A 56,322-nucleotide genomic window follows, 5' to 3' on the forward strand; every position below is an offset into this window, starting at 1 on the left:
CCGCAACGCCCGCACAATTGAGTAGTCAATATCATAGTAGCGTATACGGCAATCACTACCCTTTAGACCACCGCCAACGCAGGAATAGTGGCCTTCCAGCGCGTGATGGTGACAGGGGAAGGCATTCCGGGCTGGCGGCTAATCCAGCGCAGCCCACGTCCCTCGTACAGGTATTCTACCAGCTTTAGCGCCAGTTCCTCGCTGTACATAGTTGGCCGTCCAAGTTTAGGGGTGGCCGGTTCTGGGTTGTATAGTTCATCAAACGAATCCATTTAAAAGCAGGTGGAGCCGTTTTGTGGCTCTCCACCTACTCTATTTATTGAATTAGGGAGGGCACAGAAATACCGCTCGAATCAGGGAGCGGCTCCGTTTGTGGGTACAAGCTTAACTATAAGCCGAACAATGTATCTAACTCTGTAGACTTATAACTTGGATTCAACTCACATGCTTTAATGTAATGCGGTTGTGCTTGTGCAGTGTCAGCAAAATAGCGAAATATCAAATGTGCTAAGTTCAATTGAGCCGATGCACTATCCGGATTGATTTCTATATTATGCTCAAAAAGTCTCCTTGCTTCTTTATATTCTTTGTAGTGCTTAATAAGAAAAATAGCTATCTTATTATTAGCCTCGAAATCATTTGGCTCGAGTTTTAAGTGCTCCTCAAAATGGTGTTTCGCCATTTCGTAATCATTTATTTTATCGCTTAGCAAACGTCCAAGGTTGTAGTGTGCATTCGAATACTTTGGATTTGCTTTTATGGCTTTCTCATAATGCCTTCTAGCACCATCGTAGTCGGAAAATTTCTCAATCAGTAAATTTGCATAATTACTGTTTGCATAAGCGTCATCTGGGTCGATTTTCAATGCTCGCTCAAAATGAAATATCGCCCCATCGTAATCCTTGAAGTGCCTTATCAAAAAAATTGCAAGATTAGTATGAGCACCTATGTGATTAGGTTCAATTTCTAAACATCGCAAAAAATGTTGTTTTCCACTTTCTGGGTCATTAAATGCTTCGCCTAATATAATTGCCAAGTCAACATGTGCGTTGGTATAATTAGGGTCAATAGATAAGCATTGCTCGAAGTGAATTCTAGCTGATTCGTTATCATTCAGTTTTTCGCATAATATAAGCGCAAGATTATAATGTGTATCTAAGAAAATAGGGTTGATTAATATAGATTTCTCGTAGTTTTCCTTTGCCCCTTGATAATCTTTATAATGTTGTGCCAAGTACAATCCGGTGAAATAATAGATTTCCCAATTGTTTGGAGATAATTCTAATGCGTGCATTAAACTATTTTTTCCTCCTTCAATATCGTTCAAATGTTCTCCCTGTAAAATTGCCAGATTGGTATAAGCCGACCACGCTTTATTGTCCAGTTCAATTGATTTCAGTAAGCTTTTATGAGCCTTCTTGTATTTTTTTCTCTCATAAAATAGCGTAGACTCAGAGAACCACACATTAGCATTTGTGGGGTATCTCTCTTTAAGAGCGTCTAAAGCTAATTCTTGCTCTTCTTCATTAACCAAATCAAGAATACGAATGCATTCCTCAAGTACAGCCGTCTTATCTATGCTATAACCAATGTGTTTGAATATTTCAGCATAGTTCTTCTCCTTAATGTCAGGCCAGGTGGCTCCCCTCATGTCGCTGAGAGAACTGCTGAAATCCGCAATTGATGCTCTGATTTTGCTGAAATGGTCCAGTTCTTCATGAATGCTTTGCAAATTAGCTAGACCGCCTAGTTGCTTTAACTCATTATTCAATTCATTTATTTTGCCGTCCCAATATTTAATATAATGCAACTTGCCTAAAGCAGAATGAATATTAGCATTGGGAGCTATGATTGGTAAAATCTTGTCTTTGAATGCGGGTTCTTTAAAAAGCTCTAAGGCTTCGTACATACAGTTTTTAGATTCCAGATACCCTTTGCTTATGATGAGCAGAACGTAGTCCCCGGTGGGCATACTACGCATAAATTCTTTGAGGGAATCTTTGAATTCCACATCCCTTATATCACGAATCAACTTAATTCCAATCGCCTGCCAGTCTTTATCAATTGTATTGGCGATATTTAAGTCGTCTGGAAACCAACTGTATGAGATGTATATTTTGGGTTCCATATCCTGTTTCTATTGAGAAGATAAGTTCTAATTTATATAAAGTTTAATTGCGATGCGGACTGCCATCTGTTTTTGATGGCGATTATTTGGAAAAGCTTGGTACTTTAGATAGCCGATTTAGCATCCATTGATAGCTGTTATTAAACTCCTCCGCCTCTTTCTTTGATACCGGTTTTGTGTGCGCATCAACTCTGCGAGCACGGTTAATAGTATCCATATTCATCTCAAAACGGCTTTTATTGCTCTCGAACAAAGGTGCAAAAGTAGACCAGTTATGAATAATTATAGATTTCAAATCGACCGTGAAGAGTTCGTTAATTACGTCTTGCGGACGACGGCCAATAAATAGATGCTCTGGGTTCGTTCTTTCCCTTTTTCCTGTTAATGCTTTGCCCATGTGCTCGGCTATCTTGCCGTTATCCCAGTTGCACAATATGCCGAGATAAATTATAATCGCTTGTCGCAATTGGATTTCGACATCACATTTCTTTTTAAATAAGTCAGCCAAAACATCCAAATCTGGTACTTCAGGCAGTAGTTCTGGAGGCATATCGCCGCGCATAAAGTTGGATATTGACTTTTTGTATTCTTCTCCATACTTATTCAGAAAGTCTCTCAAGTCTGCGATAGCAAATTGGCCGTCTAGGTCAGAAGATAATATTCCATATTGCGCAAAGCGAACTACAGATGTTGTGCTGTTTGCCAAATAGTCTCTGAAAAAATCGTCATCCCCCGATGCAAGAATTTGAAGTAATTCGTACTCTTCTGGATACCACCACACTAAGGACAAAAGTATATCTCGTATTGGTTGAGATAGACGTGCTCTGATTTCCGGTTTTCTTTTTTCAAAATCTGCAATGGTGACCCGTGTAGATTCTATGACACTAGTCCTATCAGTTGCACGCCACACTTCGCTACACGCGATGCGAGTCAAAAATGGGTGTCCTCCATATGAACTTTGAAGGTACTGATAAACATCTTCATCAAACTTTAGACCAGCGTATTTGCCTAGCGTACGCACCATCTCGCGGATAGCTTTTGTATTAAATGGAGCTAAAAATTCGGGCTGTGCAAGTTGGAAAATTGGATTAGGCGTTTCCCCAATACGTGGCTCCTGTACGCATGCTGGGTTAACGCCAGCTACAATGAATGAAAGTTTGCCATCTAACTCTTGGTGTACTGAACGAATGGACTGCCAAAACGGGACAAAATCATCATCCCAATGCTGGCCAAGCGCGCCAGCAATATTTGGAGTAATATATTCTATTTCGTCAAAAATCAGTATTACCTGTTCTGTGCTGCTATCTCCTATTAGAAGTTTTATATCTGATGAAAATCTTAGTCCGGCATTGCTTTGCGTATAGTTTAACCTCGCCCTCTGGTCCTTGCCTTCTCTTCTTTTTATCTCTTGGCTCAAACGCCCAACAATCTCTTCAAGCAAGTCCCACCATCGAGCAGAATGCACTCCGGGATTAGAACAATCCATATACTCGGCTATGATTGCTCTATCTGCTACTCGCCGTTGAATGGCCTTTAGAACTGAAGTTTTCCCCGTTTTACGCAATCCAAATAGCCCCCCTGTCTCATGATGAGATGTGATTCGTGCTATCAGCGTCTGAACTAAATCATCTCTGCCAAAAAAATATTTATCAGATGAAATAGGTGAAGATTTGCCAAATAAGTCCACTTCACCTGTATGCGAAGCTATTTTTTGTCTTAAGAAAACGCTGCCTCGTGCTGGGTTCAGAAGCTCATCTACATGAATCGGAATGATTATCTTATCAACGTCACTTTTAGCTAAAATTTTTGTTGCCTCTACATCTCCAGCGTGGATTAGTAGAAATAGTACATTGTCTATTCTGTGTTTATAATCGGGGTCCCTCAATGTTTGGTCAATGGCAGTTAACGTTCTCGCGTCTGTTATTTTATGGGGCGAATACAGAGCAAGTACTTCCAACTGCAAACCAAAGCGTTCGCGAACTTGTGGCTTAGGGTCAATTACCCAGATAGACCTACCACCGCCAAGGTGTGCACCATGAGTCACATCAAATGCTTCTTCTAAATGACGGGCTAAAACTTGTTCATCTGGGCGGACGTCAAAATGAATTCTACTGGCTTCTGGCTTAATCATTGGTAGTGTGAGAAATTGTGAGGGTAGTTATGGAGTGCGTGACTCCCAATATGCGATTACCAAACCTACTCTTTTTCTTACAAAGTTCAACGCCCAACCCTTAAACCCTGTCGTAGCAAAGAAGGAAACTTATCACCATTGTCAGTATAGATTTCATCTTACAAGACTGTTCTACTTTCTTTATAGCCTCACAATATCCCCGCATTATGCCTGACAACAAATGGCGCTCCGAAGAGGTAGAAATCGCCGTAGAAGCTTATATGGCCTTGTTCGAGCAGATAAAGGGTGGAGGTAGTGACATCAAGCAACCTGTTTTCAGGGAGCTTTCTCATCGTCACGGCCGCTCAGTTGCTGCCTTTAACTACCGATTTCGTAACATCTCCTATGTGCTGAGTCGAATGGGCTTGCCCACACTGCCCAATTTCTCTTTTATCAGCTACACAGGTGGAACTGATGAAACAGTCATAAAGCAGATTATTGAAGCGAGAGGGTATTTCAGCGATACCAAGCCCACCGCCGACCTCAAGCATAAAGAGAGGTCTATGCGTGAATTACCAGCACTCGGAATTCTAAACGCGCCTGTGGGCAAACAACGGCCGACGCGGATAACCGCCACAGTAGAGAGTTTCGTACGTGACTCCTCAGTTAAAGCGTGGGTGTTAATGGTCGCGGACGGACATTGCGAGAACTGCGGGCAGCCTGCGCCATTCGTGCAGGAAGATGGAACACCATTTCTTGAGGTACACCATGTCAAACCACTAGCCGATGGGGGAAGCGATACCGTGACCAACGCCGTGGCAATCTGCCCTAATTGCCACCGACGGTTTCACTATGGAGCCGACGCTATTCAGTTGGCATTAAGAATCGTAGAACGGTTGGAAAGGCTGAGAGCCGAATAAACCCACCAGCCACTACGCGAGAGAGGGAGGAGGCTCTATGCTACCATTATCTGTGTAGCTTTTGTTCCTAGGATGGACGGAGTGTTTAGTCCTGATGCCAGCTTAGCATACACAGAGACTATACTCACCCGCTTCACATCTCTCTGTCTCATCCCCTCTTATGATGGACTAAAATCTACCCGTGCTTACCCATCGATTCACCTTAGCCCACTTCAGCGTCCACATAATTGGCGTACTGGACAGACTTTTAGGGTCCGTCCAAGTATAATGGCATGGAAACACAAACCGAGATATGGAAGGACTGCGAGGGATTCGCAGGGGTGCAGGTGAGCAACCATGGCAATATTAAAAATGGCGATTCGTCGATTGCCACTTACAAGAAGGATGGGTACGTGAACGTGTCCATGCGCGGGATAGCGAAGCAGGTTCACCGCCTAGTAGCCGCTGCGTTCTGCCCAAAGCCAGCGGGCTGTGACATCGTTAACCACATTGACGGCAGTCGAGACAATAACTACTTCGCCAACCTGGAGTGGACCACCGTCAAAGGCAACGCCGTTCACGCGGCCCAAAATAATATGCTAGCAGTAGGTGAAAGCCATGCTCGCACAGACCTTACCAAAACGATAGTGCTCGGAATCGACGCGCTCTTGCGCGAAGGCAAGGCAAATGGCGAGGTGGCCGAAACGTACGGCGTTAGTCGGGAAGTAGTCAGTAAAATCAAAGCTGGTCGGACTTGGGCCAAGGTGACCGGCCGAGAACTGGCGCCAATTACTCGTATTAATGCCGTAGGAAAGAGTAAGCTGACTGCCGAGCAGGTCGCCAACGTCAGGCAACGGGTAGCAGCCGGTGAGTCTATGCGTTCAGTCGCCGCCTCATATAACCTGTCCCATACAACTGTGGTCGCACTCATAAATGGCCAAACCTGGAACTAGGAGTGTCAGGCTTGGTCTGAATCGTCTTCCGATTGGTCAAATCCTGCCTCTTTATCGTTGTCCGGACCTAAAGGGAAATTGAATGGTCGTGACATCATATCCGAAACTGCCAGTATCATTTCGTCTGGCAGGCCGTTGCCATCTGCTGAAGTTTGGCTATTCAGGACCATCTTACTAATCGTATGGACGAAGCCTTGGTACATTGCCTTACCTTCAGGGCTGTCTTTCAACTCCCGCAATTTATCAATAAGCTCAACTAGTGGCGTATCCTCGTTAAGCGAGAGTGCCGTCGTAATTAATTCTTGCGTTGATTTCAACGGGGCGGGCCGCTTGATGTCTGGCCTCCGTAGTAGAAGGCGTTGCGCAACGTTTCGAGCGGATTCGACGAAGCTGTGCCTCACGGCAAGTGAGCTGCGGTCTGTCAGCTTCTCATAGAATAATAGGCTGAGCTCCACAACTTGGTCGGCTGTAGCTGGGGAGTCAAACAAAACGTCGAACCCTCGACCTGAACGGTCAAAATGGGCGGCTTTGTTGCGAATCTTCTGAATGATGCGCAGACCTTTCACATCCTCGTCGTGAATAAGTCCGAATGCCTGTGCAATGAGCAATCTTGAATCGAATGTGCCAGCTGGATGCCCGTGTTTCAATATGCCGTCTCCCAAAGAGTCTGAAACACAAGCTGCAGAAATCAGCAAGCCCAGTATCTCATCTATGTAGGCCCCCAAGATGAGGATGGACCCTCTATCTGATTCAGTCTCCACCAGTTCCGTTATCCGCTGAGGCAGGGTAAAGAGCGCCTCCTCCTTCGAAACAGACTTATCTTTAGGCGGTTGCTGAGCTGAATTCTCCATGTTTAGGTACAGACTGAGGCAGAAGAGAAGGAGGCAAATGCGTTACAAATCGCGCTACAATTCGGTATTGTACAAAAAGTTAAAATCAAAAAAGCCTCATAATCGACTGATTATGAGGCTTTTTCTGCAAACGGTAACTAGGAATTGTACTATTCCTTTGCGGTCTGGACGGGACTCGAACCCGCGACCTCCGCCGTGACAGGGCGGCATTCTAACCAACTGAACTACCAAACCGTTTGCTTTGGTGGAGAAGCCGTGTGCTTTTCCGTTTTGGTGTTACAAAGGTAGGGCAAGAAAACTGCGCCCCGCAAACCTGGGGCCAATATTTCTTTGAAAAAACGGCAATCAGGAAGCTTTGGGGTTGTTTCTCAGGAACATTAATTTTTGCGCCGTGTCGCAACGGTGGATGTTTTACCTTTGTCAACCGCCGTGCAAACGGTATTTGGAGGCGTCCTGAACGGGCACAAGTCCCGTTCAGGACGCTTTCGACCACTATTTTCGCCTTCCCACTCACTTGCCAAGCACTCGCCGCGCCATGCTCCTCGATTTTGAACAACCCATTGCTGCCCTCGAAGGCAAGCTTCTTGAAATGCAGAAACTCGCCGCCGACAGCGACGTGGAAGTGGGTGCGGCCGTAGCCGCGCTGGAAAAACGCATCAAAGACCTTAAAAAGGAAACCTACGCCAACCTCACCCGCTGGCAGCGAGTGCAGCTCTCGCGCCACCCCGAACGGCCCTATACCTTGGACTACATTGAGGGCATGGCCGACAAGTTTGTGGAGCTGCATGGCGACCGTACTGTAGGCGACGACAAAGCCATGGTGGGCGGCTTCGGCGAGATAGGTGGGCAAACGGTCATGTTCATCGGCCAGCAAAAGGGCCACAACACCAAGCAACGCCAGTACCGCAACTTCGGCATGCCCAATCCCGAAGGCTACCGCAAGGCCCTGCGCCTGATGAAGCTGGCCGAAAAATTCAACGTGCCGGTGGTGACGCTGATTGACACGCCCGGCGCTTTTCCCGGCCTGGAGGCCGAGGAGCGGGGGCAGGGCGAGGCCATCGCCCGCAACCTGAAGGAAATGTTTATGCTGAAAGTGCCGGTGGTGTGCGTCATCATCGGCGAGGGCGCGAGCGGTGGCGCGCTGGGCATCGCCATCGGCGACCGGGTGCTGATGCTGGAAAATACCTGGTATTCGGTGATTTCGCCGGAGTCGTGCAGCAGCATTCTGTGGCGCTCGTGGGATTATAAGGAACAGGCCGCTGAAGCCCTGAAGCTGACGGCCATTGACATGAAAAACGCGGGCCTCGTGGACGGTATTGTGAAAGAACCGCTGGGTGGCGCCCACACGGCGCCCGAGGTGATGATTGAAACCCTGAAAGCCACGCTGCTCAAGACGCTGAAGGAACTGGCCGCCGTGCCGGCCGAAGACCGGATTTCGCAGCGTATTGATAAGTTTTCGGCAATGGGAGTCGTAGTCGAATAGTCTTTTGTCATCCTGAGCGTAGCGAAGACCTTCTCCCGCTTGCAATTATCAGGGTATCAACTCAATGGCAGAGCAAGCGGGAGAAGGTCCTTCGCTGTGCTCAGGATGACAAGAAAAACATGAAAATCCACACCCTCGACACCGGCTTGTTCAAGCTTGATGGCGGCGCTATGTTTGGCGTGGTGCCCAAAAGCATGTGGCAAAAGCTCAACCCATCCGATGCCAACAACATGTGTACCTGGGCGATGCGCTGTCTGCTGGTGGAGGACGGCGGCCGGCTGCTGCTCATCGACAACGGCATTGGCGAGAAGCAGGACGAGAAGTTTCGGGGCCATTTCTACCTGCACGGCGAGGACACGCTGGAGAAATCGTTGCGCAAGCTGGGCCTCACCAGTGCTGACATCACCGATGTGTTTCTGACGCATTTGCACTTCGACCACTGCGGTGGTTCGGTGCAGCGGCGGCCCGATGGCGTGTTGCAACTGGCGTTTCCGAACGCGACGTATTGGAGCAACGAGGCGCATTGGGACTGGGCCGTGACGCCCAATCCGCGCGAGAAGGCCAGCTTTTTGAAAGAAAATATTCTGCCGATTCAGGAAAGCGGGCATTTGAAATTTATCGACCTGCAAAAGGGCGTGCCCGATGCGCTGCCGCAGCTGCGCGAAATTATCCTGGCCGACGGCCACACCGAGAAAATGATGGTGCCGCTGCTGGAGTATAAGGGCCGCACGCTGGCCTTTATGGCCGATTTGCTGCCCAGCGCCGCCCATATTCCGCTGCCTTACGTGATGAGCTACGACATGCGCCCGCTCGTGACGATGACCGAAAAGGAAGCCGTGCTGCGCCGGGCCGCCGACGAAAACTGGGTGCTGCTGCTGGAGCACGACCCCACGAACGAAGCCTGCACCGTGCAGCACACCGACAAGGGCGTGCGCCTAGCCGAAACCCTGCGGCTGGCGGATTTGTGAGTTGGCGGATTGATGGATTGACGGGTTGGTGGATTGTAGGAAACGACCGTACAAGGATGAAACCCGATAGAAACACCCGTGCAGCCTACTCACCAACCCACCAATCCACAAACCCGCCAGCTAGGCCTTGCCTTATCGGGAGGTGGGGCGCGTGGGATTGCGCATTTGGGCGTGCTGGCCGCGTTGGATGAGCTGCAACTGCCCGTGGCGCGGCTGGCGGGCGTGAGCTCCGGGGCCATTGCGGGCGTGTTTTACGCGGCGGGCTTTCCGCCCAGGGAGATACTGCGGCTGCTGCAGGAAACCAACGTGGTGCGCCTCACGCGGCCGGCCTTCAGCCGGCATGGCCTGCTGCATCTCGATGCCGTCGCGCAGCTGCTGGCCCGGCATCTGGGCAGCACGGTCAATTTTGAGGATTTGCGGCGGCCGCTCACGCTGGTGGCCACGGATTTGATGGCGGGCGAGTCGGTGTATTTCAGCTCGGGGCCGTTGCTGCTGCCGCTGCTGGCGTCATCGGCAGTGCCCATCGTGTACCGGCCAGTGGAGTACCAGGGCCGGCAATTGGTAGACGGCGGCCTGCTCAACAACCTGCCCGTGGAGCCGCTGCTGGGACACGAGGGCCTGCGCGTGGTGGGCGTGAACTGCAACCCCATCAACTCCGAGGCCCGCATTCCCAACTTCCGGCGGCTCATCGAGCGGACGTTACACCTGGCCATCAACGCCAACACCACCAGCCGCAAAGCCCAGTGCGACCTGCTGCTGGAGCCGCCCGACCTGCGCCACTACCGCCCCCTGAGCTACAAAAGCGGCGCCGAGCTGTTCGAAATTGGCTACCGTTACACGCTGGCGCGGGCCGATGCCATCCAGGCGCTGCTGTAGCGGCCTAAGCCACGGGCCTGGTGCTGCATTATAGTAAGCGGCCCATTTTTGTAGTTGAAACGCCGCCAGCGGCGGCCAACATTGTTTTCCCGCGCGATGGCGCTTTACTTCTGGTTTCCTGCATGACTCCCCGCGAAAAATCTCCCTTCTGGCACGCCATGGCCACGCTCGTTTTCAAAGTAGCGGGCTGGCATTTGGGCGAAATCCACAACCCCGAAATCAAGAAGAGCATGATGATTGCGGCGCCACACACCAGCAACTGGGACATCATCCTGGCCCGGGCCGCGTTCTACCTAATGGGCGTGCCCGTGCGCTTCACCGTGAAAAAGGAGTGGACCGAAAACTTTGCCCTAGGCTGGCTGGTGAAGGCCATCGGCGGCCTGGCCGTGGACCGCAGCCGCAACAACAGCCTCGTTGATGGCATGGTGAAGCTCTTCAATGAGCACGACGAGCTGGTCATTCTCATCACCCCGGAAGGCACGCGCGCCTACCAGCCGCGCTGGCGGAAGGGCTACTATTTCGCCGCGCTGGGCGCGCAGGTACCCATTCGCCTGGGCTACCTCGATTATGCCAAAAAGGAAGCCGGCATCGGCGAGGCCGTGTGGCCCACCGGCAATTACGAAGCCGACGAAGCCAAAATCAAAGCTTTTTACCGCACCATCACCGGCCGCTTCCCCGAGAAAGGCGTGCGGTAGCGGCGTAGCGCGAACCTTCAGTTCGCGTCCTCGCGCCAATTGCTCCTTCCGGGATGCGAACTAAAATTTCGCGCTACCTATCTGCTGTATCTTGAGGGAATAATGGGAAAGCTTGAACTGCTGCTGTTGATTCTCCTGGGGCTGGGCGCCCTGGTCTTCGGACTATGGAAAAAGGCGCGGGCCACCACGGCGCGCGAACGCCAGGAACGGCCCCCACGGCCGGCCGGCCACGGAGCGGTGCTCTCCGACGATGAATTTTATAAAAAGGTGCTGCTGATGCAGGCCCAAAATGCGGCTTCGCCCGATGAGCCACGCCCGCCAGTGGCGCCTGAGTCACCTTTGCCCAGGTGGTGGCGCACTTTTTGGGGTGGTTCGCCGCTTGGCAAAACGCGCCGGCCGGCCGGTCCGAAAATCCGTGTTTAGTCCTGCGTGAGGGCGTAGGCCACGAGGTTGGCGCCCATGCGCAGGGCGGCGTCGTGGGTGGCGGGGGAGTCTTCGGGGTAGGTGCCCACGTCTTCCCAGCCGTTGCCGAGGTCGCACTCGAAGCTGTAGAAGCACACCAGGCGCCCTTTGTACACCAGGCCGAAGCCCTGGGGGCGTTTGCCGTCGTGCTCGTGCACCTTGGGCAAGCCCTTGGGAAATTGGTATTTCTGGTGGTAGATGGGATGCGAGAAGGGCAGCTCCACGAATTCCAGCTCGGGAAATACCTTCTTCATTTCGGGCCGGATGAATTTGTCGAGGCCGTAATTGTCGTCGATGTGCAGGAAGCCGCCGCCGGTGAGGTAGCGGCGCAGGTTGCGGGCCTCGGCGGCGGTGAAATTGACGTTGCCGTGCCCGGTCATGTGCACGAAGGGGTAGGTGAGGAGCTCGGGGGCGTCGAGTTCCACGGTGGCTTCGTCGGGCGCGATGTTGGTTTTCAGCGCCTGGTTGCAGAAGCTGATGAGGTTGGGCAGCGAGGTTTTGTTGGCGTACCAGTCGCCCCCGCCGCCGTAGTGCAGCTTGGCTACTTTGAAGCTGTAGGTGGGGCTGGCGGCCGTGAGCGAGAACAGGAGGGCGGCGGAAAGCAGCAGGTGTTTGAGCATAAGAAACGGTGGCCGAACGCATCGACTCGGCCCGTGCTGTAAAGTAAGGGCCGCGCGGGAAAGTTCAGGGCACGGGCCGCGCCGGAACCCGGGAAGCGGCCGGGGCCACAGTCGCTACGCCGGTCCGCGACGGATGCGGCCCGGTGCAGTAGTTTTAGTGCCTCGCCGCCCACCATGAACATCCGATGTCGCAAGAGAAATTAACCCAATTCCTGCAATCCCGGGGCATTATCGGGGCGGTGCAGGCGGCCGAAATCGCCAGCCAGTTCAGCCCCAAAGCCCTGGCCCGGCACGATTTCCTGCTCCGCGAGGGCCGGGTGAGCGACGCGTACTTTTTCCTCGACCACGGCCTGCTGCGCGCCTTTGCCTGCGACCCGGCCGGCCACGACGTCACCACCGCGTTTTACCCGGCCGGGCAGGTGGTGTTCGAGGTGTCGTCCTTTTTCACCCGCGCGCCCTCGCAGGAAAACATCCAGGCCCTGACCGATTGTACCGGCTGGTTTATCACGTTTCAGCAGCTCAACGCCTTGTTTCATGCCCGCCCCGAGTTTCGGGAGTTTGGCCGCTCGGTGCTGGTGCACGGCTTTGCCACCCTCAAAAGCCGGATGCTGGCCATGATTACCACCTCGGCCACCGAGCGCTACGAGCAACTGCTGAAAACCGCGCCCGAAGTGCTGCGGCACGCCCCGGTGAAGCACGTGGCCTCCTACCTGGGCGTCACGGATACGTCGCTGAGCCGGATTCGGGCCGGGGCAAAAGCGGCCGGGACTGAATGATTTCCTGCCATTTGGCAAGCAGACGCCGGGGCCGCTCCGGTTCCTTTGCGGGGTCATCACCAAACCTTGCCGCACCATGGAAAACGTCCCCGCCTCCCTCGGTTTTGCCTTTGGCCTCGTCGTGCTCATCGCCGTTGCTTTGTTCTGGCGCGCCGCCCACTATTCCCGCCTGACGCTGGGCGTGCTGCTGGGCTGGCTGGCGTTGCAAAGCACGGTGGCGCTGCGCGGCTTTTACGCCATCACCAACACGGTGCCGCCCCACGCGCTGGGGCTGGTGGGGCCCCCGGTGCTGCTGATTGGGCTGCTTTTCGCCACGGCGCGGGGCCGGCGCTACCTCAATGGGCTCGACCTGAAGATGCTCACGCTGCTACACGCCGTGCGAATCCCGGTGGAGCTGGTGCTGTTTGGGTTGTTTGCGCAGCGGGCGGTGCCCGAGCTGATGACGTTTGCGGGCCGCAACTGGGATATTCTGTCCGGCCTGAGCGCGCCGCTGGTTTATTTTCTGGTATTTACCAGGCAGGTGCCGGGCCGGGTGGGTCTGCTGGTCTGGAATTTTATTTGCCTGGGGCTGCTGCTGAATATTGTGGCGAATGCCTTGCTTTCGGTGCCCGGGCCCTTTCAGCGTTTGGCCTTCGAGCAGCCCAACGTGGCCATTCTGCGCTTCCCGTTCAATCTGCTGCCGGCCGTGGTGGTGCCGCTGGTACTGCTGGCGCACCTGGCGGCCATCCGGCAGTTCATGCGCCGGGCCTGAGGGGCGGGGCAACATTTGGCGAGCTTATTTAGTAAGCCAAGCTCCTCCATTGCTTCGAAACCCTCAACCATGAAAAGCCTCCTCTGCCTGCTGGCAGTGGCGCTGCTGGCCAGCCCCGCTGCCCTTGCCCAATCCAAAGTGGCCGTTTATTCCTTCGGCGAGCCCGGCACCGCCGCTTATGAGCACCTCAGCTTCTGGGTAAAAGACGGCAAGCGAGCCGAAATCTACTATAACTACGGCAAAGAGCGCACCGAAACCAAAGGCACCTACCTGGCGCGGACGGGCAGCGCCAACGGCGCCAGCTTCGCGGTGAAGCTTTCCCCCAATCGCACCTTCACCATCATCCCCAGCGGTACCCGGCTGAAAGTAAGCGACTCATCCAGCAGCAAGCCCAAAACCTTTGCCTGGGAATACGAAGGCCCGGTGAATGGCATCGGCACCTTCTGCCGCGAGTGCGCCGAGAACCCCACCGAAGCCATGAAACTGGTGCGGGCTTACTATTTGAAGTAGGCCGCAATTCTTGATTTGGGGGCCGTAATGCGAACTTTGTAGTTCGCGTACCTGCGCCGTTCGGGTAATGTTCTGCCACGCGAGCTACAAAGTTCGCGCTACATTGTGCCAGTTATACCCTTTCCATGACGCACGAGGAAACTGCCGTCAAGGCCACGTATTTCAGCATCATCGGCAATACGGCGTTGGCCTTGCTGAAAGGCGTGGCCGGCTATTTTGGTAATTCGTACGCGCTGGTGGCCGATGCCATTGAGTCGACGGCGGATATCTTTTCGTCGTTTCTGGTGCTGCTGGGTATTAAGTACGCCAACCGGCCGGCCGACGCCAACCACCCCTACGGCCACGGCCGCATCGAGCCGTTGGTGACCTTTCTGGTGGTGGGGTTTCTGATGGCCTCGGCCACGCTCATCGGCTACGAAAGCATCCAGAACATTGGCACGCCGCACGCTCTGCCCAAGGCCTGGACGCTGTTGGTGCTGGGCGGCATCATCGCGTGGAAAGAGCTGTCGTTTCGCACGGTGATGCGCAAGGCCGAGGAAACCAACAGCTCTTCGCTGAAAGCCGACGCCTGGCACCACCGCAGCGACGCCATCACGTCGGTGGCGGCGTTTGTGGGCATTTCCTTCGCCCTGCTCATGGGCCCGGGCTACGAAGCCGCCGACGACTGGGCCGCGCTGTTTGCCGCCGGCCTCATTATCTACAACAGCTACCGGATTTTCCGGCCCGCGCTGGGCGAAATCCTGGACGAAAACGTGCACGACGACCTAGTGGCCGATATCCGCCGGGTGGCCCTGACGGTGGCGGGCGTGCGGGGCACCGAAAAATGCTTCGTGCGCAAAGCCGGCATGCAATACCACGTCGACCTGCACGCCCTGGTGAGCGGCGACATCAGCGTGCGTGACGGCCACGAAATCGCACACCGGCTGCAGGATAGGTTGCGGGAGCAGTTGCCGCAGCTCGGCCACGTGCTCATTCACGTCGAGCCGCAGGAGTAAGGCTACCGGATGAGGGCGGAAACCGCGCCTGGTTGTAGTTTGCCGGCCCGTCGAACCCCCAGCAAGCCGCGCCATGAGCCGCAAGCTAAATCAGCTCATTGCCCACTACGAGGCCGAACGCGACATGTTGAGCGCGCAGGTGCAGGAATGCGTGGAGGAAGCCGATTACGGCATGGCCAAGCGCTTCACAAAAGGCCTTTTTGGGGTGAACCGGCAGCTGCAAACCTTATATAACCTGCGGGACAGCCACCACGATGAACAAAAGGCATCTATCCGGCACATCGAGTCGCTGGAGCAAATGATGCAGCGGGAGCCGCAGCAGGAGCGGCCATATCTCGCCGACTGGATAGCCAGCGAACAGAAAAAGCTGGCCGAATGGCAGGCGCAGGCCCGCAGCCCGCGTCCCCAAACCACTGCCATTGCCGAGGCGTTGCGCAAGCTGCTGGGCGGCCGGATAACGGGGTTTACCCTGCATTTCAGCCAGCGCGAACAATTGTACTGCACGTTCCGACTGACCCGCCGCACGCTCATCATCACCTTCCCCGAAATCAAGCGGCATCGAAAAAAATACGGACTGCCAAAAAAGAGAATTCGGGGCTTTCAGCGCCTAGGGTTTCATTTCTACGACCAGGGCGACAAGCTGATGGCCTTCCAGCCGTTGGCGACGGAGGCCGAAATTGGCGGCGTTATCCGAATGCTGACGCACATTGCGTTCGAGTTGTTTTATTTCCGGGAGTTCGAGCAAGAATCTTACCTTTCCTACTACGAGCCCACGGCCCAATAGCTGGCCGTCGGCGCACCCCGCGCCGGCCAGGCGCTGGGAGGACACCTCAGCAGCCACAATCGATTCGCTTACCTATAAACTCCCTCAATCAATGGTGACGGGCAAAGACTTGCTGGACCTGGGCCTAAAGCCCGGCAAATGGTTCAAGGAAGCGTTGGAACACATCAATGCCAACGCCTTGGAAGGCGAAGCGCTGCACGCTTACCTCGACGCCGTGAAGCCGGCGCCGGTGCTGCCGTTGCAGGCCCGGCCGGTGCCGTACCACGAAAATATTCGCGCCGCCACGGCCGTGGAGCAGGGCAATATCGACTACGTGAAGCAGTCGATGGACCTGCTCATGCGCACGCCCACGGTGGTGGCCGGAGCTATTATGCCCGATGCCTGCCCGGCTGGCCCGCTGGGCACCATTCCGGTGGGCGGGGTGGTGGCGGCGCGCCAAGCTATTCATCCCGGCATGCACTCGGCCGACATCTGCTGCTCCGTGATGCTGACCAATTTGGGCAAAGTGGACCCCAAAACGGTGCTGGATATGGCGCAGGGCATCACCCATTTCGGCCCCGGCGGCCGCGAGCCCGAACAGCAGTTTGCCCTGCCGCCCGGCATTCTGGCGGAAATGGAAGCCAACCCGTTTCTGAATTCGGCGCGCAGCCTGAAAATGGCCCGCGAGCACCTAGGCACGCAGGGCGACGGCAACCACTTTCTGTACGTGGGCGTGTCGCGCAACACCGGCGACACCGTGCTGGTGACGCACCACGGCTCGCGCGGCGTGGGCGCGGTGCTGTATGGCAACGGGATGAAAGTGGCCGAGTTTTTCCGCCGCGAAATTTCGCCCGACACCGACCCGGCCAACGCCTGGATTCCGAGTGAGACGCCGGAAGGCGTGAACTACTGGAATGCCCTCCAAACCGTGCGCAGCTGGACCAAGCAAAACCACCTGGTGCTGCACGATGCCATTGCCGAAAAGCTGGAAGCAACCGTGCAGCAGCGCTACTGGAACGAGCACAATTTCGTGTTCCGCGACGGCGACGTGTATTACCACGCCAAGGGCGCCACGCCGCTTGACCCCAAGTTCCTGCCCGACATCACCGGCCCGCGCATCATTCCGCTCAACATGGCCCAGCCCATCCTCATCGTGGAAGGCCCCACCACGGCCAGTAACCTGGGTTTCGCTCCGCATGGCGCGGGCCGCAACCTGAGCCGCACCCGTCACAAATACAGCAAAATCGGCCAAACCAACGAGGAGATTTTTGCCGAAGAAACCCAGGGCATCGACGCCCGCTTTTTCTTCAACCGCATCGATATTTCCGAGCTGCCCAGTGCCTACAAAGACGCCGAGGACGTGAAGCAGCAAATCACCGATTTCAACCTGGCCACCGTCATCGACGAAATCCGGCCCTACGGCTGCCTCATGGCCGGCGACTGGGAGCAGGACGCCCCCTGGCGCAAAAAGAAGCTGGCGAAAGCCGCTGCGGCTTTGGAAGCGCAGGCCGCTGCTGATTCGCAGGCCGATGAGTCGGCCTTGGTGGGAGAATGAACCTCTTATATCCAGCGTTGAACAGAATTAAACAAGTGAATAATTTACAAATATGAATACCTTTTTCACACCTGCTATTCTCAAAATTGGCGAGCCTGACTGGATAGCAAAACTTCAAGCTTATTTGGAAAGCTATGGTATTACTTGTCAGGGCGAAAGCCTTTACAATATTCAAAAAGCGGAGGAGAAGCTGGGCATCCGGTTACCTGGAGAAATGCGAGAATATTATGAGCATTTTGGTGCTACTTCTGATTCCGATTTCATGTACAGTCTGAAGCCGGTTGCTGAATTCGAATACCTATCTGCCACCAATTGGAGCTTCGTGCCGTTGCACTTTCAACCGTCCGAAATTAATTCTATGGTAGTATTTGCTGAAAGTCCGGGGAATGACCCGCTATGCTTCGACAGTAAAACGAATGCCATATACTTATTTTCTCATGACCCCATTAAGAAGGCCAAAGTCTTTACAGACTTCAGTCAATACGTTGTTCATGAACTTATTGAAACTGAGCGTCTGCTAGGCGACCAAGTGACCGATGCTGCAATCGAAGGTCTGAAAACAAAGTATTTGGCAGGGGATAATAATGATGTAGATTACGAATTCCGCCGAATGAAATTGTGAGTGCTCAAATACCGTTTGATAACTAATTCCTGTGCTAATACCGGTTTTGTTATTTCAGTTAAACATGTGGTAGTGGTAGCTAAATAACTTTTACCAATGGCTATGCTCGCACAATTTGCGCTGTGAATACCGCCGCCAGCGCCGCTGTTTCGGTGCGTAAGCGCGAGGCGCCCAGCGTGACGGGCCGAATGCCTTTTGCAAGCGCCAGCGCAATTTCCTGCGGCGTAAAATCGCCTTCCGGCCCGATGAGCACGCAGCAGCCCGGCCCCGCGCCAGCCACTTGCGTCAGGGCCGTGCGCTCGCCTTCCTCCAGGTGCGCGATGAAGGTAGTTTCGGGCGCTACGCCGTCCACGAAAGCCCCGAAATCCTGCAACTCGTCCATCTGCGGCAGCCACGCCTGGCCCGACTGCTTGAGCGCGCTGATAGCAATTTTCTCCAGCCGCTCCAGCTTCAGTTCGCGGCGCTCAGAGCGGGCGCAGCGCAGAAAGCTGATGCGCTCGACGCCCACTTCCACGGCTTTTTCCACGAACCACTCCATGCGGTCGAGGTTTTTGGTGGGGGCCACGGCCACGTGGGTGAAGTAGGAGCGGGGCGCCACGGTTTCGTGGTGGGTGATGCGGAGCTGGCAGCGCTTGGGGTTGGCCTCGGCGATTTCGGCGGTATAAAGGCCGCCACGGCCATCAATCAATGCCACCGCATCGCCGGCCGCGAGGCGCAGCACCCGCACGGCGTGCTTGCTTTCCTCCTCGGACAGCTGGTAGGTGGTTTGGGCAGGCGTGAGGTCGGGCGCGAAGCAGGTGAGCATGGCGCGAAGTTCGGGTACAGTCGATTACTTTGTCTACATTAATTATACCGCCTGCGCTCACCGAAATGAACTACCGCGAACAATACGCCAAGCGCGAAGCCATTTATATGTATGCGCGTGGTCGGCATAAAGAAGAGGTTATTGCGATGCTGAAGCGGGAAGGTGCTGGCGAGTCGGCAAAAGAATTTGGCGAGTCCTACTTAGAGGATTATGTGTTCATCAAGCAGCAGCAAAGGAAGAAAACTCAGAAGTCAGCGAATATCTATCGCATAGTTGGTATCGTTTTCCTAGCTGGTACCCTAGCCTACGGTTTGCTCACTTATTGGGCACTTGGCAATGGCAGTTATGTAGTATTCACTGGCTTAGCAATTGCAGGCATTGCGCTACTTATCAAAGGGTTGGTAGACCAGCGTGGCTAAGTATCAAAACGCACAAAAGCCCCGTCGGCTGCAACCGACGGGGCTTTTTGGTGAGTGAACTGCTCGGGAACCTTACGCTTCGACCGCCACGCGGGGCGCGCCGGCCAGGATTTCCTCGTTGGCAAACTCGGCGTACTTCTTGAAGTTTTCGACAAACTTCTCGGCCAGGTCCGACGCGGTTTTGTCGTAGGCTTCCTTGTCGGCCCAGGTATTGCGCGGGTCCAGGATTTCGGCGGGTACGCCGGGCACCGCGCCGGGCACTTCCATGCCGAAGATGGGGTGTTTGCGGTATTTCACGTCGTCGAGCTTGCCTTCGAGCGCGGCCGTAATCATGGCGCGGGTGTAGGGCAGCTTCATACGGTGGCCGGTGCCATAGCTGCCGCCGGTCCAGCCCGTGTTGATGAGCCACACGTTGATGTCGGGATTTTCGTCCATCTTCTGGCCCAACATCTCAGCGTATTTGGTGGGGTGCAGCGGCAGGAACACCGCGCCGAAGCACGCCGAAAACGTAGTCTGTGGCTCGGTTACGCCCATTTCGGTGCCGGCCACCTTGGCCGTGTAGCCCGACATGAACAGGTACATGGCGTGCGACTTGTCGAGCTTGCTGATGGGCGGAATCACGCCAAAAGCATCGGCCGTGAGGAAGAAAATGTTCTTCGGCGCATCGGCCACGCCGGGCTCAATGGCGTTCGGAATGAAGTTGATGGGGTAGGCGGTGCGCGTGTTTTCGGTCACCGACTTGTTGGCGTAGTCCACGGTGTGGGTGCCGGGGATGAAGCGCGTGTTCTCTACGATGGAGCCGAACCGGATGGCGTCGTAAATCTCGGGCTCCTTCTCCTTGCTCAGGTCGATGACCTTGGCGTAGCAGCCGCCTTCAAAGTTGAAGATGCCTTCATTGGGCGTCCAGCCGTGCTCGTCGTCGCCGATGAGGCCGCGGTTGGGGTCAGCCGAGAGTGTCGTTTTACCGGTGCCCGAGAGGCCGAAGAAGATGGCCGTGTCGCCGTCCTTGCCCACATTGGCCGAGCAGTGCATGCTCAGGGTGTTGTGCTCGTGGGGCAGCAGGTAGTTCAGCACGCCGAAAATGCCTTTTTTCATCTCGCCGGCGTAGCCCGTGCCGCCAATCAGAATCATCTTCTTGGTGAAGTTGATGATGGCGAAGTTGGGCTGGCGGGTGCCATCCACGGCCGGGTCGGCCTCGAAGCCGGGGGCGCAGATGATGCTGAAGTCGGGCGTCCAACTGGTGTCGGCGCCTTCTTCGGGGCGCAGGAACATGTTGTAGCAGAACAGGTTGTGCCAGGCCTGCTCGTTCACCACGCGCAGCTTGAGCTGGTAGTCGGGGTTGGCGCCAGCGTAGGCTTCGCGCACGTACAGCTCCTTGTCGGCCAGGTAGGCCACCATTTTCTGGTGCAGCTGGTCGAATTTCTCGGGGGCGAAGGGGATGTTGATGTCGCCCCACCACACGCTGTTTTCGGTGTTTTCGTCCTTCACCACAAACCGGTCCTTGGGCGAGCGGCCGGTGAATTTGCCGGTGTCGGCCATCAGTGCGCCGGCATCAGTAAGGTGGCCTTCGCCGTTACGCAAAGCGTGCTCCACGAGCGCGGCAGGCGTTAAATTAAGGTGAACGGTAGCCGTTTCGTTGAAGCCCAACGGCTGCAAACGATTGTGGGTGTCGGTGGCAGGATTGGTGGATGCTTGCATGATGATGAAAGTGTTGGGTGGGAGTTCTCGTGGCTGAGGATACAAAGGTAGAAATGGCGGGCCGGCCGGGAGTGAAACAATTGCTTTCTTTAACGGGACAAATTAAACCATCCCGCTTCCCGGCTTTACATTTGAATCACACATACGGCAAAACAGGGCGGTAGGAATAGGAAAAATTCGACACCTAGCCCGCAAGTGGTTTGCTTTGTCCCTACCAATCTGCACGCTCATGGCTACCAACATTGCCCGCTACAACGGAATCTACGGCGACAGCAAGGCCCAGTTGTCGCACGACTACCTGCAAAGCCAGCTCATCGCCCCCCGCCCCCGGTCCACCGACTGGGGACTCAAGCCGCATTTGCACGAAAACCTGTTCCAACTGTTCTTCCTCGAAGCCGGCCGTGCGTCCTTCGAGGCGCCCGAGCCGGTGCCGCTGCGCACGCCCTGCCTGGTCATCATTCCGGCCAATACAGTGCATGGCTTCACCTTCAGCCCGCAGGTGAAGGGCCGCACGCTCACCCTCTCTGAAGCCTTGCTCGACACCATTCTGCAGGCCACGCCGGGCGTGCTGGTCGAGCTCAACTCCCTGCACATTTTGTCCGATTTCAGTACCGAAGTCACTTTTGGCGATTTGCTGGATTTGGAAATGCGGATTCACCAGGAAATCTACTCCGAACTGCCCGGCAAGCAGCTGGCGCTGAATGGCTACTTCAAGCTGCTGTTTGTGAAAATCTTTCGCCTGCTGCAGCACAACCGCCGCAAGCAGGAGAGCCCCAACCGTGCCCTGCACTACTTCCGCGAGTTCCAGAAAGCCATTGAGCGCGCCGCACCCTTCGAGAAGAAGATTTCGCAGTTTGCCCAGGAACTCAAGATTACGCAGGTGCACCTCAACCGCATCTGCCAGGCCGTGAAGGGGAAAACCGCCCAGCAGATTGTGCAGGCCCACACCATTCGCAAGGCCCACAACTACCTTTTATATACCTCGCTCTCGGTGGCCGAAATCGCCTACGAGCTGCAGTTCGTCGACCCTGGGTATTTCACCCGGTTTTTCCGCAAGCAAACCGGGCTGGCGCCGGCTGCCTACCGTGCAAAGGCTTACCGGAGCGAATCAGCTTGCAAAGCGGTGAAAGGAGACGCTTCAGTGTCATCCTGAGCGCAGCGAAGGACCTTATTACCAATAAACGACTTGCAGTGACTACTTACGACAGCAGCGGTGATAAGGTCCTGCGCTGCGCTCAGGATGACAGACGGCGTGTTGGCTGACCTACCGCAAAACCTTCACAATGCCGAAACTTTCCTAGATTTACCGTGCCCGCAATGCACGACACGCGCAGCCGGGCCGATTTCCCCCGCCATCAACTCATTTCTCACCCTCGTTTTTTCTATGCAAACCATCTCTGCTCAGACCGAGCAACCGCTCGCTGCGGAATCGACAAGCCACCCCAAGGGCTTGTACGTGCTGTTCACCACCGAAATGTGGGAGCGTTTTTCGTTCTACGGCATGCGCGCCATCATGAAGCTGTACATGGTGAAGGCCCTGCTGTTCAGTGAGGCCGATTCCTCCAACCTGTACGGCTCCTACCTCGGCCTGGTGTACCTGACGCCGCTGCTGGGCGGCTACATTGCTGACCGGTACTGGGGCAACCGCCGCTCGATTATGGTGGGCGGGCTGATGATGGCGCTGGGGCAGTTTGTGCTGTTTGCCTCGGCCAGCTCCTACCAGAACGCCAGCTTTGCCCACATGGCTTTCTACGTCGGACTGGCGCTGCTCATCTTCGGCAACGGCTTCTTCAAGCCGAACATTTCCAGCATGGTGGGCAACCTCTACCCGCCGCGTGACCGCCGCATCGACGTGGCCTACACCATCTTTTACATGGGTATCAACTTGGGCGCCACCTTCGCGCCCATCGTGTGCGGCTACTTCGGCGACACCGGCCGGCCGGCCGATTTCAAGTGGGGCTTCCTGCTGGCGGGCATCGGCATGCTGCTGGGCACCATCACGTTTGAATTTCTGAAGGGCCGCTTCATCGTGAATGCCGACGGCACGCCCCTGGGCGCCCGCCCCGAGCTTCGGGCCGTGCAAACGGCCAGCGAATCGGCTGGCAACACCCGCAAGAACCTGCTGCTGGTGGCCCTGTTCGCCGGGGTATTTGCCCTGCTCTACTTCGTGGTGCTCGACCAGAAAATTATCGATTCGCTGATTTACTCGGCCATGGTGGTGGTGCCCATCGCCGTGCTTTCCGATAAATCCCTCACGCCCGTCGAGCGCCGCAAAATCAACGTGGTGCTCATTCTCGGCTTCTTCGTGATTTTCTTCTGGGCCGCTTTCGAGCAGGCCGGCAACTCCCTCACCACCTTTGCCGACAAACAGACCGACCGCCAGCTGGGCAGCTTCCTGGTGCCGGCGTCCTTCTTCCAAACCATCAACCCCTTCGGCATCATCATCTTCGCCCCGGTGTTTGCCGTGCTCTGGACGTGGCTGAGCAAGCGCGGCAAAGAGCCGTCCTCGCCTCTCAAAATGGCCTACGGCCTGGCCCTGCTGGCCGTGGGCTATCTGGTCATTGCCTTTGGCGTGAAAGGCGTAACGGCCGACACCAAAGTGAGCATGTTCTGGCTCACGGCTATGTACCTGCTGCACACCTTCGGCGAGCTGTGCCTGTCGCCCATCGGCCTGGCGTTGGTAAACAAACTGGCTCCCGTGCGCGTGGCTTCGCTGATGATGGCCGTATGGTTTCTGGCTATTGCCACGGGCAACAAATTCTCCGGCACGCTGGGCGCACTCTACCCCGAGCCGGGCAAACCCGCCCCGCACTTCCTGGGCTTTGAGATTACCGGACTCTATGAGTTCTTCATGGTGTTTGTGGTGCTCTGCGGAGCCACGGCGTTCCTGCTGTTGCTCATCTACCGCAAGCTGACCAAAATGATGGCCGACGAGCCCGATGCCAATGTAGCTCCCGTTGTGGCAGCTTAAAGCCCTGACAACCCTATAGTAAAAGCCCCCGATGCACTAGTGTCGGGGGCTTTTGCTTTATCTTAGACCATGATTTTGAAGCCGCTCATTCCGCTCACGCTCCATCGTTTCTTACAGGCTCTGGGCGCACTGGTGTTTCTGTTTTGTGGGTTGGGCATCATCAATACGATGGTCAGCCTCAAGTACGAAATGGAAGACAACGACTGCATTTCCGTGGTTGATGGCCGCGATTTGTGCCAGGCGCTTCACTATAACTGGATTGGCTTGGGTACGGCTGTTGCCTTCATTGTGGCGTTGGCATTTGTAAAAACTAAGGATGGTCCGACAGAATAGTCCAATTGAAATCCATAAAAAAAGCCCCGCTGGCACTGCCAGCGGGGCTTTCTCTTGGGCTACAACGAATCTACGTAATCCGTCAAATCCGTTATAATCGGCGGTCGATTACATCATGCCGCCCATGCCACCCATACCACCCATGCCGCCGTCGCCGTGGCTATGGCCAGCTTCTTTGGGCTCGGGCTCGTCCGAAATCACGGCTTCGGTCGTCAGCAGCAGGCCGGCGATGGAAGCAGCATTTTCGAGGGCCAGACGGGTCACCTTGGTGGGGTCGATGATGCCAGCGGCTACCAGGTTTTCGTAACGGTCTTCGCGGGCGTTGTAGCCGTAGTCGCCTTTGCCTTCGCGCACTTTCTGCACCACTACCGAGCCTTCGCCGCCGGCGTTGGCCACGATGGTGCGGAGGGGAGCCTCCAGGGCCGTGCGGATGATGTTCACGCCGGTGCGCTCGTCGGCATTGTGGGTGTCCACAGCTTCGAGGGCCTCAATGGCACGTACCAGGGCCACGCCGCCGCCGGGCACCACGCCTTCCTCAACGGCGGCGCGGGTGGCGTGCAGGGCATCGTCAACCCGGTCTTTCTTCTCTTTCATTTCCACTTCAGTCGAAGCGCCGATGTAGAGAATAGCCACGCCACCGCTCAACTTAGCGAGGCGCTCCTGCAGTTTCTCCTTGTCGTAGTCCGACGTGGTGGTTTCCATCTGGGCTTTAATCTGGCTGATGCGGCCGCTGATAGCGTCCTTCGAGCCTTTGCCGTTCACGATGGTCGTGTTGTCTTTGTCGATGATGATTTTCTCGGCCGTGCCCAGGTATTCCAGGGTCGCGTTTTCGAGCTTGTAGCCTTGCTCTTCGCTGATAACGGTACCGCCCGTGAGGGTGGCGATGTCTTCCAGCATGGCCTTGCGGCGGTCGCCGAAGCCAGGAGCCTTCACGGCGGCAATTTTCAGCGAGCCGCGCAGCTTGTTCACCACTAGGGTAGCGAGGGCCTCACCGTCCACGTCTTCCGAGATGATGACGAGGGGCTTGCCGGTTTGCAGCACCTGCTCCAGCACGGGCAGGAGCTCTTTCATGGTGCTCACCTTCTTGTCGTAGATGAGAACGTAGGGCGAGTCGAACTCAACCTCCATTTTCTCGGGATTGGTCACGAAGTAAGGGGAGAGGTAGCCGCGGTCAAACTGCATGCCTTCCACCGTCTTCACTTCGGTTTCGGTACCACGGGCTTCTTCCACCGTGATGACGCCTTCTTTACCAACTTTGTCCATGGCATCGGCAATCATTTTGCCGATTTCCGCGTCGTTATTGGCTGAAATTGTGCCCACCTGGGCGATTTCCGAGTTGTTCTCGATTTTCTTCGACTGCGATTTCAGGTTGGCCACCACGGCGATAACCGCCTTGTCGATGCCGCGCTTCAGGTCCATCGGGTTGGCCCCGGCGGCCACGTTTTTCGAGCCAGCGGTGTAGATGGCCTGGGCCAGTACGGTGGCGGTGGTGGTGCCGTCGCCAGCCTGGTCGGCCGTTTTCGACGCCACTTCTTTCACGAGCTGAGCGCCCATGTTTTCGATGGGGTCGCGCAGCTCAATTTCCTTGGCCACGGTCACGCCGTCCTTGGTAATCGAGGGTGCGCCGAATTTCTTGTCGATGATGACGTTGCGGCCTTTGGGGCCGAGGGTCACTTTCACGGCGTTCGCCAGTTTGTTCACACCGGCCTGCAAGCGGGCGCGGCCTTCGGTGTCGAATTGGATGTTCTTAGCCACGTTGGGAAGAATTATGAGTTATGAATTATGAGTTATGAATTTTCGCGGGACCAAGCCTGTGGCTTAGAGCACAGCGAAAATGTCCGACTCGCGCATGATGAGCAGGTCCTCGCCGTCGACGGTGATTTCGGTGCCGGCGTACTTGCCGTAGAGCACCTGGTCGCCCACGGCCACCTGGGGCTTGATGAGCGAGCCGCTGTCGGCGGTTTTGCCTTCGCCCACGGCCACTACTTCGCCGCGCTGGGGCTTTTCCTTGGCCGTATCGGGGATGATGATGCCGGATTTGGTTTTCTCCTCGGCGGCGGCGGCGCGAACAATAACGCGGTCGGCCAGCGGTTTCATGCTAAGTGCCATTTTGGGTGTATTTGGGTTGAATTAAGGTTAAAAACTACGTGCCCGGCCCTGTCTCATTTCCCGTGCCAGCCCGCCAAACCTGACAAAATGGGCAGAATCTGGGCAGCTGCAGTGGCAGAGAAGCGAACCGGGGCCGCCATCACGGGCGCAAAGTTGCCAAAAAACCGATAGTGCCACCAGACCTGAATGGAAAAAGCCGGTTGCTTCGCGAGGGAAGCAACCGGCTTTTGGAAACGGTAGCGGGGTTAGCGCAGCAGTTTATTTGCCGGGAGTAGCGGGAGCGACAGGCTCGGCTGCCGGGGCCGTGCTGGTGCCGGCCGGGGCCGATGTAGCCGGAGCGGATGAGTTCGGGGCTGGGGCGGGAGCGGGCAGTTTGGTTTCGAGGGCGCGCTGCTGGTTCACGCTGCGCGCGGGGCCGGCGGTGGTGCCGGTGAGCATGTGTGTACCGAGCGACAGCACCACCAAGCCAATGGCGAAGCCCCAGGTCAGCTTTTCGAGCAAGTCGCCGGTGCGCTTCACACCCATCATACTGGCCGCGCCGCCGGCGCTGAACTGGCTGGAAATTCCGCCGCCCTTGGGATTTTGGGCCAGCACTACGAGAGCCAGCAGGAAGCACACAACAAGAATCAGAACGATGACGGCGATATACATGGAATCAAAAAGAAGAAAGGCGAACTACGCCGAAGGTTGCAAAGATTGTATTTGGGCCGCAAAGTACGCCATTTTTTCCGGCTGTTTCACCATTAATTTCTCATAAATCTCAATGGCCCGGGCAGTTTTGCCCTGGCGCACGAAGATGCGGGCAAGGTTTTCGGACACCAAATCGGGTTCGGCGCGGGTGCTGCGCACGCTGAGGTCGGTTTGGCCGCCGGGCGCGGGCGGCAGCATGCCCGGCCGGGTGAGGCGCGGCTGGCGCTTGAGGAAGTTGTTGATAAGGTCGACCGAAGAAGGCAAAACCGGGGCCGGTGGGCGGTGCGTGGCCCAGTGGTCGAGTAGCAGTTGGTCAGGCTCGAAGAAGGCACCGGCGGGCGGCAGGGGAGCCGCGGGGGGGACGGCAGTTGCGAGTACCGCGTCTTTTTCCGCTTTATCGGTCAGCAGGTCCAGCAGTTGCATGGAAAAGCCCAGTCGGCTGCTTTCGCCGAAGCCATAGCCGACGGTCGCGTCGCCGATAAAGGCGGCCGGTGTGAGAACTGGCGGCGCGGGCAAGGCCCCGGAACCCAGCGCCGGGAAGCCGGCCGCCGGCTCCGGGCCACCCAAACTGAGGGTGACGGCGGCAGCGGCCCACTCATCCACCAGCCCCGGCAACTCGTACGTCGGCGGGGTGGGCGGCGGTTCGGACAGGCCAAATTCAAAGCGCGCTTCGCCCGCTTCCACGGGCGGGCGGATGGCCGGTGCCTGCGCGGGCAAGTCCGGTTCGTCTTCGGGCGCGGCTTCCGGAATCAGCGGAATTGAGCCAGGTAAGGCTGGCGAAGTGGCGGGAATATCCACGCCTTCCCGGTCTATTAACACCGGTGAAACAGCGGCATCATTGGCCCCAGTGGCCGCTAACGCGAGTGCTGGCTTTCCCTCAGTTTCCGGCTCAAACTGTGTCGCAGTTGTAATTACCAAGTCAGTCGCCGCTTCAGCTTCTGGTGCCGCATCAGGCTCGGTTTCAACGGCAGGAGTCACTGCAGCGGCGGGCACGTCAATTACCGAAACCTCTGTTGGCGCCTGTGCCGGGGGCAGCGCAATCGCCACCGGCTCAGTAATTTCCTGGATGGGGGAAGGCACTGGCGCAGTCAATACTGGCGCCGGCTCCGGAACAAGCGCTGGTTCTGGAGTAGCTGGAGCCACTTCAGCTACCGGAGCCAAAGGCGGCACTTCAGGGGCTGCTTCCGCGGGTGCTTCAACCACCGGAAAGGTTTCGGTCGGCGGCGTCGGTGCCGCAACCAATGCCATGGGTACCAGCGCTTCCGTTGGCTGTAGCTCGGTAGGAAGGGCAATGTCCATTTTCTCCCAAGTGTCCTCAACGGGCGGCGCGACGGGGGCCGGCTCTACTTCCTCAATCAGGCGGCGCAGCAGGGTGCGGTCGGCAGCGTAGGTAGCGGCGCGGCGCAGGCGCTGGCCGGCCAGCATGGTGCCGTGGTCGTGGGCGGCTTTGGCCAGCAGCAAGTGGGCCGTCTGGCAATAGGGAAAGGCCTGGGCCAACTGCTCCAGTTCGCGCACTTCCGCCGGGCCAAGGGCCGTGGGGCGGGCAAGAACCTGTAAAAGCGTGGCGCGGGTCACGAGCGTAAAATGACTTAAGAAAGGCAGCAGCGAACGAATAACTACTTCAATTCCATCGGGTCGACGGAAGAATGGGGGCGCAACATTACGTCAATTTACGCAAATCTCCACCTGTTTTTTTGCCAGCAGCCTAGGGCGAAGCCAACGGTCAATGGCAAGGCCTTCAACGTTTGTGTTTTATCAAAATCACCGCTCTTGGCGCCTACCAGTTAGCCACCGATTTATTGAAAATATCGGTGATGATTTTGGTCGTGGTCGTACGCACGGTGTTTGGGTCGCTGTTGATGGTGGCGATGTTGCGGTCGGCGGCGTAGTCGTCGAAGTTTTGGAATATCTGCTCGAAGCTCTGCTTGTCGTCCTTGGTGTTGGTGAAGCGGATTTTAACCTGAATGGTGAGGCGGTTGGAGCCGGCCTGGCTTACCCCGTTCACCTGTTGGATGGATGCCGGGGCAAAATCATAAGCCACAATGTTGCCATCAAACTGCAGGTCGCCGTCGCGCGGCACCAACTTCAGGTTGGTATTGCGCTGGAAATAGTCCTTCAAATCCTCGGTGAAGCGCTGCGTCAAAAAAGCCGGGCCCGTCGGGGAGTTGTTCTGAATCGTGGAAATGGAAATAGTGCGCACCGCCGGGTCAATGTTGGTGCCATTGAAGGAGTAGATGCCACAGCCGCTGGTCATTAAGCTTATAGCCAATAGCTGATAGCTGATAGCGCGGCGGCTAAAAAGAGAGAAAAAGCCAACAGCCAGCAGCTTAAAGCCAATAGCTAAATCAAACTTGCTCCAGGTCATATTGCTTGAGTTTGCGGTAGAGCGTGCGCTCTGAGATGCCCAAATCGTGGGCGGCGTACTTGCGCTTGTTGTTGTGCTTCTTCAGGGCCTTGAGAATCATCTCGCGCTCCTTCACATCGAGCGAAAGCGTTTCTTCCTCGGTTTCGTGCGGAATGTCTTCCACCGGGGCTTCGTCGTCGTAGCCGGTGGCGGGCTCGTTGTTGTAGGTGCTGGGGGCGGGCGGCAGGAAGTATTCCGCGCCCGGGCCGCCCTCAAACGCGCTGGCCGGGCCGGTATTGCTGAAGAGGTGGCTGTTTTGGCGCAGCAGCTCCTGGGCCTCTTGGGGGCGCTGGCCGGTGGCCAGTTCCAGCACCATTTTCTTGAGGTCCGTCATGTCGCGGCGCATGTCGAACAGGATTTTATAGAGCAAGTCGCGCTCCGAGTAGCCGGCCGTGGCCCCGTCGGGGGCGCCGGGGCCGCCTAGCAGCATAGGCAGGCGGCTGGTCTGGTCCTGCGGCAGGTAGGGGGCTAGCCGGCGGGCGTCCAGCTCGCGCTCGGTTTCGAGCACCGAAATCTGCTCCGCGATATTCTTGAGCTGGCGGATGTTGCCGGGGAAGCGGAAGCGGGTTAGCGCCTGCACCGCATCGGGTAGCAGCGTGATGGGCCGGCTGCGGTAGCGCTCCGCCGAATCGGAAGCAAATTTGCGGAACAGCAGGTAGATGTCCTCGCCGCGCTCGCGCAGCGGCGGCACTGTGATGGGCACCGTGTTCAGTCGGTAGTACAGGTCTTCGCGGAAGGTGCCGGCCTGCACGCGGTCGAGCAGGTTCACGTTGGTGGCGGCCACCACGCGCACGTCGGTTTTTTGCACCTTGCTGCTGCCCACCCGAATAAACTCGCCGTTCTCGAGCACGCGCAGCAGGCGGGCCTGCGTGCCCAGCGGCATTTCCCCAATCTCATCGAGGAAAATGGTGCCGCCGTTAGTCACCTCGAAGTAGCCCTTGCGGGCCTCGTTGGCGCCGGTGAAGGAGCCCTTTTCGTGGCCAAATAGCTCCGAATCAATGGTGCCTTCGGGAATGGCGCCGCAGTTGATGGCAATGAACTGCCCGTGCTTACGCGGCGAGAGGGCGTGGATAATCTTGGAAAACGACTCCTTGCCCGACCCGCTTTCGCCGGTGATGAGCACCGTCATGTCGGTGGGTGCCACCTGGGCGGCCACCTGAATGGCGTAGTTCAGCGCCGGCGCGTTGCCGATGATGCCGAACCGGAGCTTGATGGATTGGATTTCGGAAGGTGTCAAAGGGAAGTCAGAATGGAATAAAACGGTAAGAGCGCACTAGGGCGCGTACTTTCGGGGATGGTGCCCCTTAAGCCTGGCAATCGGCGAGGCCGCCGAACCCGCCGCGGCGCGTCTCTACACCATCTCGCCCAGCAGCGCCGCGCCTGTGGTACTGGTAGCCAGCACGTTCACGTAGTCGCCTTTCCGGGCGTTACCCTTGGGGAAGATGACGACCTGGTTCTGGTCGTTGCGGCCACTCAGGTGCTCGGCCGAGCGTTTGGAGGGGCCTTCCACCAGCACCTGATGCACCCGGCCCACCATGCGGGCGTAGCGGGCGCGGGCGTGCAGCTGCTGCAAATCAATGATTTCCTGCAGGCGGCGCTTCTTGGTTTCCAGCGGAATGTCGTCTTCGAGCTTGCGGGCGGCCAGCGTGCCGGGGCGCTCCGAGTAGAAGAAGTTGTAGGCCATGTCGTACTGCACCAAGTCGAGCAGGCTGAGCGAATCCTGGTGCTCCTCCTCGGTTTCGGAGCAGAAACCGGCAATCATATCGGTCGAGATGGCGCAGTCTTCGCCCAAAATCCGGCGGATGGCGCGCACCCGCTCCTCGTACCAGGGCCGGTCGTAAGTGCGGTTCATGAGGGCCAGCACGCGCGAGTTGCCGCTCTGGGCCGGCAGGTGGATGTACTTGCAGATGTTGTGGTGGCGCGCCATGGTGTGCAGCACCTCGTCGGTGATGTCCTTAGGGTGCGAGGTGGAGAAGCGCACCCTAAGCTCTGGGCTGATGAGGGCCACGCGCTCCAGCAGCTGGGCGAAGTTGACGTGCTCCAGGCCGTCGGCCGAGGCCCATTTGTAGGAGTCCACGTTCTGGCCCAGCAGGGTCACTTCCCTGTAGCCGGCCGCTACCAGGGCGCTGGCTTCCTGAATGATGCTGTGGGCGTCGCGGCTGCGCTCGCGGCCGCGGGTGAAGGGCACCACGCAGAACGAGCACATGTTGTCGCAGCCGCGCATGATGCTGATGAAGGCCATCACGCCGTTCGAGTTCAGGCGCACGGGCGTGATGTCGGCGTAGGTTTCCTCGCGGCTCAGCAGCACGTTCACGCCCTTCTGGCCGCCATCGACCTGGCTGATGAGGCCGGGCAGGTCGCGGTAGGCGTCGGGGCCCACCACGAGGTCCACGATTTTCTCTTCCTCCAGAAACTTGCTTTTCAGCCGCTCGGCCATGCAGCCGAGCACGCCCACGAGCATGCCGGGCTTGCGCTTTTTGTGCGAGTTAATCTGCTTGAGGCGCATGCGCACCGTCTGCTCGGCCTTCTCGCGGATGGAGCAGGTGTTGAGCAGCACGAGGTCGGCATTGGCGAGGTCGTCGGTGGTATCGAAGCCCTCATCAAACAGTATGCTCGTCACGATTTCCGAGTCCGAGAAATTCATCTGGCAGCCGTAGCTCTCAATGTAGAGCTTGCGCTGGCGGCCGGTGCGGGTAGCGGCGGTCACGCGCACGTCGCCGCTGGGCGTCGCCTCGGCGGTGGGAGCGGCTTTATCTAAAAAATCTAAGGTTAACAGGGGCTGGGCCATATTCTAAACGCTTTTCGGCGGAGGACAAAGATACGGCAGCCGGCCGTAAAATGACAGAATGGCAGGGACGCTATGTTATTGAGGACGTCATGCAGAGCGCAGCGAAGCATCTTTACCGCAGCAGTAAATCAAATTACTCTTGCGGTAAAGATGCTTCGCTGCGCTCTGCATGACGTCCTCATTCCCCAACCCTCGCCCCCAGTACTTCCAGCAACGCCCTGGCTTTCAGCAGGCATTCGTCGTATTCACGCTCCGGGTCGGAGTCGTAGGTGATGGCCGAGCCGACCTCGAAGCTGAGGTAGCCGGTATCCTGCCGGTACTGGAGCGAGCGGATGACGACGTTGAAATCGAAATCGCCGTTGGGCCACACGTAACCGATGCTGCCGCTGTAAAGGCCGCGCCGGGTGGTTTCGTAGTGCTCGATGAGCTGCATGGCCCGGATTTTTGGCGCGCCCGTCATCGAGCCCATCGGGAAGGTGGCGCGCAGTATTTCGGGCATTTTCACGCCGGGAGGTAGGTCGGCTTCCACGGTGGAAATCATTTGCCAGAGGTGCCGGAAAGGGTAGAGGCCAAACAGCTCGGGCACGCGCACGGTGCCGGTTTGAGCTAGGCGGGCGAGGTCGTTGCGCACCAGGTCCACAATCATGAGGTTTTCGGCGCGCTCCTTTTCGTCGTGCAGCAGTTGCGCGCGCTGCTCGGCGTCCTCAGCCGGCGTGCTGCCGCGCCGGATGGTGCCCTTGATGGGCTGCGAGCTGATGCGCGAACCTTGCCGCGCCAGAAACCGCTCGGGCGAGGCGCAGAGCAAAAACTGCTCGTGCCAACGCACGAAGCCCGCGAAGGGGGCAGGCGAGGCTTCCATCAGCCGCCAGAACACATCGACGGGCTGCAGGGCCACCCGTTCGGCGTAGAATTCCTGGCACAGATTCAGTTCGTACACTTCGCCGTTGAGGATGTCGGTCCGAATGGCTTCGACGGCGCGCAGGTAGTCCGCACTGGGCATGCGGGGCCGCAGCTCGGGCACCTGTGGCGCCGCAGCAGACGGAATGGGAAAAGCTAGAATCTGGTTTAATACATTCGCGGTTAAGCCGTGAATTTCAACTGATTCAAGCTGCCAAATCAGCCAGGTTCGCGGAGTGAAAAAGGCCAGCTGCGGCCAGCCCATCCCGTTGAAGTTCTGACTCGACAGCGCCTCAATATCATTCTTAACGTCGTAGCCGATGAACCCGCAGCGCAATTCCGGCGCCTCTGCATACGCCAGCTCACTGAGCGAATTGACGGTTGCTGCGCCCGCCGGCGCCACCGCCAGCAGGCGCCGGAATGGCCCTTGCGGGTAGGTCAGGTCGTTGTGCTCGAAGTAGGCGCAGTGCGCAAACTGCGCGCCCCAGTGCAGGGCCCGCACCCGAAAGTCGGCGGGCAGTTCGGCAAGGGGAATAACCAGAGGGTTCGAAGTCACCGCGCAACGTTCAATTAATCAATACTTACCAAGCAGTCCGCTTATTTCAACTCGCGCAGGGCCAGCGTGGCTTTGGCGTCGGTGCTGTTTTTGTATTCGTGCCAGGGGTAGTGCAGGGCTTTTTCGAAGTAGAACCGCGCCTGGGCTTTCTTGCCGGCTTCCTGGGCCAGGTAGCCTTGCTGTAGGGCCGCCTGGGCCGCAAAGTAGTACGGCGCTTTGGGGCCGGCCACGGTTTGGGTGCGTTCGAAGTAAAACCAGGCCGAATCGAGCCGGCCCAGGCCCTGGAAGGCGCGGGCCCGGCGGTAGGGCTCCTCAATCCGGTCGCGCCAGAGCGTGGTGGGCGTGCTGTGGAAGCCGCGCAAGGTGGCCAGGGCCTGCTGGTTGTAGCCGCCATCGGTTTGCAGGCGGGCGCGGGTGAGGACGGGGTTCAGGGCCACGGCTTCGTGGTAGTAGTGCTGGGCGTAGTTGTCTTCCTCCACGTCGGTGGGGCCGGGCTGGTTAATCTGGGCGCGGTAGCGGGCCACGGTAGCCGCCGGCGCCCCGCCCAGCCACGCGGCCAGGTAGAGCTTAAACGCCGCGTCCTTGCGGTAGTGCAGACCTTTGTACTCGCGCAGAAACGCCAGGTTTTCGCGCTCCGAATCGTCGTAGTCGCCTTTGTAGAGCAGCAGGTCGGCGGCCATGTGGCGCAGGTAGGGCACGGGCGCGTAGCCGGGGCCGGTGGGCCGGGCGCGGTAGGCGGCCAGGGCGGCCTCGCCGTGGTGCTGGCGCTTGTTGATGCTGATGAGCAGGTAGGAAAACAGCAGGTTGTCGGGCTGCTGGGCGTGCAGGCGCTCAGCCAGGCGCAGGGCTTCCTCGGGCTTTTTGTAGTAGCTCTCCCGAATCAGGCTGAAAAAAATCTGGCTTTCGATTTGGAAGTCGTGGGGCTGGGCGGCCGCCAGGGCCAAGTTTTTCAGGCCCTCGCCGGAACTGGCCGTCAGGCCCAGCAAGCTCAGCAGCCAGTGGTAGCCCTCGGGCAAAGAGCCTACTGCAAACTGGTAGATGCCCAGTGTCTTGCGTGCCGGCAGAAACGCTGGGTAGTGCTTCACCACATCCTGCATCTGGCGGTAGCCGCTGCGCAAATGGTAGCCGCCCATCACCACGTGCTTGAACAGCAACTGACTCAGCCCGAGATGCAAGGTCATTTCGGCGCGGGCGTAGTCGCGCAGGACGCTGGCCGGCGCCTTGTCCAGGGCGGCTAACCGGGCTTCTTGGGCGCTGGCTATGGCCTCGTAGCGGGCGGCGTCCTGGTTCAGGAGCAGGTCGGCAAAGTCGACACAGTTGGCCACCAGCAGGGGGGCGGGCGCGGCGGGCGTGCCCGCCAGATCGGGCCGTAGCAACTCACGGGCCGGCCCCAGCCGCAGCTTCAGCACCTCAGCGTAGGCGCGGCGGCAGTTGGGCGTAAGCTCGCCCGAAGCTGCTACGGTTTCGGTGGGCTGCCTAGCGCCGCCGGCTGCGGGTGCGGTGTCGGCGGCGCAGCTCAGAAATAGCAGCCAACCCGCCACCCGGCCCGCCCGCCGCGCCGCCAAAGCGCGCGCCGGTACCAAACAGCGGAAAACGTTGGCCAGAGACGCCATGCAAGAGTTTAAATGAAAAAAGGAACGACACCGGGCCGTTCCTTTTCTACGCTTTCAATCAGTAAATCAGATTTCTGAGTTTCCGGTCAGCCGAGCTTAGGAAATGCGGGCTTCCACGTCGGCCAGGATGCGGCCGCAGTGCTCGCACACGATGATTTTTTTGTGCGAGATAATGTCGGCCTGGCGCTGGGGCGGCACCGTGTTGAAGCAGCCGCCGCAGGCGTCGCGGCGCACCAGCACCACGGCCAGGCCGTTGCGCACGTTGCCGCGGATGCGGGTGTAGGCCGTCAGCAGGCGGTCTTCCACCGGCTTGGTGGCTTCCTCGCGCTGGGTCATGATGGTGCGCTCTTCCTCCTCGTTCTCGCCCACGATGGTGTCTAGCTCCGACTTTTTGTTGTCGAGGTCCTTGCGGCGCTCGTCCAGCTTCGACTTGGTGCCGCTGATTTCGGCATTCTTCACGTCAATCTGGTACTGGGCTTCCTTGATTTTCTTATCGGCAATCTGGATTTCCAGGCGCTGCAGCTCAATTTCCTTGGCAATGGCCTCGAACTCGCGGTTGTTGCGCACGTTCTGCTGCTGCTCATCATACTTTTTGATGAGCGACTCGGCGTCCTTGCTGGCCTGCTTGCGGCTCTTGATGAAGTCGTTGAGGCCCTGAATGTCTTCGTCGAACTTCTTTACGCGCACTTCGTAGCCCGCGATTTCGTCTTCCAAATCCCGCACTTCCTCGGGCAAATCACCGCGCACGCGCCGGATTTCGTCGAGCTGCGAGTCGAGGTGCTGCAGGGTGAGCAGGGCTTCGAGCTTGGCGGCTACGGGAACGTCGGCGGGAGCCACGGCGGCACTTTTAGCAGTCATATTGAACGGGGTTCGTAGGGGTTTCAGCGATTAAGACCGCAAAAGTACGTCCAAATCCGGCCGTTAGCAAATCCCGAAACACCTCACTGGTGAACTGTTCGCTCTCAAAATGGCCCACGTCGCAGAGCATGAGCTGCCCCTCGGCCCCAAAAAACTCGTGGTATTTCACGTCGCCGGTCACGTAGGCGTCGGTCCCGCTGGCCCGCGCCGCGCTAATCAGGAAAGCCCCCGCCCCGCCACAAATGGCCACGGTTTTGATGGGCTTTTCAAATGCCGTGTGGCGCACCACTGGCACTAGCAGCTGCTGCTTCAGCAGCTGCCGAAACGCGGCCGGCTCCAACGCTTCCGGCAATTCGCCAACCATACCGGCGCCCACCTCCTGGTGCACGTTTTCCAGTTTAATCAATTCATAAGCAACTTCTTCATAAGGATGCGCGGCACGCAAAGCGCGCAGCACGGCCGCTTGCCGATGCAGGGGCAGCAGCACTTCGAGCCGCTTTTCGGACACAGTTTCGGGCTGGTGCTGGGCACCAATGGCAGGCTGCGTGCCCGTGCCGGGGGTGAAGGTGCCCGTGCCCTCGGCCTGAAAGCTGCAGGCCGAATACTGGCCAATCTGGCCGGCGCCGGCAGCGTAGAGGGCCGCCAGCACGCGGCCGGCTACGTCGGCCTGCTGGTCTTCGGGCCGGTTGGGCACGTAAATGCTGAGGCGGGCTAAAATTCCGCTTTGCGGAGCCAGCACGCGGGTTTTCAGTAGGCCTAATTTCTCGGCCAGTTTGTCGTTCACGCCGCCGCGCACGTTGTCGAGGTTGGTGTGGGCGGCGTAGATGGCCACATCGTTTTTGAGGGCGGCGATGATGGTTTGCTCGACTTCGTTGGCGCCGGTGAGGCGCTTGAGCGGCCTGAAAATGACCGGATGGTGGGCCACCACCACGTTGCAGCCGCGCCGCACGGCCTCGGCCACCACGGCGGGCGTGCAGTCGAGGGTGATGAGCACGCCGGTGATTTCGGCCTGCGGGCTCCCGCACTGCAGGCCGGCGTTATCGTAGCTTTCCTGGTAGGCGAGGGGCGCGGCGGCTTCGAGCAGGCGGGCGAGGTCTTGAACGGTGGGCATGGTGTGAAAATTTGGTAATGGCCGTCATGCAGAGCGCAGCGAAGCATCTCTACCGCGCAACGCAATTATTTACTGTTGCAGTAAAGATGCTTCGCTGCGCACTGCATGACGTTCTGTTTTTATTCAGAAAGAAGTCCGTTCAGAAAGAAGTCCGCCCAGCGTCTCCACGTACTTCGCTACGTTGGCGGCTTCGTCGCGGCTGCGGTATTGCATGAGGTAGCGCGGGTGGTCGAGCACGATAATTTCATCGAACAGGCCCAACTCGGTGTTCAGGCGCTTGAAAAACTCGCCGTTGCGCTTGCCCAGGCTCACGGCCACGTCGCGGCGCAGGCCCAGCTCTTCCACTTGCTGGCGCAGGGAAAGCTGGATATCCGGCCACAGGGCTTTGACTAAGGCGGGTGAGTCGTAATAGTTGTAGTTCAGGCCGTTTTTCAGCAGCACCAGCGGGTAGAGCGAGCTGACGTAGAAATGCTGGTAGAACTCGGCCGAGCCGCCCATGGCGTTGATGACCTTGTATACGAATTGGGTGGAGGTTTCTGGCCGGCCGCGCGGGAGGTCGTTGGCAATGCCGCAGTGCTCAGCCAGCGCGGCGGGGTCGGTGAAGGCGACGCCAGTGCGGCCCATGCCCAGCCGGCCGGGGTTGATGCCCAGCAGGGCCACGCGGGGCTGGTTGTCGGCGTAATATCGTTGGGCAAAGCGCGTGAGCAACTCCCGCACCGGCGGCTCGCGGAAGGGGCTGTGGGCTTCGACGCCGGCGGGCAGGGCCGGGGGCAGGGGAAAGGTGGTCAGGAAATGCAGCAGACGGTCGGCCAGGGTAGACATAAGCCAAAAGTACGCGCCGGGCGCCGGCCAAAGCTGCCGTACTTTTGGGGGCGTATGGGCCGTTTGCTGGTGATTTTGCTGCTACCGTTTTCCTGGCTCTACGCCGGCGTGATGGCCGTGCGCAACTGGTTGTATGACCGAGGCTGGAAGAAATCGGAAGCCTTCGCCGTGCCCTTGCTGGGCGTGGGCAACCTGCGGGTGGGCGGCACCGGCAAAACCCCGCACGTCATCTGGCTGGTGGAAGAATTGCTGCGCCAGGGCCACCGCCCGGCCATCCTGAGCCGGGGCTACGGCCGCCAAACCACCGGCCCGCGCCTGGCCGGCCCCGCTGATTCGGCCGCAACGGTGGGCGACGAGCCGTGGCAATACTTCGGGCATTTCGCGGGGCAAGCGGTGGCCGTGGCGGTGGCTGAAAAGCGGGGTCTGGGCGTTCGGCTCTTGGTAGAAACGCATCCCGAAATCACGATTATCGTGCTCGACGATGCCTACCAGCACCGTGCTGTGCGCCCCACGCTCAACGTGCTGCTGACCGAATATGCCCGGCCATTTTATGAGGACTTTGTGCTGCCGGCTGGCCGCCTGCGCGAAAGCCGTAGCGGCGCCCGCCGGGCCGATGTCGTCATCGTTACTAAATGCCCCGTTGGCCTGACCGAAACCGCGCGGGAGGTCATCAGGCAGCGCATTGGCCGCTACAGCCGCGCAGCCGTGCCGGTGCTGTTTTCGGGGTATGACTATGGTGCGCCCCAAGCCCTGGTGACGCTGCCTGAAACCAATGGGAATGAGGTAATGCCTGGCGCATCGCCTTTGCCAACGCCGGGGCCAGCGCTGCTGCTCACCGGCATTGCGCAGTCGGGGCCGCTACGCGAATACCTTGACTCTCAGGGCTACGACCTGCGCTACCACGCGCATTTCGCCGACCACCACGTCTTCCAGCCCACCGACTTTGTGGCCCTGCGGCAGCATTGGCAGCCGGGCTGGCCTATTTTTACAACGGAAAAGGACGCCACGCGCCTGCAAGCGGCCGAATTACGGCCTGCGCTGGCGGGGCTTTCCATCTATACCATTCCGGTGCGGGTGGCGTTTCTGGGAACGGGTGCCGCAGCATTGCGGCAGATGCTGCCCGGAAAGCGCGCCATTGCTCCCTGATTTGATTTTAACCCTGCCGGGCTCCGGCGCATCCGCTACCTGATTGAAGCCCCCACAACGAGGAATATTAAGATGCTGGCCGCGGCTGCTGGCTTTGTTGCTGCTGATGGGGCTGGCCGCGCCCGCCGCCCGCGCGCAGGTGCTCGACGACTCCACCAAGGTGGTGTACGGCCCGAAAACTACCCGCGTCATCTACGAAGCCGAGGTGCTGCGCGACTCCACCGGCGGCACTCCGCTCGATACCACGCTCACGCACTTCCCGCAGGACCGGTTTTGGATGCACGACACCACGTTTCAGCAGGATTTGGGGGCCGTGGGCACGGCCTCGCGCCCGCTGCTCTACCAGCCCAACCTGCAGCTGGGCGCCCGCTTCGGGCGCGACGTGTTCAACAAATACGCCCACGATGCCAGCCAGGTGCCGTACTACGACTCCCGCTCGCCGTTCTCGTTTTTCCGGTACATTCAGTCCGGCGCCGGCGAGCAGGTTTTTGAGTTCAACTACAGCCGTAGCCTGAAGAAAAACTTCAGCGTGGGCTTCAACTACGAGCGCATTGCCTCGAATAAAGTATTGGCCACCAGTGGCGCGGGTTTCGGCAAGGGCCTGGTGGAGCACTCCAATCTGATGCTGTACGGCCGCCTGCAATCCGAGAGCGAGCGGTACCACTTGCTGTTCAACATTGGCAATGCCCGGCACAGCGGCGTGGAGCAGGGCGGTATCTGGCCGGTCAGAACCCGGGAGCTGCCAGATGGAGGAACGGACTCCGTGACCATCGCGCCGAACCAGCTGTTCAACTACGGCGCCGAGCGCGTGTACCTGACGAAGGCCATCAATACCGAGCACCGCGACGAGCTGTACTTCACCCAAACCTACCGCCTGTTGGGCCGGGGCCTCACCGTGTACCACACCTTCGACGCCAAGCGCCAGTACAACAGCTACTCCGACCAGGCCCTGCAGCGCCTCAACTCGGCCGAGGTGTACTACCCGCGGGTGCTCTTTTACCCGCGCGTGCTGCGCAACACCACCGCCATTCTCGACCGGGCCGAGTTTCGGCAGGTGGAAAACACGTTCGGCGTGCTGGGCCGCACCGACGTAGTGGAATACCGTCTCTACGGCCGCCTGCGCAACGCCAGCCTGGCCACCAAAACGCTTTACGTGAACCAGTTCCGGCCCGTGCGCGCCACTACCGGCGACTCGCTGGTGCAGGGCGCGCCCACCCGCACGTTTACCCAGGCGTTTGTGGGCGGCACGGTGGCCTTCAACTACCACAAGATTTACGCCGTGGAGGCGGCCGGCGAGTACAAGCTGTTTGACGAGTACTGGCTGCGGGCCTCGGTGCGCACGGGGCCGCTGTCGGTGGAGGCGTTGCGCTCGTCGTATTCGCCCACGCTCACGCAGCAGGAGTTGGTGGGCAACAACTACGAATGGCATCACCTGCCCGGCACGGCTACCGAATTCAGCAACACCAGCAGCACCCAGCTCACCGGCCGCCTGCGCTTCCGCCTGCCCGATTTTGGGCGCTTCACGCAGCAGCATTTTGAGGGCAGCGCCAGCCTGGTTAATCTCGCCAACCTGGTGTATTACAACACGGCGGGCATGCCCGAACAAGAAACCGCGGCCAAAGACCTGCAGATTGTGCACGCCCGGCACCAGGTGCATTTCGGGCGGGTGGGCTTCGACAACCAGGCCACCTACACGCGGGGCGGCGACGTGAACGGCATCCGCATTCCGAATCTGGTGACCAACTCGCGGGTGTTCTACGAAAGCTATATTTTTCGCAAAGCCATGTTCACCCAGACCGGTATTCAGGTGTATTACCAATCCCGCTACCGGGCGTTCGACTACAGCCCCAGCACCCAGCAGTTCTACCAGCAAGACCATTTCACCATCACCAATCACGCCGTGGCCGACGTGTTTTTCTCGGCCGATATCAAAGCGGTTTCGGTGTTCCTGAAAATGGCCTACATCAACCAGGGCATCATTTCGAACGGCTATTTCACCACGCCCTTTTATACGGGCTACCCGCGGCGCTTTCAGTTCGGGGTGCGGTGGAATTTCTTCAACTAGAAATCAGCACATGAAAGAGAAAACCATTCTGAAGCTCAAGCTGAACACCGACCCGCGCTGGGTGAATATTGCCGAAAAAAACATCGAGGATATTTTGGTCGACCACGCTTGGTGCGAGCAAAAAGCCGCCAGCACCGGCATCAGCATGATTATTCACTACCCCGAGAAAACCCGGCTGGTGGACGAGCTGACCGACCTCGTGGCCGAGGAGTGGAGCCACTTCGAGCGCGTGCTGCTGGAGCTGCGCAAGCGCGGCTATGCGCTGGGCCGCCCCCGCAAAGACGAGTACGTGGTGCAGCTACTAGCCCACGTGCGCAAAGGCGGTGCCCGCGAGCGCCAGCTCATGGACCAACTCCTTGTATCGGCCCTCATCGAAGCCCGCAGCTGCGAGCGGTTCAAGCTGCTCTGGCAAAACATCGCCGACCAGGAGCTAAGCAAGTTCTACTACGAGTTGATGGTGTCGGAAGCCGCGCATTTCGTGAGCTACGTGGACCTGGCCAAGGAATATTGCGACCCCAAGCTGGTAGACGAGCGCCTGCAGGAATTGCTAGTTATCGAAGGCGAAATTGTGACCAATCTGCCGGTGCGCGACGACCGAATGCATTAGTCAAAGAGCTGGAGACACCCATTCAACCCCTGAAGCAGATACTGTCAAAAAATCAATTCGTTGAAGCTCTACCCAACGCTCCTGGGTAGTGTCGTATTCTACTATCTGATAGTTTCTACTACAGTTGCGCCAGTTTGAACAAGGACACTTATTGGGCTCTTCATCCCAAGAAATAGCAGCTCTTCTTTTCAACTCGTTGGCAGCAGCTGTAAAAGAAGGAAAATCCTCCGGCTGAAGTTCGGCGTGCATTGCATCCTCAATTTTAAACATTGCTTAACAGGTTTACTATTGAGAAATGAAAGAAATGAGCCCAGTATTATAGTTGATGAATAAGGTGCTCAAACCTTGAAATGAGTCACGTTAGCTGTTAGCGGGCAGCACCGTGCCGCGCACCTCGCCAAAGCCAATCCGCACGCCGTCCTTTTCGGCAAAGCCGCGCATGGTTACCGTGTCGCCATCGAGCAGGAACTTGCGCTCTGAGCCGTCGGCCAAGGGCACGGGGCGGGTGCCGCGCCAGGCCAGCTCCAGCATCGAGCCGAGCGAGTCGGGCGTGGGGCCCGAGATGGTGCCCGAGGCGTAGAGGTCGCCGGCTTCGAGGTTGCAGCCGTTGGAGGCGTGGTGGGTGAGCTGCTGGGCCATGCTCCAGTACATGAGGCCGAAATTGGCGCGGCTAATGGTGGTTTCGGCGCCGCCGGCAGGCGTGAGGGCCACTTCAAGGTGCACGTCGAAGTTGTGCGCGCCGCTCTGGCTGAGGTAGGACAGAGGCGCGGGCTCCTGCGTGGGGCCGGCGATGCGGAAAGGCTCCAGCGCGTCGAGCGTGACCACCCAGGGCGCCACGCTGCTGCCGAAGTTTTTGCCCAGAAACGGCCCCAGCGGCACATACTCCCAGCTTTGCAGGTCGCGCGCGCTCCAGTCGTTGAACAGGCAGAGGCCGAAAATGTGCTCCTCGGCCTCGGCAATGGGCACGGTGCTGCCCAGCTCGGTGCCGGTGCCCACCACGAAGGCCATTTCCAATTCAAAATCGAGCTGGCGGCTGGGGCCGAAGCTGGGCGCCGCTTCATCGGGCGCCTTGCGCTGGCCGTTGGGCCGGCGAATATCGGTGCCCGACACCACGATGCTGCTGGTGCGGCCATGGTAGCCGATGGGAATGTGGCGCCAGTTGGGCAGCAGGGCGTTGGCCGGGTCGCGGAACATCGTGCCCACGTTAGTGGCGTGCTCGATGCTGCTGTAGAAATCAGTGTAGTTGGCGGGCTTCACGGGGCGCAGCATCCGCACCTCGGTTTGGCGGAGCAAGCAGGCGCGCACGGCTTCTTCGTGGTCGCGCAGGCGGGACTCATCATGGCGCAGCAGCTCGCTCACGCGCTGGCGCACGGCCCGCCACGCCGGCCGTCCCAGCCGCAGAAAGGCATTGAGCGAGCGGCGGCGAAACACCTTGGGCTGGGCGTCGCCCAACTCGGTCAGGTCCTCAAAAAAGCCGTACTGGCTGGCCGCGTACAAATCGAGCACGTAGCCGCCAATAGCCACACCCAGGCGGGTGCCTCGCTCCTCAGTTTCAAACACCCCAAACGGGAGGTTCTGGATGGGAAAGTCGTTGTCGGGGCGAATATCAATCCAGGAGCGAAGGGCGGGCGAGTTGGGCGAGGTGGCCATATGGAGAGAAGGGCGGGGACGTTAGGGGAAAAAGAAAGGAAGTGAGGGCAAAACAGAACGTCATGCTGAGCGTAGTCGAAGCATCTCTACCGCAATAGTAAATCACTCAATTGAGTTACTACCACACGCGAGATGCTTCGGCTACGCTCAGCATGACGTTCGGATTTTCTAGTCAAAAACGAAGAACTACCGCGCTTCCACGGCCGTGATTTCGGGCACGGCCTTCTTCACAGTGTCTTCCAAGCCGGCGCGCGTCATCGGCGACATGGGGCAGGCCCCGCAGGCGCCCTCCCATTGCAGCTGGAGCACGCCTTCGGGCGTGATGTTGGCCACGCGTACGTTGCCGCCGTCGGTGGCCAGGTAGGGGCGCAGGGTGTCGAGGGCCGCCTCGATGCGGGGCATCAGCGGATGGTCGAAGGCAAGGGTGGGGGTTGCGTTTTCCACGGGTAGGTTAGGGGTTCATCTGCACGACGGCCGTTTTGGGCGCCACGTTGTTGCGGATACTGACTTGCCGGGCCACGGCTTCGGCCAAATCGGCGAAAAGCATGCCCACGGCGGATTTCGGGTCGAGCACAGCCGGCTGGCCCTGGTCGCCGTTTTCGCGGATGCTTTGCACCAGCGGCAGCTGGCCCAGCAGCGGCACGTCGTGCTGCGTGGCGAGGCGCTGGCCACCGCCTTCGCCAAAAATAAAGTACTTGCTTTCGGGCAGCTCGGCCGGCGTAAACCAAGCCATGTTTTCTACCACGCCCAGCACTGGCACGTTGATTTGCGGCTGCCGGAACATCTGCAAACCCTTCTGCGCATCGGCCAGCGCCACTTTCTGCGGCGTGGTCACGATGACGGCGCCGGTCACAGGGACCGTCTGCACCAGGGTGAGGTGGATGTCGGACGTGCCGGGCGGCAGGTCAAGTAGCAGGTAATCCAGCTCGCCCCAATCCACTTCCGTGATGAACTGCTTGAGGGCCGACGAAGCCATCGGCCCGCGCCACACAATGGCCGATTCGGCCGGTGCCAGGAAACCGATGCTCATCAGCTTTACGCCGTATTTCTCGATGGGCTGAATGAGGTTCTTGCCGTTCGGACCCTGAAAAACGTGCGGGGCCTCGTTCTCCACGTTGAACATGACGGGCATGCTCGGGCCGGAAATGTCAGCATCAACCAGGCCCACTTTGGCGCCGGTGGCGGCCAGGGCTACGGCCAGGTTGGCCGTTACGGTGCTTTTGCCCACGCCGCCTTTGCCCGAGGCAATGGCGATAATGTTTTTCACGCCGGGCAATAGGTCGCCGCGGTTGTGGCGGCCGGTGGTCACGCGCGAGGTCATGGTAATCACCACGTTGGCTTCCTTGTTCACCATCGTGTGGATGGCACGCTCGCAGGCGTCGTGAATGAGCTGCTTGAGCGGGCAGGCGGGTGTGGTGAGCACCACGGTAAACGCGACAGTGAGGCCGGTTATTTCGATGTTCTCAATCATGTTGAGCGTGACGAGGTCCTGGCCCAGGTCGGGCTCTTCCACGTAGCTCAGGGCTTTGAGAACGGCTTCTTTAGTAATGGTCATGGGGCAGGCTAAGCGCCGGAGAGGCGGAATGCAAAGATAACCCCGGAAGCGGCGGGCCGGTTCGAGCCCGCTGAAAATGCGGTTTTAACAGGAATGAAAAGACCTTCGAGCGGTGAATTTTTTTGATGAGGATTTGATGAATTACCCCCATATTTACCAACTCACGCCTTCCCAAAATATTACGCTTACCACCTCTTTGCTATGTCAAACCTCGACCATGCATTTCGTGCCACCAATGTAGAAGTATGCGGCTTTTCCGAGAGCTCCGACCACGATGAGGCCATTGTTCTGGTGAAGCTTGTGGTGCCCCGTGCCGCCAAAGTCTTTGTGCGGCATCAGCCACTCGAAACCGCCCGCCTACAGGTGCGGCCCGCCTCGATGAGCAGCACCGTGCGAAGCTCAGCCCTCATCAATTTGCAAATAAGCAGCACCGCTCAACCTACCGACTGGTCGACCACGGCCACGCTGAAAGTGCCATCCGTGCGCCCCGCCTGAAACGTGCGGGGAGCTTAATCCAGCCGCTCCATCAGCCGCGAGGCCAGCAGGCCGGCGGGCACGCTGAGTTCGCCGGTATGCGGGTCGATGAGGCCGTTGCGCTCGTCTTCGATGTTGGTGGCTTGGGTGTACACATCGCCGGCAATGGGGCGCTGGCGCAGTTCCTGCTTGAAGGCGCGGATGCTATTGGTGCGGGCTTCGGCGTCGGCGGGTCCGCCGTAGTCGGAGAAGCCGAAGCCGCCCCACTCGCTCACCACCAGCGGCACCTGACGGCGATAGAAGAACGGGTCGCCCACCACGAGCGGGAAGGCGGCGGTGCCCTCCATCTCGCCGCCCACCAGCCGGTCAAGCAGCTCTTTCCACCGCTCCAAGTCGGGCGTGTAGAGGTGGGCTGTGAGCAGGTCTGATTTCAGGCGACCGGTATACGACACGTGGTGCCAGCCGTCATTGTCCACCACTAGAAACTGCGGGTAGGCAATTTGCATGAACTGGTAGGTTTCGATGATGTACTTCCGGGTTTCGGGGTTAGTGGCAATGTCTTGGGCGCCCCAGTCCTCATTGTAGAGGCTCCAGATGATGATGCTGGGGTGCGTTTCGCTCAGCGTGACGAGGCGCAGCAGCTCGGCGCGATGGTTTTCGCGGCTGCGCGCAGTGGAGCTGTGCGGGCTGGGCACTTCCACCCACAGCAACAGGCCCAGCTCGTCGGCCAGGTTGTAGATGCGCGGGTCGACGCCCGCGATGTGCACGCGTACCAAGTTGCAGCCCAGCGCCTTCATGGCGTGCATATGGCGCTGCATCTCTTCCAGCGTGGCCGTGCCCGGCTGGTAGAGAATGCCGTCGAGGTAAGTCGGCTGGTTATTCAAGTACACAAACCGCCCGCGTGACTCCACCTTGCGCAGCCCAAACAGCGTTTCGATGGGCGCGGCGTAGCCGTCGTGGTCGATGAGCTGGGCCACCAAGCGGTAGCGGTTCGGGGCCTCGGGGCTCCACAACTCGGCGCCGGGCACTTCCAGCACCACGCGCTGCTGCCACTGCCCGGGCTCCAGGTGCACCGGAAAATCCGACGAGGCCAGGGGCGTGGTGCGGTCGGTGGTGGTGGGGTCGAACACCTGCAGGCGGATGACATAGTCGCCTGCGTCGTGAATACGCAACGTAAGGTTGAAGCGCACCAGCTGGTCCTCCACCACGCTCACCACGCCCACGCGGGAGCGCAGGCGGTTGCGCTCCACGGTTTCGAGCCACACGCTGCGCACGGCCCCGGTGTAGGTCTGGTACCAGATGCCGCCGCGCTTGTACACGTGCGATTCCTGCTTGCCGCGCGGGGTTTCGGCATCCATCGTGTCCACGATGCGGACAGTAAGGCGGTTCACTAGGTGCAGGTTTTCCGCATCCAGCTCGTAGCTGAACGAGGTGTACTCGCCATAATGCACCTCTTCGCCCTCGATGGTTTTCAGTAGCTTACCGTTCAGCCACACCCGCGTCTCGTAGCCGCAGGCCCCAAATGTGAGCTGAATGAGCGAGCGGGGCTGAGGCTCGGCTATTTCGGGCAGGGTGAACTCGCGCTCGTACCACACCACGATTTTGTCGTGCCAGGTGGCGCCGTCGTGCTGGCCGCGCACCTCGGCCAGGTGGGCTTCCACCGAGCCGGGCCACTGGGCCTTGTGGGCGTAGGTGTGCTCCAAGGCCCAATCTTCCTCCAGCCCTTTGTCCTCTACATCATGGGCGAAGCTCCACTCCCCGTCGAGCAGCACGTGGCTGTTCATGCGCAGCACGGCGCGGGGCAGCGGGTTGCTAAACTCTTCGGTGGGTTCTTCCTCGGGCCGGCTGGCCGAAAGCGAGTAGTTGGATTGATTCAGGTCCTCCATGCGGGCAGGGGTTGGGGCGCCGCATGATGGCGCGGGGCCGGTTTGTACCTGCTAACGGGCTTCGGAGTCGGAATGATGCAAAAAGAACATCCTGCTGAGGGCGGTCGAAGCATCTCGCGTGCAAAAGCATATCCTACGATTGGATTACTTCAGCACGCGAGATGCTTCGACCGCCCTCAGCAGGACGTTCCAGAAAAATCGTTCTCCTACAGCTGTACGCCCATGGCAAAACCCGCTCCACCGGCCGGGGTGTAGCTGGGCACCAGCAGCAGTTTGTGGGCCACTTTCTGCGGCAGCAGCTTGGTAAGGGCCGGGTAGGCGTGCCACACCGTTTCGGCCGAGAGAAAGCCGATGGCCGCGCCGGCGAATACATCGGTCACCCAGTGCTTGTTGCCCATCACGCGCATGGCGCCGGTGGCGGTGGCTACCGCGTAGCCGCTCACGCTCAGCCAGGGGTACTGGCGGCCGTACTGCTCGTGCAGCAGCGTGGCCGTGAGGAAGGCTTGTGAGGTATGCGACGACGGGAAAGAGCTCAAATCCTGCGGGTTGTAGGGACGAGGTTCGGCGGTGTAGCGCTTGAGGTGGCTCACCACGCCTTCGTCCAGCTCGTGGGCTACCAGGTAAATTAGAGTGAAGCCCACGGCGGTGCGCTCGCCTTTGTGGCCGGTGGCCATCATGCCGTAGGCCATGGCCAAAGGCACGTGGCGGGTGTAATCATCAACGCCGTAAGAATTGAAGCCGCGAAACAGCTCCTGCGTTTCGGCCTGCAGGTCCTGCTTGGCCTGGCACATGGTCTGGTTGATTTTGGGGCTGTGGGCCAGCACGCCCACCCCAATCAGCACCGACGGCACGGCTACGCGCAGCAAAGCGGCCTTTTTGGTGCCGGCCAGGGAATGGGGCCGGACGGCGGCCGTGTCGGCCAGGGCCGCGCTGGTTGTTTGAGCCTGAACCTGAGCGACCGGCAAACCGGCCAAAAGCAGTAGAAGCAAGCGCAACCGAATCAGCATAAAGGCGGGATTCAAATGTGGAATCTAAAATTAGCCAGAGCTAAGCCGGAATGGCATAAAAAACGGTGAGCGGCAGGCTTTTCCCAGCCAACGGCTGCCGGCGGCGGACCAGCAGCATGGGCCATAAAAAAAGCCTCCCCGGGGCAAGGGAAGCTTTTCGTGATAATTGGGGCCGGCTTAGGTTTTCTGCTTCTTCTTTTTGGCCGCCGGGAACAGGATGTTGTTCAGAATGAGGCGATAACCGGGCGAGTTGGGGTGCAGGGCCAGGTCGGTAGGCTCTTCGCCCACGAGGTGCTGGTAGTCCTCGGGGTCGTGGCCGCCGTAGAACGTCCAGGTGCCCTTGCCCAGGCTGCCGTGGATGTAGCGGGCCTCGCCGGTTTGCTTGGTGTCGCCCATCACCACCACGTCGGACTTGATGAGGCTTTTGCGGAAAGCCGTGGTCTGGCCCATGAAGCCGTGGATGGTTTTCTCGTGGTTCTGGGTGAGCATAGTGGGCACCGGGTCGTACTTGGCCGAGTAGGTGAAGAGCTGGAAGTAGTCGTTCTGTTCGCCTAATCCCCGCTCGCGAGGGTCCATGTCGATGTTGGAGTATTCGTACTGAAGGGGGTTGCGCTCCAGCTGGAAATTCTGGAAGGCCAGGCAGCGGTTGAAGTTGAGCTTCGACTGCGCGGCCGGGTCTGCCGGGTCGCCGTCGTACATGCTTTCCACCATGTCGATGCCCAGGCCGGCCAGGGCAATGTCGTAGGAGTCCGTAGCCGAGCACATGGCGAACAGGAAACCGCCGCCGGCGATGAATTCCTGCATTTTGGTGGCCACGGCGCCCTTCATCACACTCACTTTGTTGAAGCCGTTGCGCTTGGCGGCGGCTTCGGCGTCGCGCACCTGCTGCTGGTACCAGGGGTAGTTGCGGTAAGTAGCGTAGAACTTGCCGTACTCGCCCGTGAAATCCTCGTGGTGCAGGTGCAGCCAGTCGTACTTCGGCAGTTCGCCCTTCAGCACTTCGTCGTCATACAGCTGGGTGTAGGGGATTTCGGCGTAGGTGAGCACCATGGTCACGGCGTCGTCCCAGGGCTGTTTGCCTTTGGGCGTGTACACCGCAATTTTCGGCACCTTCTCCAGCTTCATCACGTCCATGTTGGCGTTGGGGTCGGCTATTTCCTGCAGAATGCCGGTGTACTGCGCCTCGCTGATGACCTGGAACGTGACGCCGCGCACGGCCAGCTCGTTCTCGGCCGCCGAGCTGGTTTCGAAGGCGAAGGAGCCGCCCCGGTAGTTCAGCAGCCAGTCGACGGGCACCTCGCGCTGGAGCAGCCAGAAGGCCACGCCGTAGGCTTTGAGGCACTCTTTCTGGGTGTTATCCATCGGGATGAACACGTGGTTGGCGCGGGCGGCCAGCGGCGCGGCCAGGCCAGCGCCGGTTATCAGCAGAAATAAGAGAAAACGCTTGAAGAGCATAGGATTTTAGCAAAAGAAACCTGCCGAAGCAACGAGGTTGCGGCGGCGGTGGTTCAAGTTAAGCGCCGGCCGCCGAACTTTGGGCGTTGCTGTTGCCAGCGGTGAGCTTTTGGCTCGCCTGTTATCCCAAGCTCCGCCTGTCATCCTGAGCGCAGCGAAGGACCTTATCTGGTTAGAACAACCGTCGTTCGAGCGTGATAAGGTCCTTCGCTGCGCTCAGGATGACAGATGCCCAACACCTACTGCAAAAAAATCGCCATGAGCCCTTTCGAAAACGTCCGCGAAGCCTTTCGCTCCATCCGCGCCAATTTGCTGCGCACCGTCCTCACGGCCCTCATTCTGAGCATTGGGCTGTTTGCGCTGGTGGGCATCCTTACCAGCATCGACGCGATGAAGAATTCGCTTTCGGAAACCTTTGCCAGCTTGGGCGCCAACTCGTTTGAGCTGCACGCCAAGGGGTACACCAACCGCTTCCGGCGCGGCGGGGTGCAGGGCAAGCAGTACCCGCCCATCGACTTCCTGCAGGCCAAGCTCTACAAGAAAGCCATGGGCGATGAGGCGCAGGTGGGCGTGTCGGCCTTCATCTCGGGCGCCACCGAAATGAAAGCCAACGGCATCAAAACCAACCCCAACATGCAGATTATCGCGGGGGACGAGAATTACCTGAAAATTCAGGGCTACAACCTCACCGAAGGCCGCACCTTCTCGCAAACCGAGCTCAACAGCGGCGCCAACGTGCTGATTGTGGGCGACGAAATCAAGCAGAAGCTGTTTCCCAAGCAAAGCCCCATTGGCCAGTACGTGTCGGCCATGGGCCGGCGCTTCCTGATTGTGGGCTTGCTGGAGAAAAGCGGCGGCAGCATGGGCGGCGGCGGGGCCGACCGCCTGGCCCTATTGCCCCTCGAAACCGGCAACCAGATGCCCCGCCAGCGCGCCCTCACCTACGACATCAAAACCGCCACCGACAAGCCCGGCACCCTGGCCTTCGTAATGGGCCAGGCCACGGGCAAGATGCGCGCCGTGCGCCACGACCGCCTGGGCCAGGAAGACAGCTTCACGGTGGAAAGCAGCGAGTCGCTGGCCGCCGATTTGGAATCCATTTCGGGCAAAGTGAAGGCCGGCGGCAGCGTCATGGCCTTCATCACGCTGCTGGGCGCCAGCATTGCCCTGATGAACATCATGCTGGTGTCCGTCACGGAGCGGACGCGTGAAATCGGCATTCGCAAGGCGCTGGGGGCCACGGCCGTGCAAATCCGGCAGCAGTTTCTCATTGAGGCCATCGTGATTTGCCTGCTGGGCGGCACGCTGGGCATCGTGCTGGGCGTGCTGGGCGGCAACGGCGTGGCCAAGCTCATCGGCTCCGAGTCGTTTTACGTGCCGTGGGGCTGGATGATGCTGGGCCTGATTATCTGCGTAGGCGTAGGGCTGTCGTCGGGCTATTACCCGGCCAGCAAGGCGGCGGCGCTTGACCCGATTGATTCGCTGCGCTACGAGTAGGGCAGGGGAAATGCTCGGTAAATGGCTGTTGAGCGGTGGGCTGCTAGCCGGGGCGATGCCTGGCATGGCGCAAGCGGTAGCAAGTGCGACGAAGGCGCGCATTGTCACAGTAACGGAAGGCCGGGAACCTTACCGTTTCGAAGTGCCGCAGGTGCAACTCGCCGATGCTGCCGTGGCAACGCGCATCAACCGCCGCATTATGGAACTGGTGATGAACGGGGAAACCAACCCGAGGCTGACCGTGCGCCAGCAGCTGCGGCAGGCTGAGCGCGCGTGTTGCTACGACGCGGAAGGCGGCCGTGGCTGGAAGACGACCGGACAGGGCCTGACGGGCTGCGACTATGAGGTGCTGCTGAATCAGCAAGGCTTGCTGTCGCTGAAGTATTTGCAGGAATTCACAGGCGCCTATCCGTGGGAACAGGCCCTGCACGTCACCTTCGACTTGCGCACCGGCCGCCAGCTGGCCTTGGCCGACCTCGTGACCGACCCGCCCGCGCAACTGACGCGCCGGATGCACGGCGCCATCAGCCGCCGCTTCGGCGAGGCCCTGGCCGAGATGCGCAATGAGGCGGACTCAGCGGATATCGCATTCGTCGCCGAGCGATTCTGCTGGGACTGGGCCGCCAAACGGGTGCGGTTCGAGAGTGACTCTGGTCCTGTTGAGGCCGACCGCGCATCGGAACCTAATTTGGAAAGCTTCGCCCTCACGCCAACCGAGCTGCGGTTGTATTACGAGCGGATGCTGCCGCACGTCATTCTGAATTACGAGCCCGAAACCACTTACCATTTTTCCTACGCCCGGGTGCAGCCGCGCGGGCTGCTGCTGCCAGTGGCTGCCCGGGCCCGGCAGGTGAAGCCGAAATAAGGAGAACTGAATGTTATACATTTGCGCAAACCTCATTTGTGCAATATGGTGGCCATTCCCGCTTCCGAAACCATTGACCGACGCTTCGCTGAACTCATTCAGCAGTTTGGGCTCACCAAAAACAGCTTTGCCATTTCGCTGGGTAAAACGGCCAGCGTGGTTCAGCACCTCATCGACGGCCGTAATAAACCTGGTTACGACCTGCTGTGCAAAGTTTTTGAGGTCTACCCAAATGTCTCAAGAGACTGGCTCTTGCTCGGCCGCGGCCCCATGCTGGTGGGCGGCGAGCCCATTGCCCGGCCTGCGCCGCGCCCTGCGGCCACTGCCCCCGAGCCACCGCTGGAACCCATCGACCGCTCGGAATTTGAAGCCCGCACGCCGCGCCGCGCAGGCCCCGGCGTAGCCGGCTCCCGGCTGCAACCGGACGAAATCAACGCCACGCTCGCCCTCGCCAACGCTGCCCAGCAGCCCGCCCGCCCCGCCGCACCCGAGTTGCAGTGGTTTGCGCACACTCCGCCGGTGGAAGAATCCCCTGCGACCGCTCAAGCACCTGTTGCCCCCGAAACCAAAGCGGCTCCGGCGCCTGAGTTCCACGCTCCCGTAGCTCCCCCGGCACCAACGCCCATTCCGGCGCCGGCCGTGGAGCCGAAAGCCGCCGTTGCGGCTGCCGCGCAAGTGCTGGCTCCTCCTGCTCCCGCACCCGCGGCAAATCCCGAACTTTACATCTCTGCCGCGCTGCACGCCCAGCACCTGCAGCACCAGCTGGCCCTGGCCGAAATGCGCAACCAGCACCTGCTGGAGCAGCAACAAATGCTGCGCGAGATGCTGGCCATGGCCCGGCAGGCCATGGTTTAGGTCAGGCGAAAATGCCCACTTCCTCAGCCTCCATCAGCCCATTGGCATTCACGGCGGTGAGGCGCAGGGCCTTCATCTCGCCCACCAGCAGCGGGTCATACTTGGCGGCCACGCGGATGTAGTTGGGCGTAAAGCCTTCCATCTGGCCGTTGGTCACGTCATCCTCGAATAGCACGTCGGTTTCCAGGCCCAGGTGCTGCTCGTAGAAATAGCGCTTTTTCTTTTCCGAAAGGCTACGGAGTTGCGTCATGCGCTCATGGCGCACCCGGTCCTGCACGCGGCCGGGCAGGCTGGGCGCCAGCGTATCGGGCCGCTCCGAGTAGGGGAATACGTGCAAGTAGGAGATGGGGAGCTCGTTCAGGAAATTGTAGGTGTCGAGGAAGTCGGCCTCGGTTTCGCCCGGAAAGCCCACAATCACATCGACCCCAATGCAGGCATGCGGCATCAGTTCCTTGATGCGAGCCACGCGCTGGGCGTAGAGCGCGCGGCGGTATCGGCGGCGCATCAGGCCCAGAATCTTGTCTGAACCGCTCTGCAGCGGGATGTGGAAGTGCGGCATAAACCGCTCCGACGCGGCCACGGTGGTCAGAATTTCATCCGTCAGCAAATTCGGCTCGCAGCTGCTGATGCGGAACCGGCGGATGCCGCTCACCTCATCCAACGCCTGCACGAGTTGTGTAAAATCTTCGCGGCGCTCGCGCTCGGGGCCCTGCAGGCCGAAGTCGCCGAGGTTAACGCCGGTGAGCACAATTTCCTTCACGCCGGTCTCGGCCATCTTCTCCACGCGCTCCACTACGCTGGCCACGCTGCCCGAGCGGCTGCCGCCCCGCGCCAACGGAATGGTGCAGAACGAGCAGGAGTAGTCGCAGCCGTCCTGCACTTTGAGGAAGGTGCGGGTGCGGTCGCCAAACGAGTGGGCGGCCACAAACTCGGTGGCTTCCGAGATGGGGGAGGCATGCACCGCGCCCGGCTGGCCAGCGGCTGGCTTCTTGAAATCAGCCAGAATATCGACCAGTTGAAATTTCTCGGCCGCGCCGAGCACAGCACTCACGCCCGGAATGGTGGCAATTTCCTGCGGCTTGAGCTGGGCGTAGCAGCCCACGATGGCCACAAAGGCATCAGGGTTGTGCTTGAGGGCCTGCTGCACCACCTTCCGGCACTTGCGGTCGGCGTGGTCGGTCACGGAGCAGGTGTTGATAACGTATAGGTCGGCCCCGGCTTCAAAGGCAATTTTCTGGAAGCCTTTCTCCTCAAACTGCCGGCCGATGGCCGACGTTTCGGAGAAGTTCAGCTTGCAGCCGAGGGTATAAAAGGCAACGGATTGGGGGGTAGGCATAGTCCCGCAAAGGTACGGCCGGGGGCCAGAACGACGTAGCCTAACGCCGGGCAAAGTCCTGCATGGACAGCTGCTCCAGCGCTTCGGCGAGTTCCACCTGGGCATCGGGCACGGTGCCGTCGCGCTCCCAAGTGTGGCGGCTCACGTTGTCGTAGGTCACAATGCCGGCCGGCGAAACGGCTCCGAAACCATCATTATAAGTATAAAAAGCAAACGGAACGGCGTGTGGCGCCAGCAGGTCGCGGCTCCATACGTAGGTGTTGGCCGGCAATTGCAGCTGGTGCAGCAGCGTGGCCGCCACATCGGTTTGCGAGCCGATGGTGCTCACCACACGCCCGCGGCTTTCGGGCCGGATGGCGCCGCCGGCCAGCAGCAGCGGAATGTGAAATTTCTTCGGGCTCTGGTTGGTCGAATTGCCCGGCAAGGTGTGGCCGTGGTCGGCCACGAGCACCAGCAGGGTGTTGGCGTACCACGGCTGCTTTTTCGCGGCTTGCAGGAATTTCCCCAGCGTGTAATCCGTGTAAAAAACCGAGTTGCGAAACTGAGCTACTTCCGTTGCGCCGGGAAACCGGGTTTTCATCGGCACATCAAATGGCTCGTGGCTGCTCAGGGTGAAGGCCGTCACGAAAAACGGCTGCCGCTGCTGGTTCAGGTCGGCCAGTATGCGGTTGAACAGCACGCCATCGTGGGCGCCCCACTTCGAGTTTTGTTCCGAGGTGGCAAAATCGGCCCGCTCGGTGAGGTGCTCGTACCCGGCCGTTTGCAGGTAGCTTTTCATGTTGGCAAACGCCAGCTCGCCGCCGTAGTAGTAGCGCGAGCTGTAGCCCGCCGTAGCCAGCGTGCGGCACAGGTGCGGCAGGTTCTCCGTCTTGCGCGGAAACTTGATGATGCTCGTCGTCGGCTGGTTGGGGTAGCCCGACAGCAGCGCCACCAGCCCTTTCTGGCTGCGGTCGCCGGCCGCATAGACGTTATTGAACAGCACCCCCGTGCGGGCCAGGCTGTCCAGGTTAGGCGTCACGCCCTTTTCGCCGCCCACGCTGCCCACCAGCTTGGCAGTAAAGCTCTCCAGAATAATAAACAGCACGTTCGGCCGCGTGGTCGTCAGCACCGACACGGCCGAATCGGCAGGAGCCGGCGCACCCACGGCCAACGGGTAGAGGCCGGCCACCAGCCGCCGGGCCGTGCTATCGGCCATAAAGGGCGCCAGGGGTTTCTCCTCGGCTCGCAGCACCAGCGCACTCATAAAATTCCAGGGCGCGTTCAGGGCCGCGTGGTTGGCGAAGGGCGTGCGCGAAAAATACACGTCGCTTTGGTTCACCGGAATCTGCTGGGTGCCGCCGCGCAGGGGCACCACCAGCAGCGCCGTGTAGAGCAGGCTGGCCAGCGCCGCCCGCCCGCGCCCAAACCACGCCGGCAGCGCCGGCAGCCGGCCCACCACCCCTCGATAAAGCCACCAGCCACCCAGGCAAAGCCCCACCAGCAGCGCCAGCAGCAACCCCACCGGCGCACTGCCCGCCGAAGCCGCCATCTCCGCCGGAGAACTCAGGTACTGTAGCGGCGTGTCGTCGAGGCGGAAACCCCAGGCGCGGTACAGCTCCAAATCAACCACTGTCATCAGCGCCAGCAGACCCCCAATCAACCCTGTATAAGCCGCAAGCAACCCCCGCAGGGGCAGTTTGGGAAAGAGGCTGCCCACTGCTATTAATAGAAAAGGCAACAAGCTGATGTAAGCCGCCGCCGAAGCATCCAGCCGCAACCCGTACCCGAACGTGGCCGCCAGCGTGCTCATCGAAAGCTGGGAAGCAGCGGCGTGCTCATAGCCTAAAAACAAAG

Annotated in this window: 53 protein-coding genes and 1 tRNA gene (1 of these 54 only partly in view); 25 read left to right on the forward strand and 29 right to left on the reverse strand. The window is 59.0% G+C overall.

Annotated features, from left to right (window positions below; genetic code table 11):
- Positions 1-62: 62 nt before the first annotated feature.
- The 3 genes from Q5H92_RS25205 to Q5H92_RS25215 all read right to left on the reverse strand — a co-directional run bounded on the left by Q5H92_RS25205 (position 63) and on the right by Q5H92_RS25215 (position 4,259).
- The gene (locus Q5H92_RS25205; RefSeq protein WP_305014352.1) at positions 63-209 is read right to left on the reverse strand and encodes a terminase small subunit-like protein; all 147 of its coding nucleotides are present in this window, start codon (positions 207-209) and stop codon (positions 63-65) included.
- Positions 210-388: 179 nt separating this feature from the next.
- Entirely contained in the window at positions 389-2,128 is a 1,740-nt protein-coding gene (locus Q5H92_RS25210; protein ID WP_305014353.1) for a toll/interleukin-1 receptor domain-containing protein, read from the reverse strand.
- 82 nt (positions 2,129-2,210) lie between these two features.
- Positions 2,211-4,259 (reverse strand): ATP-binding protein, encoded by a 2,049-nt coding sequence (locus tag Q5H92_RS25215; RefSeq protein ID WP_305014354.1) that lies wholly within the window; start codon positions 4,257-4,259, stop codon positions 2,211-2,213.
- Between the two features lie 206 nt (positions 4,260-4,465).
- Here Q5H92_RS25215 and Q5H92_RS25220 point away from each other — a divergent pair, with 206 nt between their 5' ends.
- Complete coding sequence (locus Q5H92_RS25220; RefSeq protein WP_305014355.1) at positions 4,466-5,158, forward strand: HNH endonuclease; 693 nt, start codon at positions 4,466-4,468, stop codon at positions 5,156-5,158.
- 272 nt (positions 5,159-5,430) lie between these two features.
- Positions 5,431-6,090: an HNH endonuclease gene (locus Q5H92_RS25225; protein ID WP_305014356.1), complete on the forward strand. Its 660-nt coding sequence runs from the start codon at positions 5,431-5,433 to the stop codon at positions 6,088-6,090.
- Between the two features lie 5 nt (positions 6,091-6,095).
- Here Q5H92_RS25225 and Q5H92_RS25230 read toward each other — a convergent pair whose 3' ends face one another.
- The gene (locus tag Q5H92_RS25230; RefSeq protein WP_305014357.1) at positions 6,096-6,941 is read right to left on the reverse strand and encodes a hypothetical protein; all 846 of its coding nucleotides are present in this window, start codon (positions 6,939-6,941) and stop codon (positions 6,096-6,098) included.
- 160 nt (positions 6,942-7,101) lie between these two features.
- A tRNA-Asp gene (locus Q5H92_RS25235) sits at positions 7,102-7,175 on the reverse strand.
- Between the two features lie 301 nt (positions 7,176-7,476).
- On the opposite strand from Q5H92_RS25235, the gene Q5H92_RS25240 reads away from it, so the two are divergent.
- The 5 genes from Q5H92_RS25240 (at position 7,477) to Q5H92_RS25260 (ending at position 11,386) form a co-directional block, all read left to right on the forward strand.
- Complete coding sequence (locus tag Q5H92_RS25240; protein ID WP_305014418.1) at positions 7,477-8,424, forward strand: acetyl-CoA carboxylase carboxyltransferase subunit alpha; 948 nt, start codon at positions 7,477-7,479, stop codon at positions 8,422-8,424.
- Between the two features lie 119 nt (positions 8,425-8,543).
- The gene (locus tag Q5H92_RS25245) at positions 8,544-9,392 is read left to right on the forward strand and encodes an MBL fold metallo-hydrolase (RefSeq protein WP_305014358.1); all 849 of its coding nucleotides are present in this window, start codon (positions 8,544-8,546) and stop codon (positions 9,390-9,392) included.
- Positions 9,393-9,470: 78 nt separating this feature from the next.
- A complete protein-coding gene (locus Q5H92_RS25250; RefSeq protein WP_305014359.1) occupies positions 9,471-10,268 on the forward strand; it encodes a patatin-like phospholipase family protein in 798 nt (265 codons plus the stop codon).
- 158 nt (positions 10,269-10,426) lie between these two features.
- Positions 10,427-10,963 (forward strand): 1-acyl-sn-glycerol-3-phosphate acyltransferase, encoded by a 537-nt coding sequence (locus Q5H92_RS25255; RefSeq protein ID WP_305014360.1) that lies wholly within the window; start codon positions 10,427-10,429, stop codon positions 10,961-10,963.
- A 102-nt stretch (positions 10,964-11,065) separates the two neighbouring features.
- Positions 11,066-11,386: a hypothetical protein gene (locus Q5H92_RS25260; protein WP_305014361.1), complete on the forward strand. Its 321-nt coding sequence runs from the start codon at positions 11,066-11,068 to the stop codon at positions 11,384-11,386.
- On the opposite strand, the gene Q5H92_RS25265 is transcribed toward Q5H92_RS25260, so the two are convergent.
- Complete coding sequence (locus Q5H92_RS25265) at positions 11,383-12,045, reverse strand: DUF4159 domain-containing protein (RefSeq protein WP_305014362.1); 663 nt, start codon at positions 12,043-12,045, stop codon at positions 11,383-11,385. The two genes, Q5H92_RS25260 and Q5H92_RS25265, sit on opposite strands and share 4 nt — an antisense overlap.
- Positions 12,046-12,230: 185 nt before the next feature.
- Between Q5H92_RS25265 and Q5H92_RS25270 the strand changes: the two genes are divergently transcribed.
- The 7 genes from Q5H92_RS25270 (at position 12,231) to Q5H92_RS25300 (ending at position 18,017) form a co-directional block, all read left to right on the forward strand.
- Entirely contained in the window at positions 12,231-12,821 is a 591-nt protein-coding gene (locus Q5H92_RS25270) for a Crp/Fnr family transcriptional regulator (RefSeq protein WP_305014363.1), read from the forward strand.
- A 76-nt stretch (positions 12,822-12,897) separates the two neighbouring features.
- The gene (locus Q5H92_RS25275) at positions 12,898-13,572 is read left to right on the forward strand and encodes a DUF8737 domain-containing protein (protein WP_305014364.1); all 675 of its coding nucleotides are present in this window, start codon (positions 12,898-12,900) and stop codon (positions 13,570-13,572) included.
- Positions 13,573-13,641: 69 nt separating this feature from the next.
- A complete protein-coding gene (locus tag Q5H92_RS25280; RefSeq protein WP_305014365.1) occupies positions 13,642-14,082 on the forward strand; it encodes a hypothetical protein in 441 nt (146 codons plus the stop codon).
- A 125-nt stretch (positions 14,083-14,207) separates the two neighbouring features.
- Positions 14,208-15,077, forward strand: a complete 870-nt coding sequence (locus tag Q5H92_RS25285; RefSeq protein WP_305014366.1) for a cation diffusion facilitator family transporter — start codon at positions 14,208-14,210, stop codon at positions 15,075-15,077.
- 73 nt (positions 15,078-15,150) lie between these two features.
- Positions 15,151-15,861 (forward strand): hypothetical protein, encoded by a 711-nt coding sequence (locus Q5H92_RS25290; protein ID WP_305014367.1) that lies wholly within the window; start codon positions 15,151-15,153, stop codon positions 15,859-15,861.
- Between the two features lie 91 nt (positions 15,862-15,952).
- Positions 15,953-17,395 (forward strand): RtcB family protein, encoded by a 1,443-nt coding sequence (locus Q5H92_RS25295; RefSeq protein ID WP_305014368.1) that lies wholly within the window; start codon positions 15,953-15,955, stop codon positions 17,393-17,395.
- A gap of 52 nt (positions 17,396-17,447) precedes the next feature.
- Positions 17,448-18,017, forward strand: coding sequence for an SMI1/KNR4 family protein (locus Q5H92_RS25300; RefSeq protein WP_305014369.1), 570 nt, complete (start codon positions 17,448-17,450; stop codon positions 18,015-18,017).
- A gap of 100 nt (positions 18,018-18,117) precedes the next feature.
- Here Q5H92_RS25300 and Q5H92_RS25305 read toward each other — a convergent pair whose 3' ends face one another.
- Positions 18,118-18,822, reverse strand: a complete 705-nt coding sequence (locus tag Q5H92_RS25305) for a 16S rRNA (uracil(1498)-N(3))-methyltransferase (RefSeq protein ID WP_305014370.1) — start codon at positions 18,820-18,822, stop codon at positions 18,118-18,120.
- Positions 18,823-18,851: 29 nt separating this feature from the next.
- Here Q5H92_RS25305 and Q5H92_RS25310 point away from each other — a divergent pair, with 29 nt between their 5' ends.
- Positions 18,852-19,241, forward strand: coding sequence for a hypothetical protein (locus Q5H92_RS25310; RefSeq protein WP_305014371.1), 390 nt, complete (start codon positions 18,852-18,854; stop codon positions 19,239-19,241).
- A gap of 72 nt (positions 19,242-19,313) precedes the next feature.
- On the opposite strand, the gene pckA is transcribed toward Q5H92_RS25310, so the two are convergent.
- On the reverse strand, positions 19,314-20,939 hold the full coding sequence (gene pckA / locus Q5H92_RS25315; protein ID WP_305014372.1) for a phosphoenolpyruvate carboxykinase (ATP): 1,626 nt from the start codon (positions 20,937-20,939) through the stop codon (positions 19,314-19,316).
- A 229-nt stretch (positions 20,940-21,168) separates the two neighbouring features.
- Here pckA and Q5H92_RS25320 point away from each other — a divergent pair, with 229 nt between their 5' ends.
- The 3 genes from Q5H92_RS25320 to Q5H92_RS25330 all read left to right on the forward strand — a co-directional run bounded on the left by Q5H92_RS25320 (position 21,169) and on the right by Q5H92_RS25330 (position 24,243).
- Entirely contained in the window at positions 21,169-22,092 is a 924-nt protein-coding gene (locus Q5H92_RS25320; protein ID WP_305014373.1) for an AraC family transcriptional regulator, read from the forward strand.
- Between the two features lie 231 nt (positions 22,093-22,323).
- Positions 22,324-23,910, forward strand: coding sequence for a peptide MFS transporter (locus Q5H92_RS25325; RefSeq protein ID WP_305014374.1), 1,587 nt, complete (start codon positions 22,324-22,326; stop codon positions 23,908-23,910).
- A gap of 69 nt (positions 23,911-23,979) precedes the next feature.
- Positions 23,980-24,243 carry a hypothetical protein gene (locus Q5H92_RS25330; RefSeq protein ID WP_305014375.1) on the forward strand — a complete coding sequence of 88 codons (264 nt, stop codon included), beginning with the start codon at positions 23,980-23,982 and terminating at the stop codon, positions 24,241-24,243.
- Between the two features lie 108 nt (positions 24,244-24,351).
- Here the strand turns inward: Q5H92_RS25330 and groL are convergent, their stop codons facing one another.
- The 12 genes from groL to Q5H92_RS25390 all read right to left on the reverse strand — a co-directional run bounded on the left by groL (position 24,352) and on the right by Q5H92_RS25390 (position 38,091).
- Positions 24,352-25,998, reverse strand: a complete 1,647-nt coding sequence (groL, locus tag Q5H92_RS25335; RefSeq protein WP_305014376.1) for a chaperonin GroEL — start codon at positions 25,996-25,998, stop codon at positions 24,352-24,354.
- Between the two features lie 63 nt (positions 25,999-26,061).
- Positions 26,062-26,352, reverse strand: a complete 291-nt coding sequence (groES, locus tag Q5H92_RS25340) for a co-chaperone GroES (protein ID WP_068232777.1) — start codon at positions 26,350-26,352, stop codon at positions 26,062-26,064.
- Positions 26,353-26,610: 258 nt separating this feature from the next.
- On the reverse strand, positions 26,611-27,003 hold the full coding sequence (gene secG, locus Q5H92_RS25345) for a preprotein translocase subunit SecG (RefSeq protein ID WP_305014377.1): 393 nt from the start codon (positions 27,001-27,003) through the stop codon (positions 26,611-26,613).
- 24 nt (positions 27,004-27,027) lie between these two features.
- Complete coding sequence (locus Q5H92_RS25350; protein WP_305014378.1) at positions 27,028-28,617, reverse strand: DUF8458 domain-containing protein; 1,590 nt, start codon at positions 28,615-28,617, stop codon at positions 27,028-27,030.
- A gap of 202 nt (positions 28,618-28,819) precedes the next feature.
- On the reverse strand, positions 28,820-29,296 hold the full coding sequence (locus Q5H92_RS25355; protein ID WP_305014379.1) for an LptE family protein: 477 nt from the start codon (positions 29,294-29,296) through the stop codon (positions 28,820-28,822).
- A gap of 91 nt (positions 29,297-29,387) precedes the next feature.
- The gene (locus Q5H92_RS25360; RefSeq protein WP_305014380.1) at positions 29,388-30,683 is read right to left on the reverse strand and encodes a sigma-54 interaction domain-containing protein; all 1,296 of its coding nucleotides are present in this window, start codon (positions 30,681-30,683) and stop codon (positions 29,388-29,390) included.
- Positions 30,684-30,797: 114 nt separating this feature from the next.
- Positions 30,798-32,234 carry a tRNA (N6-isopentenyl adenosine(37)-C2)-methylthiotransferase MiaB gene (gene miaB, locus Q5H92_RS25365; protein WP_305014381.1) on the reverse strand — a complete coding sequence of 479 codons (1,437 nt, stop codon included), beginning with the start codon at positions 32,232-32,234 and terminating at the stop codon, positions 30,798-30,800.
- Positions 32,235-32,412: 178 nt separating this feature from the next.
- The gene (gene pabB / locus Q5H92_RS25370) at positions 32,413-33,687 is read right to left on the reverse strand and encodes an aminodeoxychorismate synthase component I (RefSeq protein WP_305014382.1); all 1,275 of its coding nucleotides are present in this window, start codon (positions 33,685-33,687) and stop codon (positions 32,413-32,415) included.
- Positions 33,688-33,728: 41 nt separating this feature from the next.
- A complete protein-coding gene (locus tag Q5H92_RS25375) occupies positions 33,729-35,300 on the reverse strand; it encodes a tetratricopeptide repeat protein (RefSeq protein WP_305014383.1) in 1,572 nt (523 codons plus the stop codon).
- Positions 35,301-35,396: 96 nt separating this feature from the next.
- Complete coding sequence (locus Q5H92_RS25380; protein WP_305014384.1) at positions 35,397-36,158, reverse strand: zinc ribbon domain-containing protein; 762 nt, start codon at positions 36,156-36,158, stop codon at positions 35,397-35,399.
- Positions 36,148-37,269 (reverse strand): Nif3-like dinuclear metal center hexameric protein, encoded by a 1,122-nt coding sequence (locus Q5H92_RS25385; RefSeq protein ID WP_305014385.1) that lies wholly within the window; start codon positions 37,267-37,269, stop codon positions 36,148-36,150. The genes Q5H92_RS25380 and Q5H92_RS25385 overlap by 11 nt, the downstream gene beginning before the upstream one ends.
- A gap of 123 nt (positions 37,270-37,392) precedes the next feature.
- Positions 37,393-38,091 carry a uracil-DNA glycosylase family protein gene (locus Q5H92_RS25390; RefSeq protein WP_305014386.1) on the reverse strand — a complete coding sequence of 233 codons (699 nt, stop codon included), beginning with the start codon at positions 38,089-38,091 and terminating at the stop codon, positions 37,393-37,395.
- A gap of 54 nt (positions 38,092-38,145) precedes the next feature.
- Here Q5H92_RS25390 and lpxK point away from each other — a divergent pair, with 54 nt between their 5' ends.
- The 3 genes from lpxK (at position 38,146) to Q5H92_RS25405 (ending at position 41,909) form a co-directional block, all read left to right on the forward strand.
- The gene (lpxK, locus tag Q5H92_RS25395; RefSeq protein ID WP_305014387.1) at positions 38,146-39,237 is read left to right on the forward strand and encodes a tetraacyldisaccharide 4'-kinase; all 1,092 of its coding nucleotides are present in this window, start codon (positions 38,146-38,148) and stop codon (positions 39,235-39,237) included.
- 94 nt (positions 39,238-39,331) lie between these two features.
- A complete protein-coding gene (locus Q5H92_RS25400) occupies positions 39,332-41,302 on the forward strand; it encodes a putative porin (RefSeq protein WP_305014388.1) in 1,971 nt (656 codons plus the stop codon).
- A gap of 10 nt (positions 41,303-41,312) precedes the next feature.
- Entirely contained in the window at positions 41,313-41,909 is a 597-nt protein-coding gene (locus Q5H92_RS25405; protein WP_305014389.1) for a MiaE family protein, read from the forward strand.
- Here Q5H92_RS25405 and Q5H92_RS25410 read toward each other — a convergent pair whose 3' ends face one another.
- The 4 genes from Q5H92_RS25410 to Q5H92_RS25425 all read right to left on the reverse strand — a co-directional run bounded on the left by Q5H92_RS25410 (position 41,910) and on the right by Q5H92_RS25425 (position 45,114).
- Entirely contained in the window at positions 41,910-42,179 is a 270-nt protein-coding gene (locus Q5H92_RS25410; RefSeq protein ID WP_305014390.1) for a hypothetical protein, read from the reverse strand.
- Positions 42,180-42,269: 90 nt separating this feature from the next.
- Positions 42,270-43,559, reverse strand: a complete 1,290-nt coding sequence (gene fahA / locus Q5H92_RS25415) for a fumarylacetoacetase (protein WP_305014391.1) — start codon at positions 43,557-43,559, stop codon at positions 42,270-42,272.
- A 186-nt stretch (positions 43,560-43,745) separates the two neighbouring features.
- Positions 43,746-43,961, reverse strand: a complete 216-nt coding sequence (locus Q5H92_RS25420) for a NifU family protein (protein WP_305014419.1) — start codon at positions 43,959-43,961, stop codon at positions 43,746-43,748.
- 49 nt (positions 43,962-44,010) lie between these two features.
- A complete protein-coding gene (locus tag Q5H92_RS25425; protein ID WP_305014392.1) occupies positions 44,011-45,114 on the reverse strand; it encodes an Mrp/NBP35 family ATP-binding protein in 1,104 nt (367 codons plus the stop codon).
- A gap of 201 nt (positions 45,115-45,315) precedes the next feature.
- Here Q5H92_RS25425 and Q5H92_RS25430 point away from each other — a divergent pair, with 201 nt between their 5' ends.
- Positions 45,316-45,609 carry a hypothetical protein gene (locus tag Q5H92_RS25430; protein WP_305014393.1) on the forward strand — a complete coding sequence of 98 codons (294 nt, stop codon included), beginning with the start codon at positions 45,316-45,318 and terminating at the stop codon, positions 45,607-45,609.
- A gap of 14 nt (positions 45,610-45,623) precedes the next feature.
- Here Q5H92_RS25430 and Q5H92_RS25435 read toward each other — a convergent pair whose 3' ends face one another.
- The 3 genes from Q5H92_RS25435 to Q5H92_RS25445 form a co-directional block, all read right to left on the reverse strand.
- Positions 45,624-47,474 (reverse strand): glycoside hydrolase family 2 protein, encoded by a 1,851-nt coding sequence (locus Q5H92_RS25435; RefSeq protein WP_305014394.1) that lies wholly within the window; start codon positions 47,472-47,474, stop codon positions 45,624-45,626.
- Positions 47,475-47,680: 206 nt separating this feature from the next.
- Positions 47,681-48,439, reverse strand: coding sequence for a phosphatase PAP2 family protein (locus Q5H92_RS25440; RefSeq protein ID WP_305014395.1), 759 nt, complete (start codon positions 48,437-48,439; stop codon positions 47,681-47,683).
- Positions 48,440-48,658: 219 nt separating this feature from the next.
- Positions 48,659-49,936: an asparagine synthetase B gene (locus tag Q5H92_RS25445; protein ID WP_305014396.1), complete on the reverse strand. Its 1,278-nt coding sequence runs from the start codon at positions 49,934-49,936 to the stop codon at positions 48,659-48,661.
- Positions 49,937-50,194: 258 nt separating this feature from the next.
- Between Q5H92_RS25445 and Q5H92_RS25450 the strand changes: the two genes are divergently transcribed.
- The 3 genes from Q5H92_RS25450 to Q5H92_RS25460 all read left to right on the forward strand — a co-directional run bounded on the left by Q5H92_RS25450 (position 50,195) and on the right by Q5H92_RS25460 (position 53,153).
- A complete protein-coding gene (locus tag Q5H92_RS25450; protein ID WP_305014397.1) occupies positions 50,195-51,433 on the forward strand; it encodes an ABC transporter permease in 1,239 nt (412 codons plus the stop codon).
- A gap of 142 nt (positions 51,434-51,575) precedes the next feature.
- Positions 51,576-52,298 carry a hypothetical protein gene (locus tag Q5H92_RS25455; protein ID WP_305014398.1) on the forward strand — a complete coding sequence of 241 codons (723 nt, stop codon included), beginning with the start codon at positions 51,576-51,578 and terminating at the stop codon, positions 52,296-52,298.
- Between the two features lie 45 nt (positions 52,299-52,343).
- A complete protein-coding gene (locus Q5H92_RS25460; RefSeq protein ID WP_305014399.1) occupies positions 52,344-53,153 on the forward strand; it encodes a hypothetical protein in 810 nt (269 codons plus the stop codon).
- 1 nt (position 53,154) lies between these two features.
- Here the strand turns inward: Q5H92_RS25460 and mtaB are convergent, their stop codons facing one another.
- Both mtaB and Q5H92_RS25470 read right to left on the reverse strand, forming a co-directional pair.
- The gene (mtaB, locus tag Q5H92_RS25465; RefSeq protein ID WP_305014400.1) at positions 53,155-54,489 is read right to left on the reverse strand and encodes a tRNA (N(6)-L-threonylcarbamoyladenosine(37)-C(2))-methylthiotransferase MtaB; all 1,335 of its coding nucleotides are present in this window, start codon (positions 54,487-54,489) and stop codon (positions 53,155-53,157) included.
- A 40-nt stretch (positions 54,490-54,529) separates the two neighbouring features.
- Positions 54,530-56,322, reverse strand: the 3' portion of a protein-coding gene (locus Q5H92_RS25470) for an LTA synthase family protein (protein ID WP_305014401.1). Its footprint extends 70 nt past the window's final position; only the last 1,793 of its 1,863 coding nucleotides appear in the window; its start codon lies off the right edge, out of view; the stop codon is at positions 54,530-54,532.

This window comes from Hymenobacter mellowenesis (genome assembly GCF_030581005.1).
GTDB classification, from domain to species: domain Bacteria; phylum Bacteroidota; class Bacteroidia; order Cytophagales; family Hymenobacteraceae; genus Hymenobacter; species Hymenobacter mellowenesis.

Excerpts from the sequence above, each read along its gene's own strand:
- Q5H92_RS25205 (WP_305014352.1), bottom strand. The coding sequence starts at position 209 with ATGTACAGCGAGGAACTGGCGCTAAAGCTGGTAGAATACCTGTACGAG.
- Q5H92_RS25210 (WP_305014353.1), bottom strand. The coding sequence starts at position 2,128 with ATGGAACCCAAAATATACATCTCATACAGTTGGTTTCCAGACGACTTA.
- Q5H92_RS25215 (WP_305014354.1), bottom strand. The coding sequence starts at position 4,259 with ATGATTAAGCCAGAAGCCAGTAGAATTCATTTTGACGTCCGCCCAGAT.
- Q5H92_RS25220 (WP_305014355.1), top strand. The coding sequence starts at position 4,466 with ATGCCTGACAACAAATGGCGCTCCGAAGAGGTAGAAATCGCCGTAGAA.
- Q5H92_RS25225 (WP_305014356.1), top strand. The coding sequence starts at position 5,431 with ATGGAAACACAAACCGAGATATGGAAGGACTGCGAGGGATTCGCAGGG.
- Q5H92_RS25230 (WP_305014357.1), bottom strand. The coding sequence starts at position 6,941 with ATGGAGAATTCAGCTCAGCAACCGCCTAAAGATAAGTCTGTTTCGAAG.
- Q5H92_RS25240 (WP_305014418.1), top strand. The coding sequence starts at position 7,477 with ATGCTCCTCGATTTTGAACAACCCATTGCTGCCCTCGAAGGCAAGCTT.
- Q5H92_RS25245 (WP_305014358.1), top strand. The coding sequence starts at position 8,544 with ATGAAAATCCACACCCTCGACACCGGCTTGTTCAAGCTTGATGGCGGC.
- Q5H92_RS25255 (WP_305014360.1), top strand. The coding sequence starts at position 10,427 with ATGGCCACGCTCGTTTTCAAAGTAGCGGGCTGGCATTTGGGCGAAATC.
- Q5H92_RS25260 (WP_305014361.1), top strand. The coding sequence starts at position 11,066 with ATGGGAAAGCTTGAACTGCTGCTGTTGATTCTCCTGGGGCTGGGCGCC.
- Q5H92_RS25265 (WP_305014362.1), bottom strand. The coding sequence starts at position 12,045 with ATGCTCAAACACCTGCTGCTTTCCGCCGCCCTCCTGTTCTCGCTCACG.
- Q5H92_RS25270 (WP_305014363.1), top strand. The coding sequence starts at position 12,231 with ATGTCGCAAGAGAAATTAACCCAATTCCTGCAATCCCGGGGCATTATC.
- Q5H92_RS25275 (WP_305014364.1), top strand. The coding sequence starts at position 12,898 with ATGGAAAACGTCCCCGCCTCCCTCGGTTTTGCCTTTGGCCTCGTCGTG.
- Q5H92_RS25280 (WP_305014365.1), top strand. The coding sequence starts at position 13,642 with ATGAAAAGCCTCCTCTGCCTGCTGGCAGTGGCGCTGCTGGCCAGCCCC.
- Q5H92_RS25285 (WP_305014366.1), top strand. The coding sequence starts at position 14,208 with ATGACGCACGAGGAAACTGCCGTCAAGGCCACGTATTTCAGCATCATC.
- Q5H92_RS25290 (WP_305014367.1), top strand. The coding sequence starts at position 15,151 with ATGAGCCGCAAGCTAAATCAGCTCATTGCCCACTACGAGGCCGAACGC.
- Q5H92_RS25295 (WP_305014368.1), top strand. The coding sequence starts at position 15,953 with ATGGTGACGGGCAAAGACTTGCTGGACCTGGGCCTAAAGCCCGGCAAA.
- Q5H92_RS25300 (WP_305014369.1), top strand. The coding sequence starts at position 17,448 with ATGAATACCTTTTTCACACCTGCTATTCTCAAAATTGGCGAGCCTGAC.
- Q5H92_RS25305 (WP_305014370.1), bottom strand. The coding sequence starts at position 18,822 with ATGCTCACCTGCTTCGCGCCCGACCTCACGCCTGCCCAAACCACCTAC.
- pckA (WP_305014372.1), bottom strand. The coding sequence starts at position 20,939 with ATGCAAGCATCCACCAATCCTGCCACCGACACCCACAATCGTTTGCAG.
- Q5H92_RS25320 (WP_305014373.1), top strand. The coding sequence starts at position 21,169 with ATGGCTACCAACATTGCCCGCTACAACGGAATCTACGGCGACAGCAAG.
- Q5H92_RS25325 (WP_305014374.1), top strand. The coding sequence starts at position 22,324 with ATGCAAACCATCTCTGCTCAGACCGAGCAACCGCTCGCTGCGGAATCG.
- Q5H92_RS25330 (WP_305014375.1), top strand. The coding sequence starts at position 23,980 with ATGATTTTGAAGCCGCTCATTCCGCTCACGCTCCATCGTTTCTTACAG.
- groES (WP_068232777.1), bottom strand. The coding sequence starts at position 26,352 with ATGGCACTTAGCATGAAACCGCTGGCCGACCGCGTTATTGTTCGCGCC.
- secG (WP_305014377.1), bottom strand. The coding sequence starts at position 27,003 with ATGTATATCGCCGTCATCGTTCTGATTCTTGTTGTGTGCTTCCTGCTG.
- Q5H92_RS25355 (WP_305014379.1), bottom strand. The coding sequence starts at position 29,296 with ATGACCAGCGGCTGTGGCATCTACTCCTTCAATGGCACCAACATTGAC.
- miaB (WP_305014381.1), bottom strand. The coding sequence starts at position 32,234 with ATGGCCCAGCCCCTGTTAACCTTAGATTTTTTAGATAAAGCCGCTCCC.
- Q5H92_RS25375 (WP_305014383.1), bottom strand. The coding sequence starts at position 35,300 with ATGGCGTCTCTGGCCAACGTTTTCCGCTGTTTGGTACCGGCGCGCGCT.
- Q5H92_RS25380 (WP_305014384.1), bottom strand. The coding sequence starts at position 36,158 with ATGACTGCTAAAAGTGCCGCCGTGGCTCCCGCCGACGTTCCCGTAGCC.
- Q5H92_RS25385 (WP_305014385.1), bottom strand. The coding sequence starts at position 37,269 with ATGCCCACCGTTCAAGACCTCGCCCGCCTGCTCGAAGCCGCCGCGCCC.
- Q5H92_RS25390 (WP_305014386.1), bottom strand. The coding sequence starts at position 38,091 with ATGTCTACCCTGGCCGACCGTCTGCTGCATTTCCTGACCACCTTTCCC.
- lpxK (WP_305014387.1), top strand. The coding sequence starts at position 38,146 with ATGGGCCGTTTGCTGGTGATTTTGCTGCTACCGTTTTCCTGGCTCTAC.
- Q5H92_RS25405 (WP_305014389.1), top strand. The coding sequence starts at position 41,313 with ATGAAAGAGAAAACCATTCTGAAGCTCAAGCTGAACACCGACCCGCGC.
- Q5H92_RS25410 (WP_305014390.1), bottom strand. The coding sequence starts at position 42,179 with ATGTTTAAAATTGAGGATGCAATGCACGCCGAACTTCAGCCGGAGGAT.
- fahA (WP_305014391.1), bottom strand. The coding sequence starts at position 43,559 with ATGGCCACCTCGCCCAACTCGCCCGCCCTTCGCTCCTGGATTGATATT.
- Q5H92_RS25420 (WP_305014419.1), bottom strand. The coding sequence starts at position 43,961 with ATGCCCCGCATCGAGGCGGCCCTCGACACCCTGCGCCCCTACCTGGCC.
- Q5H92_RS25425 (WP_305014392.1), bottom strand. The coding sequence starts at position 45,114 with ATGACCATTACTAAAGAAGCCGTTCTCAAAGCCCTGAGCTACGTGGAA.
- Q5H92_RS25430 (WP_305014393.1), top strand. The coding sequence starts at position 45,316 with ATGTCAAACCTCGACCATGCATTTCGTGCCACCAATGTAGAAGTATGC.
- Q5H92_RS25435 (WP_305014394.1), bottom strand. The coding sequence starts at position 47,474 with ATGGAGGACCTGAATCAATCCAACTACTCGCTTTCGGCCAGCCGGCCC.
- Q5H92_RS25445 (WP_305014396.1), bottom strand. The coding sequence starts at position 49,936 with ATGCTCTTCAAGCGTTTTCTCTTATTTCTGCTGATAACCGGCGCTGGC.
- Q5H92_RS25450 (WP_305014397.1), top strand. The coding sequence starts at position 50,195 with ATGAGCCCTTTCGAAAACGTCCGCGAAGCCTTTCGCTCCATCCGCGCC.
- Q5H92_RS25460 (WP_305014399.1), top strand. The coding sequence starts at position 52,344 with ATGGTGGCCATTCCCGCTTCCGAAACCATTGACCGACGCTTCGCTGAA.
- mtaB (WP_305014400.1), bottom strand. The coding sequence starts at position 54,489 with ATGCCTACCCCCCAATCCGTTGCCTTTTATACCCTCGGCTGCAAGCTG.